The sequence below is a fragment of the Halopseudomonas sp. genome (genome assembly GCF_047631575.1).
Lineage (GTDB): Bacteria > Pseudomonadota > Gammaproteobacteria > Pseudomonadales > Pseudomonadaceae > Halopseudomonas.
In genome coordinates this window covers 1-55950 of the sequence record NZ_JBLIAB010000007.1, presented here as the reverse complement: position 1 = coordinate 55950, position 55950 = coordinate 1, and the positions used below count along the sequence as shown (strand labels likewise).

57 protein-coding genes are annotated in these 55950 nt (G+C 55.3%); 26 read left to right on the top strand and 31 right to left on the bottom strand.

What is annotated here, in order from left to right; genetic code table 11:
• Positions 1-137: 137 nt before the first annotated feature.
• A complete protein-coding gene (locus ACJAXR_RS12785) occupies positions 138-491 on the top strand; it encodes a YkgJ family cysteine cluster protein (protein ID WP_415058660.1) in 354 nt (117 codons plus the stop codon).
• Between the two features lie 109 nt (positions 492-600).
• Here the strand turns inward: ACJAXR_RS12785 and ACJAXR_RS12780 are convergent, their stop codons facing one another.
• A complete protein-coding gene (locus ACJAXR_RS12780) occupies positions 601-1299 on the bottom strand; it encodes a tRNA (adenine(22)-N(1))-methyltransferase (protein ID WP_415058659.1) in 699 nt (232 codons plus the stop codon).
• Positions 1300-1525: 226 nt separating this feature from the next.
• Here ACJAXR_RS12780 and ylqF point away from each other — a divergent pair, with 226 nt between their 5' ends.
• Positions 1526-2557 (top strand): ribosome biogenesis GTPase YlqF, encoded by a 1032-nt coding sequence (gene ylqF, locus ACJAXR_RS12775; RefSeq protein WP_415058658.1) that lies wholly within the window; start codon positions 1526-1528, stop codon positions 2555-2557.
• Between the two features lie 33 nt (positions 2558-2590).
• Here ylqF and ACJAXR_RS12770 read toward each other — a convergent pair whose 3' ends face one another.
• Positions 2591-3049 (bottom strand): EVE domain-containing protein, encoded by a 459-nt coding sequence (locus tag ACJAXR_RS12770; RefSeq protein ID WP_415058723.1) that lies wholly within the window; start codon positions 3047-3049, stop codon positions 2591-2593.
• 93 nt (positions 3050-3142) lie between these two features.
• On the opposite strand from ACJAXR_RS12770, the gene ACJAXR_RS12765 reads away from it, so the two are divergent.
• A complete protein-coding gene (locus ACJAXR_RS12765; RefSeq protein WP_415058657.1) occupies positions 3143-4063 on the top strand; it encodes a DUF1853 family protein in 921 nt (306 codons plus the stop codon).
• A 43-nt stretch (positions 4064-4106) separates the two neighbouring features.
• On the opposite strand, the gene ACJAXR_RS12760 is transcribed toward ACJAXR_RS12765, so the two are convergent.
• Entirely contained in the window at positions 4107-4982 is an 876-nt protein-coding gene (locus ACJAXR_RS12760; protein ID WP_415058656.1) for an ion transporter, read from the bottom strand.
• Positions 4983-5140: 158 nt separating this feature from the next.
• Here ACJAXR_RS12760 and ACJAXR_RS12755 point away from each other — a divergent pair, with 158 nt between their 5' ends.
• Positions 5141-6625 (top strand): protein adenylyltransferase SelO, encoded by a 1485-nt coding sequence (locus tag ACJAXR_RS12755; RefSeq protein ID WP_415058655.1) that lies wholly within the window; start codon positions 5141-5143, stop codon positions 6623-6625.
• A gap of 105 nt (positions 6626-6730) precedes the next feature.
• On the opposite strand, the gene gabT is transcribed toward ACJAXR_RS12755, so the two are convergent.
• Positions 6731-8008: a 4-aminobutyrate--2-oxoglutarate transaminase gene (gabT, locus tag ACJAXR_RS12750; protein WP_415058654.1), complete on the bottom strand. Its 1278-nt coding sequence runs from the start codon at positions 8006-8008 to the stop codon at positions 6731-6733.
• A 389-nt stretch (positions 8009-8397) separates the two neighbouring features.
• Positions 8398-8583, bottom strand: a complete 186-nt coding sequence (locus tag ACJAXR_RS12745) for a hypothetical protein (protein WP_415058653.1) — start codon at positions 8581-8583, stop codon at positions 8398-8400.
• A gap of 370 nt (positions 8584-8953) precedes the next feature.
• On the opposite strand from ACJAXR_RS12745, the gene ACJAXR_RS12740 reads away from it, so the two are divergent.
• On the top strand, positions 8954-9196 hold the full coding sequence (locus ACJAXR_RS12740; RefSeq protein ID WP_415058652.1) for a hypothetical protein: 243 nt from the start codon (positions 8954-8956) through the stop codon (positions 9194-9196).
• A gap of 48 nt (positions 9197-9244) precedes the next feature.
• On the opposite strand, the gene ACJAXR_RS12735 is transcribed toward ACJAXR_RS12740, so the two are convergent.
• Positions 9245-9898: a DsbA family oxidoreductase gene (locus ACJAXR_RS12735; protein ID WP_415058651.1), complete on the bottom strand. Its 654-nt coding sequence runs from the start codon at positions 9896-9898 to the stop codon at positions 9245-9247.
• 104 nt (positions 9899-10002) lie between these two features.
• Entirely contained in the window at positions 10003-10200 is a 198-nt protein-coding gene (locus tag ACJAXR_RS12730; protein ID WP_415058650.1) for a hypothetical protein, read from the bottom strand.
• Positions 10201-10278: 78 nt separating this feature from the next.
• Here ACJAXR_RS12730 and ACJAXR_RS12725 point away from each other — a divergent pair, with 78 nt between their 5' ends.
• Positions 10279-10614: a sulfatase-like hydrolase/transferase gene (locus ACJAXR_RS12725; protein WP_415058722.1), complete on the top strand. Its 336-nt coding sequence runs from the start codon at positions 10279-10281 to the stop codon at positions 10612-10614.
• 132 nt (positions 10615-10746) lie between these two features.
• On the top strand, positions 10747-11283 hold the full coding sequence (locus tag ACJAXR_RS12720; RefSeq protein ID WP_415058649.1) for a hypothetical protein: 537 nt from the start codon (positions 10747-10749) through the stop codon (positions 11281-11283).
• A gap of 617 nt (positions 11284-11900) precedes the next feature.
• Here the strand turns inward: ACJAXR_RS12720 and ACJAXR_RS12715 are convergent.
• Positions 11901-12842, bottom strand: a complete 942-nt coding sequence (locus ACJAXR_RS12715) for a LysR family transcriptional regulator (RefSeq protein WP_415058648.1) — start codon at positions 12840-12842, stop codon at positions 11901-11903.
• Positions 12843-12955: 113 nt separating this feature from the next.
• Here ACJAXR_RS12715 and ACJAXR_RS12710 point away from each other — a divergent pair, with 113 nt between their 5' ends.
• Entirely contained in the window at positions 12956-14128 is a 1173-nt protein-coding gene (locus ACJAXR_RS12710; protein WP_415058647.1) for an alkane 1-monooxygenase, read from the top strand.
• Positions 14129-14264: 136 nt separating this feature from the next.
• Here ACJAXR_RS12710 and ACJAXR_RS12705 read toward each other — a convergent pair whose 3' ends face one another.
• Both ACJAXR_RS12705 and ACJAXR_RS12700 read right to left on the bottom strand, forming a co-directional pair.
• Positions 14265-14687, bottom strand: a complete 423-nt coding sequence (locus ACJAXR_RS12705; protein WP_415058646.1) for an alpha/beta fold hydrolase — start codon at positions 14685-14687, stop codon at positions 14265-14267.
• 150 nt (positions 14688-14837) lie between these two features.
• Positions 14838-15014: a DUF6435 family protein gene (locus ACJAXR_RS12700; RefSeq protein ID WP_415058645.1), complete on the bottom strand. Its 177-nt coding sequence runs from the start codon at positions 15012-15014 to the stop codon at positions 14838-14840.
• A gap of 150 nt (positions 15015-15164) precedes the next feature.
• Between ACJAXR_RS12700 and ACJAXR_RS12695 the strand changes: the two genes are divergently transcribed.
• Positions 15165-15521: a hypothetical protein gene (locus tag ACJAXR_RS12695; protein ID WP_415058644.1), complete on the top strand. Its 357-nt coding sequence runs from the start codon at positions 15165-15167 to the stop codon at positions 15519-15521.
• Positions 15522-15659: 138 nt separating this feature from the next.
• Positions 15660-16070, top strand: a complete 411-nt coding sequence (locus ACJAXR_RS12690) for a PaaI family thioesterase (protein WP_415058643.1) — start codon at positions 15660-15662, stop codon at positions 16068-16070.
• Positions 16071-16089: 19 nt separating this feature from the next.
• Here ACJAXR_RS12690 and ACJAXR_RS12685 read toward each other — a convergent pair whose 3' ends face one another.
• Positions 16090-17073, bottom strand: a complete 984-nt coding sequence (locus tag ACJAXR_RS12685; protein WP_415058642.1) for a sterol desaturase family protein — start codon at positions 17071-17073, stop codon at positions 16090-16092.
• Between the two features lie 117 nt (positions 17074-17190).
• Between ACJAXR_RS12685 and ACJAXR_RS12680 the strand changes: the two genes are divergently transcribed.
• Both ACJAXR_RS12680 and ACJAXR_RS12675 read left to right on the top strand, forming a co-directional pair.
• Positions 17191-18201, top strand: coding sequence for an AraC family transcriptional regulator ligand-binding domain-containing protein (locus ACJAXR_RS12680; RefSeq protein ID WP_415058641.1), 1011 nt, complete (start codon positions 17191-17193; stop codon positions 18199-18201).
• A gap of 289 nt (positions 18202-18490) precedes the next feature.
• A complete protein-coding gene (locus tag ACJAXR_RS12675; protein ID WP_415058640.1) occupies positions 18491-18985 on the top strand; it encodes an MHYT domain-containing protein in 495 nt (164 codons plus the stop codon).
• Between the two features lie 390 nt (positions 18986-19375).
• Here ACJAXR_RS12675 and ACJAXR_RS12670 read toward each other — a convergent pair whose 3' ends face one another.
• From ACJAXR_RS12670 to ACJAXR_RS12660, 3 genes are all read right to left on the bottom strand, one after another.
• Positions 19376-20068 carry a pseudouridine synthase gene (locus tag ACJAXR_RS12670; RefSeq protein WP_415058639.1) on the bottom strand — a complete coding sequence of 231 codons (693 nt, stop codon included), beginning with the start codon at positions 20066-20068 and terminating at the stop codon, positions 19376-19378.
• 65 nt (positions 20069-20133) lie between these two features.
• Positions 20134-20718, bottom strand: coding sequence for a hypothetical protein (locus tag ACJAXR_RS12665; protein ID WP_415058638.1), 585 nt, complete (start codon positions 20716-20718; stop codon positions 20134-20136).
• A 152-nt stretch (positions 20719-20870) separates the two neighbouring features.
• Positions 20871-22751, bottom strand: coding sequence for an acetyl-CoA hydrolase/transferase C-terminal domain-containing protein (locus ACJAXR_RS12660; protein WP_415058637.1), 1881 nt, complete (start codon positions 22749-22751; stop codon positions 20871-20873).
• Positions 22752-22915: 164 nt separating this feature from the next.
• On the opposite strand from ACJAXR_RS12660, the gene ACJAXR_RS12655 reads away from it, so the two are divergent.
• A complete protein-coding gene (locus ACJAXR_RS12655) occupies positions 22916-24337 on the top strand; it encodes an MFS transporter (protein ID WP_415058636.1) in 1422 nt (473 codons plus the stop codon).
• A gap of 13 nt (positions 24338-24350) precedes the next feature.
• On the top strand, positions 24351-24761 hold the full coding sequence (locus ACJAXR_RS12650) for a DUF2784 domain-containing protein (RefSeq protein WP_415058635.1): 411 nt from the start codon (positions 24351-24353) through the stop codon (positions 24759-24761).
• A gap of 8 nt (positions 24762-24769) precedes the next feature.
• Here the strand turns inward: ACJAXR_RS12650 and ACJAXR_RS12645 are convergent, their stop codons facing one another.
• From ACJAXR_RS12645 to dksA, 11 genes are all read right to left on the bottom strand, one after another.
• Positions 24770-25951 (bottom strand): acetyl-CoA C-acetyltransferase, encoded by a 1182-nt coding sequence (locus tag ACJAXR_RS12645; RefSeq protein WP_415058634.1) that lies wholly within the window; start codon positions 25949-25951, stop codon positions 24770-24772.
• A gap of 72 nt (positions 25952-26023) precedes the next feature.
• On the bottom strand, positions 26024-27964 hold the full coding sequence (acs, locus tag ACJAXR_RS12640; protein WP_415058633.1) for an acetate--CoA ligase: 1941 nt from the start codon (positions 27962-27964) through the stop codon (positions 26024-26026).
• A 197-nt stretch (positions 27965-28161) separates the two neighbouring features.
• Positions 28162-29013: a pantoate--beta-alanine ligase gene (gene panC, locus ACJAXR_RS12635; RefSeq protein ID WP_415058632.1), complete on the bottom strand. Its 852-nt coding sequence runs from the start codon at positions 29011-29013 to the stop codon at positions 28162-28164.
• Between the two features lie 5 nt (positions 29014-29018).
• A complete protein-coding gene (panB, locus tag ACJAXR_RS12630) occupies positions 29019-29813 on the bottom strand; it encodes a 3-methyl-2-oxobutanoate hydroxymethyltransferase (RefSeq protein WP_415058631.1) in 795 nt (264 codons plus the stop codon).
• A 164-nt stretch (positions 29814-29977) separates the two neighbouring features.
• Positions 29978-30481 (bottom strand): 2-amino-4-hydroxy-6-hydroxymethyldihydropteridine diphosphokinase, encoded by a 504-nt coding sequence (gene folK / locus ACJAXR_RS12625; RefSeq protein WP_415058630.1) that lies wholly within the window; start codon positions 30479-30481, stop codon positions 29978-29980.
• Complete coding sequence (locus ACJAXR_RS12620; protein ID WP_415058629.1) at positions 30478-31857, bottom strand: polynucleotide adenylyltransferase PcnB; 1380 nt, start codon at positions 31855-31857, stop codon at positions 30478-30480. The genes folK and ACJAXR_RS12620 overlap by 4 nt, the downstream gene beginning before the upstream one ends.
• 849 nt (positions 31858-32706) lie before the next feature.
• Positions 32707-34143, bottom strand: coding sequence for a sigma-54-dependent transcriptional regulator (locus tag ACJAXR_RS12615; protein ID WP_415058628.1), 1437 nt, complete (start codon positions 34141-34143; stop codon positions 32707-32709).
• A gap of 34 nt (positions 34144-34177) precedes the next feature.
• Positions 34178-37129: a sensor histidine kinase gene (locus ACJAXR_RS12610; RefSeq protein ID WP_415058627.1), complete on the bottom strand. Its 2952-nt coding sequence runs from the start codon at positions 37127-37129 to the stop codon at positions 34178-34180.
• Positions 37113-37289, bottom strand: a complete 177-nt coding sequence (locus ACJAXR_RS12605; protein WP_150278722.1) for a hypothetical protein — start codon at positions 37287-37289, stop codon at positions 37113-37115. Before ACJAXR_RS12605 ends, ACJAXR_RS12610 begins: the two co-directional genes overlap by 17 nt.
• Positions 37290-37421: 132 nt before the next feature.
• A complete protein-coding gene (gene gluQRS / locus ACJAXR_RS12600) occupies positions 37422-38306 on the bottom strand; it encodes a tRNA glutamyl-Q(34) synthetase GluQRS (protein ID WP_415058626.1) in 885 nt (294 codons plus the stop codon).
• Positions 38307-38389: 83 nt separating this feature from the next.
• On the bottom strand, positions 38390-38833 hold the full coding sequence (dksA, locus tag ACJAXR_RS12595; protein ID WP_415058625.1) for an RNA polymerase-binding protein DksA: 444 nt from the start codon (positions 38831-38833) through the stop codon (positions 38390-38392).
• 232 nt (positions 38834-39065) lie between these two features.
• Here dksA and ACJAXR_RS12590 point away from each other — a divergent pair, with 232 nt between their 5' ends.
• Both ACJAXR_RS12590 and sfsA read left to right on the top strand, forming a co-directional pair.
• Positions 39066-40229, top strand: a complete 1164-nt coding sequence (locus tag ACJAXR_RS12590) for a pyridoxal phosphate-dependent aminotransferase (RefSeq protein ID WP_415058624.1) — start codon at positions 39066-39068, stop codon at positions 40227-40229.
• Positions 40229-40945 (top strand): DNA/RNA nuclease SfsA, encoded by a 717-nt coding sequence (sfsA, locus tag ACJAXR_RS12585; protein WP_415058623.1) that lies wholly within the window; start codon positions 40229-40231, stop codon positions 40943-40945. The genes ACJAXR_RS12590 and sfsA overlap by 1 nt, the downstream gene beginning before the upstream one ends.
• Positions 40946-40968: 23 nt before the next feature.
• Here the strand turns inward: sfsA and ACJAXR_RS12580 are convergent, their stop codons facing one another.
• Positions 40969-41310, bottom strand: coding sequence for a Rieske (2Fe-2S) protein (locus ACJAXR_RS12580; protein ID WP_415058622.1), 342 nt, complete (start codon positions 41308-41310; stop codon positions 40969-40971).
• A 59-nt stretch (positions 41311-41369) separates the two neighbouring features.
• Here ACJAXR_RS12580 and ACJAXR_RS12575 point away from each other — a divergent pair, with 59 nt between their 5' ends.
• Genes ACJAXR_RS12575 through ACJAXR_RS12565 form a run of 3 tightly spaced genes read left to right on the top strand, consistent with a single transcriptional unit; the run spans position 41370 to position 44047 of the window.
• Complete coding sequence (locus tag ACJAXR_RS12575; protein WP_415058721.1) at positions 41370-42413, top strand: FecCD family ABC transporter permease; 1044 nt, start codon at positions 41370-41372, stop codon at positions 42411-42413.
• The gene (locus tag ACJAXR_RS12570; protein WP_415058621.1) at positions 42413-43177 is read left to right on the top strand and encodes a heme ABC transporter ATP-binding protein; all 765 of its coding nucleotides are present in this window, start codon (positions 42413-42415) and stop codon (positions 43175-43177) included. Before ACJAXR_RS12575 ends, ACJAXR_RS12570 begins: the two co-directional genes overlap by 1 nt.
• A gap of 9 nt (positions 43178-43186) precedes the next feature.
• Positions 43187-44047, top strand: a complete 861-nt coding sequence (locus ACJAXR_RS12565) for a ChaN family lipoprotein (RefSeq protein ID WP_415058620.1) — start codon at positions 43187-43189, stop codon at positions 44045-44047.
• Positions 44048-44212: 165 nt separating this feature from the next.
• Here ACJAXR_RS12565 and ACJAXR_RS12560 read toward each other — a convergent pair whose 3' ends face one another.
• From ACJAXR_RS12560 to ACJAXR_RS12545, 4 genes are all read right to left on the bottom strand, one after another.
• Complete coding sequence (locus tag ACJAXR_RS12560; protein WP_415058619.1) at positions 44213-45007, bottom strand: cyclic nucleotide-binding domain-containing protein; 795 nt, start codon at positions 45005-45007, stop codon at positions 44213-44215.
• Positions 45008-45203: 196 nt separating this feature from the next.
• On the bottom strand, positions 45204-45473 hold the full coding sequence (locus ACJAXR_RS12555; protein ID WP_415058720.1) for a TfoX/Sxy family protein: 270 nt from the start codon (positions 45471-45473) through the stop codon (positions 45204-45206).
• On the bottom strand, positions 45473-45601 hold the full coding sequence (locus ACJAXR_RS12550) for a hypothetical protein (protein WP_415058618.1): 129 nt from the start codon (positions 45599-45601) through the stop codon (positions 45473-45475). The genes ACJAXR_RS12555 and ACJAXR_RS12550 overlap by 1 nt, the downstream gene beginning before the upstream one ends.
• Before the next feature lie 81 nt (positions 45602-45682).
• The gene (locus tag ACJAXR_RS12545; RefSeq protein WP_415058617.1) at positions 45683-47230 is read right to left on the bottom strand and encodes an AAA family ATPase; all 1548 of its coding nucleotides are present in this window, start codon (positions 47228-47230) and stop codon (positions 45683-45685) included.
• A gap of 122 nt (positions 47231-47352) precedes the next feature.
• On the opposite strand from ACJAXR_RS12545, the gene mrcB reads away from it, so the two are divergent.
• Genes mrcB through ACJAXR_RS12530 form a run of 3 tightly spaced genes read left to right on the top strand, consistent with a single transcriptional unit; the run spans position 47353 to position 50653 of the window.
• Positions 47353-49674, top strand: a complete 2322-nt coding sequence (mrcB, locus tag ACJAXR_RS12540) for a penicillin-binding protein 1B (protein WP_415058616.1) — start codon at positions 47353-47355, stop codon at positions 49672-49674.
• A gap of 17 nt (positions 49675-49691) precedes the next feature.
• Positions 49692-50324 (top strand): tetratricopeptide repeat protein, encoded by a 633-nt coding sequence (locus ACJAXR_RS12535; protein WP_415058615.1) that lies wholly within the window; start codon positions 49692-49694, stop codon positions 50322-50324.
• A 20-nt stretch (positions 50325-50344) separates the two neighbouring features.
• A complete protein-coding gene (locus tag ACJAXR_RS12530; RefSeq protein ID WP_415058614.1) occupies positions 50345-50653 on the top strand; it encodes a YqcC family protein in 309 nt (102 codons plus the stop codon).
• Positions 50654-50678: 25 nt separating this feature from the next.
• On the opposite strand, the gene ACJAXR_RS12525 is transcribed toward ACJAXR_RS12530, so the two are convergent.
• Positions 50679-51104 carry a DUF4124 domain-containing protein gene (locus tag ACJAXR_RS12525; protein ID WP_415058613.1) on the bottom strand — a complete coding sequence of 142 codons (426 nt, stop codon included), beginning with the start codon at positions 51102-51104 and terminating at the stop codon, positions 50679-50681.
• Between the two features lie 427 nt (positions 51105-51531).
• Here ACJAXR_RS12525 and ACJAXR_RS12520 point away from each other — a divergent pair, with 427 nt between their 5' ends.
• From ACJAXR_RS12520 to pssA, 4 genes are all read left to right on the top strand, one after another.
• Positions 51532-53256 (top strand): acetolactate synthase 3 large subunit, encoded by a 1725-nt coding sequence (locus tag ACJAXR_RS12520; protein ID WP_415058612.1) that lies wholly within the window; start codon positions 51532-51534, stop codon positions 53254-53256.
• Positions 53256-53747: an acetolactate synthase small subunit gene (gene ilvN / locus ACJAXR_RS12515; RefSeq protein WP_415058719.1), complete on the top strand. Its 492-nt coding sequence runs from the start codon at positions 53256-53258 to the stop codon at positions 53745-53747. Before ACJAXR_RS12520 ends, ilvN begins: the two co-directional genes overlap by 1 nt.
• A gap of 47 nt (positions 53748-53794) precedes the next feature.
• The gene (gene ilvC / locus ACJAXR_RS12510; protein ID WP_415058611.1) at positions 53795-54811 is read left to right on the top strand and encodes a ketol-acid reductoisomerase; all 1017 of its coding nucleotides are present in this window, start codon (positions 53795-53797) and stop codon (positions 54809-54811) included.
• A 124-nt stretch (positions 54812-54935) separates the two neighbouring features.
• A complete protein-coding gene (pssA, locus tag ACJAXR_RS12505; RefSeq protein WP_415058610.1) occupies positions 54936-55766 on the top strand; it encodes a CDP-diacylglycerol--serine O-phosphatidyltransferase in 831 nt (276 codons plus the stop codon).
• Positions 55767-55950: the final 184 nt, after the last annotated feature.

The following is a 55950-nucleotide window of genomic DNA, read 5'->3' as shown; positions in this document are numbered from 1 at the left end:
TTCGTGTCTTGCAAGAAAATGCCAGAGGCACAAGAAAGAGTGCTGTTGCTGGGTATCGTTGATGCGGTCGAAACGGACTTGTTTTCAAGTGTTTTTCGCCAAACAAAATGTCATTTCACTTAGAGTTTTTCACGAGAATGAATAGCAACCAAGAGATCATCGCTCGATTACGCGAGCGTATTCCGTCGTTCGAATGTGTGCCGGGCTGTCACGACTGTTGCGGCCCGGTTACTACCTCTTCGGAAGAAATGTCGCGCTTGCCGGTGAAATCGGACGCCGAACATGACGCAGCACTGGATGATCTCAGGTGCGTACATCTTGGCCCTCAAGGCTGCACTGTTTACGGCGAGCGGCCGTTGATCTGCCGATTGTTCGGTACAACACCCCGTATGCCCTGCCCCAACGGTCGTCGTCCGGAGGAGATGGTGGAGCCGAAAATCGAGCGTCAGGTTCATCACTACATTGCCAATACGCGACAAGTATTGGTATGAACCGGAGCCTTACCTTGTGTCAGGATCAAAAGGCGCCATAGTCATGGTTAATGGTTATTTCGGACCTTGTTAACATCAAGGATCTGTATAGATGCCTCCTGATCCTGCTTTAAGCCCCCGAGTAGCCAATAACGACTGCTCGGTACGCATCAATGACGTGCTGCACATCCTCTGAATTGCCCCATTGCATATTTTGATAGTGCTTTAGAGTTTTGTTTAGATAACCCTTAGCGACGCGCTCTTGTTCAGGCGTTCCCACCTGCCAGATTACATCACCAATCGGGCTGATGTTGCGGCATACCCCCGTTTGTTCCTGCCCGGTCGAGACCAGCAGTATTTCGTAAAAGCGTTGGTTATCCTTAACCAGATTTTCCTGTTTCAGGCTGAAGCCTAGCGCGATGAGTTGCTGGCGTAATCCGTATTCCTGGTGAACGGGGCACAATAAGAAATCGATATTTGCCGTGGGATTTCTCTGATGAATAGCCTGGATAAAACGTGTCATCAGGGTTCCGCCAACGCCGGCAATGATGATTAATTGCTTGCCTGAGTACTGTCCCAGAGGTAGTGCAGCCACATCCAGGCAGTGGGTATGCCAAGCAGCGTGCAAGTGTAAATAGAAGCGCTGGAGCTTGTCAGTCAGCCTGTCTATCAGTTCAGGCAGGACGTCGACAAAATGCACATGCTCGGCGGCTTGGCGCGACAGCAGCTCTGCACCTAGCAAGCCGTGATCGCAGCAACAATCCCAGATATGCGTGTAGCCTGGCATGACCATGGATTCGATCTGTGTGAGACGCTTACTGAGTTTCAACGTTTTGCCTGATGGGCACTCAGGCCCGGGAGATGTATGTCATTTGCGCCCGTATTGTAATTGCTCGCGATGATTTGGCGAAGACCACTAATCAAAACGGTATAAAGCGTTGTGGCTTGGTTCTGCGATATACAGTGATTCAGATAGTTGTGTGACGTGTGGTTGTGAGGCTTTGCCGCCACATAACGTACAATATCGGTCTCATGCAGATTCAAGGCGCAGCATAATGGCAATTCAGTGGTACCCCGGACACATGCACAAGGCGCAGAAGGCGATCAAGGAGGTTCTGCCACAGGTGGATCTGTTGATTGAAGTGCTGGATGCGCGCATTCCCTATTCTAGTGAAAATCCGGCGATTGCTCAGTTGCGTGGTAACAAACCCTGCATCAAGGTGCTGAGCAAGACGGATCTGGCGGATCAGGAGATGACTGCCGTCTGGCAGGCGTACCTGGAGCAGGAACGGGGGGTAAAGACCTTTGCGACGACCACGCAAGAGCCAGGCAGGATAAAGCTGCTGGTCGATCTGTGCCGCAAGATGCTGCCGGAAAAGGACGCCGGAGCGAAAAATATCAACGCGATGATCGTTGGTATTCCCAATGTGGGCAAGTCCACACTTATTAATACGCTGGCCGGCCGGGTGGTTGCCAAGACGGGTAACGAACCTGCAGTGACCAAGGACCAGCAGCGCATTAATCTAGGCAGTGGCGTCACACTGCTGGATACGCCCGGTATTCTCTGGCCAAAGATCGAAAACCCCGACAGCAGTTATCGGTTGGCGGCCACGGGTGCGATCAAGAACACGGCGATGGAGTACGACGACGTCAGCTTTTTTCTTGCTGAGTACCTGATCAAGTCTTATCCCGAACTGATCATGGCGCATTTTCAGCTGGACAGGGTACCCACGACAGAGCTGGATTTTCTGGAGATGGCAGGTGCGCGTCGGGGGGCACTGCAGACGGGGGGCAGAATCAATCTGCACAAGATCTGCGAGGTGCTGATCAACGAGTTCAGGTCCGGCAAGTTAGGCCGTATTACGCTGGAGTCGCCTGAGCTGGTCGAGCGCGAAAAAGAAGCCATTGCCGTGGCCAAGGCGAAGAAAGAAGCCGAAAACGCCGAGCGCAAAAAACGTTTCAAGGACGGCTCACGCAACTCCGACCGGGCCGACCGCAAGGAACAGAAGAACCTGCCACGGCCACCTCGTCAGGCCAGTATCGCCAAGCCCGGCAGCGCACGAAAAAGTTCGGGCAAGAAAAAGTAGCCCCGCGGCGGTATTGTCCGTGGGTTGTTAGTGCTATTTTTCTTGCCTCAATATGATCTGCCATTGCTCGTCATTTATCGGCATGACTGAGAGGCGACTGCCGCGCTTGACCAGCGGCAGGTCCTCGAGTCCGGCGGTGCCTTTCAGCTCGTCCAAAGTGATCAATCGATTAAGCTTGCTTTGGAAGACCACGTCTACCGCTTGCCAGCGGGGTTTGTCCTGGGTGCTCTTGGCATCGTAGTAGGGTGACGCGGAGTCGAACTGGGCCGGATCGGGGTAGGCTGCACGTGCCACCCGAACGATGCCGGCGATGCCGATGTGTTTGCAGCTGGAATGATATATGAAGGCTTCGTCACCTTCGGCCATCTCTGTCAGGAAGTTTCTCGCCTGATAGTTGCGTACGCCGTCCCAGGCAATCAGTTTGTCCGGGTCGTGAGCAAAGTCATCAATGCCGCATTCCGCGGGTTCGGTTTTCATCAGCCATTTGGCCATTAGCTGTATTTCCGGGTGGTTTATCTGGTCCGACATTCTACTCCAGCGCTGATCGGAGCGGGTGTCGGCGACCTTTTCAGGTAGGCTTGGGATATGAAATCAGCTCTGCATTCTTCTGCCTGGGACCTGACGCGCTTCAGAGTACCCGCTATACGGCACCTCGCCTGGATGTGCCAGGCGGCGCAGCTGAGCGATAGTCCTCTGGCGTTTGATCTTCGCTCCCAGCTGCCGCTTGGCACGCTGGAGACGCTGCAGGGGTGGGATGCCATGCCGGCCACTGCGCCGACGGCATTGCTCGAGCCCGCCCATCCTCGCCTTGGGTACTATTTCGAGCGGCTTTACGAATGCCTGTTGCGCGATCTGCTCGGCTGGCAAGTACTGGCGCGTAACTTGCCGATACGCAGCCAGATACGCACGCTTGGCGAGCTGGATTTTATCCTGCGCAATCCTCATACGGGTTCGGTGGAACATCACGAGATTGCTGTGAAATTCTATCTTGGTTATGTTGAACCGAGCGATAACGAAGACCCAACTCAGGTGCACTGGTACGGCCCCAACGCGGTTGACCGGCTGGACCTGAAAACGGCGCGCATGCTGGAACACCAGAGTCAGCGCACATTGCTCGCCGAAAGCGTAGCGGCCCTTGATCTGTTAGGCATAGAGGCGCCGGTCAAACCGCGCATCTTCATGCCTGGCTATCTGTTCTATTCCGAAGCCAATAGCGTCACGCTCCCTGTGGGGGTGCCGCAGGATCATCAGCGGGGGCGTTGGGCCTATCTGGAGGCCGTGCGGGCCATGGACACAACCTGTTGGGTTCATCTGCGCAAACCCCATTGGTTAGGGCCCTGGGTCCAGTCCGCGACACCGGATTCACACGATGTCCTAGCGACGCTGGAGCAGATCGCGCTGAGGCACACTCCGCGTTTGTTTGCCAGCATGCAGTGGGATGCATCGACAGCCTTATGGATTGAGCAGGAGCGCCTGTTTATCGTCCCCGCCAAGTGGCCTTGCTGAAGCCATACTCTGCTGGTCTGGCTTCTGGCCTGGCGCGAGAGCGCTAGTGGTCGTGCGGAGGTGCCTTTCCCTGTTTGGGGCTTTGCTTCTCCTCGTCAAGCCAGGTGCCGCAGAACTTGCAGTACCGGGCATCCTTCTCGTGCTGGTGTTTGCCACAACCGGGACAGGCTTCGTCCGAGTACCTCTCATCGCGTAATGTCCGTAGGACGTCGGCGGAGAAAACACCGACCGGCAAGGCAATGATCGAGTAGCCGGTCAACATGATCATAATGGATATGAATTGGCCCAGCGGCGTGACCGGTGTTATGTCGCCGTAACCGACGGTGGTCAAGGTGACGATGCCCCAGTAGATGGCCGTGGGTATGCTGGTAAAGCCGGCTTCGGCGGGTTCGATTAAATACAGGATGGAAGAAAAAATGGTTACCAGCATCATGACGGAAAACAGGAAGAGTATGATCTGACCGCGACTTCGACGCAGTGCATCCATCAGTAGGTTGCCCTGGCCCACCAGAGACATCATTTCCAGAACCCGAAACAGCCGCAAGGTTCTCAACAGGCGTATCACCACCAAGGTCTCTGCTCCGGGTAGAAACAGCGCCAACCAGGTGGGTAGCACAGCCAGTAGATCTATCACGCCGTAAAAACTCTTCAGGTACTGCAGTGGCTTTTCCAGGCAGTAGATACGCAAGCCGATCTCAATGGTGAACAGCGTGGTGGCAACCCATTCGGCGTAATAGAAAATCTCGCCGTAGCGTTCATGGAAGGGCTGAACGCTATCGAGTAGCACCACCGCCACACTCAATAGAATCATCGCAGCCAGAGCGATATCAAAGCCTTTGCCTAGAGGAGTATCTGACTCGAAAATAATCTGAAAAAGGCGCGTTTTTAAACCAATGCTGGCCGGCCTCAGTAATTGCATTGCGCAGACATCTCCAGATAGCGGGTGAATTTTTCGGGGTAAACTTACTAGAGCATAGGAAGTCTCGCGACATTAGTCACACATTACCGGCCCCCGGGTTTTTCCATGGCCCTTTTGTTCACGTATCCTGAGGGCTTAATTCGTCACCGGAGCAATTCATGATTCAGCTCACCAGTCCGCACTTCGACAATACCTACGTCAAGCTCCCGGAGCAGTTCTATGCACACCAGAAGCCCACACCTGTTAGTGCTCCGCAGCTGATTCGCGTTAACCATGCGCTGGCTGCGCAGCTTGGAATATCCACTGAATGGCTGGCGTCGGCGCAGGGGCTGCAGATTCTGGCGGGGAACGATATTGCGCCTGGCTCGGAGCCTATCGCGACCGCTTACGCCGGTCATCAGTTCGGTGGATGGAATCCACGACTGGGTGACGGCCGTGCGGTGCTTTTGGGTGAAATTATCGGCACAGATGGTAAGCGCTACGATCTGCAGCTCAAGGGGGCTGGGCGAACGCCCTTCGCCCGTGGAGGTGATGGTCGCTCGCCTTTGGGCCCGGTGCTGCGTGAATACGTAGTCAGCGAGGCCATGGCTGCTTTGGGTGTGCCGACCTCGCGCAGCCTTGCTGCGGTAGCAACCGGTGAGCAGGTGATGCGCGAGTCGCCACAGCCCGGGGGCATCCTAACGCGGGTATCCAGCAGCCATATACGTATAGGCACTTTCCAGTATTTTGATGGCATTGGCGACGTAGAAGGGGTGCGAGCCTTAGCCGACCACGTTATTGCACGGCATTATCCAGAATCAGCGAAAGCCGCGCGTCCCTATGTGGCTTTATTGCAGTCCGTCATTGCCAAGCAGGCAGAGCTGATTGCCCAGTGGCAACAGCTGGGATTCATTCACGGGGTGATGAACACGGACAATATGCTGGTATCGGGTGAAACCATCGATTACGGTCCTTGTGCGTTCATGGACGAGTACGACGCTAATACGGTATTCAGTTCGATTGATCGGGGTGGGCGCTACGCTTATGCCAATCAGCCGGCAATAGGCCAATGGAACCTTGCCTGGCTGGCCCGCGTGTTGCTTCCGCTGTTGGACCCTGATGAGGACGCAGCGATTGAGGCTGCTCAGCAGGCGATCGATGGTTACGTGACGCTTTACCATTCAGCGTACAACGAGCTGATGGCAAAAAAGCTCGGATTGAACAGGAACAGCGAGGCCAGTGTTATTCTGATAGCGGAGTTGCTTGAGCTCATGGCTGCAGCTCAGGCGGATTACACACTGACGTTTCGCCGCCTGGCAGAGATAGCCAGCCCCCATCTGGGGTTTGAGAGCGTAGCGGATATTTTCGAGCTGCCCGACAATCTTGCCCTTTGGGCTGAGAAGTGGCGAGCGCTGCTGGCGCGAGAAGAAACCACCGCGGTGCAACGCCAGGAGCAGATGCTGGCGCTCAATCCGGCGTTCATTGCGCGCAATCATCTGGTCGAAGAGGTCATACGCAAGGCAGTCGATGAAAATGATTTGCGTCCTTTTCACCAGCTCGTCGAACGTCTGGGTGCCCCCTGCGACTTCCAGTTGGCAGATGCTCATTATGCCCGGCCCCCCGCCGCTGAACAGCGAGTGTTGAATACCTTTTGCGGGACCTGAGAAGGGTAGGGTTGATACGAAAAAACCGTAGCAAATGAACTGACCTCCAAATGGGGGTAGCCCAGTAATTGCTACGGCTTTTTACTATTGCTTCACCGCTTGCGATCAGGCTTTTAGTTCGCCGAGCACTTTTTCAATGATATCCAGCCCTTCCTCGAGCACTTCATCCTCGATGGTGACCGGCATCAGAAAGCGAATGGAGTTGGCATGCATGCCACAGGCCAGCAGTATCAGTCCGTTTTCCTTGGCCTTGGCAGTAATCGCTGCAGCCAGATCGGCACGCGGTGTGCGGCTGGCCTTGTCGGTTACCAGTTCAAACGCGGCCATCGCGCCAAGATTGCGCGAGTTATCCACGAACTCAAACGTCTCCTGCCAATGGGCGAAACGTTTGGCGAGTTTGTCGCCTAGACGATTGGCCTTGCCGAGGATGTCCTCAGTCTCGAAAATGTCCATCACGGCCAGAACGGCGGCGCAGGATACAGGGCTGCCGGTGTAGGTGCCGCCGAGCGAGTTCGGGCCCGAGCTGTCCATCACTTTGTCGGTGCCCACCACAGCGGAGATGGGCATGCCATCAGCCATGCTTTTGGCCATGGTCATCATATCGGGCTCAACGCCGCTGTGCTCGATCGCGAACATTTTGCCGGTTCGGCCGAAACCACTTTGCACTTCATCGACAATCATCAGAATGCCGTGTTCGTCGCAAATCTCTCGAATAGCCTGGAGGAAGCTCGGTGATGCCGCATAGAAACCACCTTCGCCGAGTACTGGCTCGATAAAGATAGCGGCGGTATTTTCCGGGTCTGCATCGGTACGCAGGGTCATGCGCAGGCCGCGCAAAGCCTCCTCTTCACTCACGCCGTGGTATGCCACTGGATAAGGCGCACGAAATACCGTGCCCGGCATGGGTCCGAAATCACCCTGGTAGGGTTTTACCTTGCCGTTCATAGCCATCGTCATGAAGGTACGGCCATGGTAGCCGCCGTCAAAGCAGATGATGTTGGTGCGACCAGTGGCGGCGCGGGCGATTTTGACCGCGTTTTCCAAGGCTTCGGCACCCGAGTTAGCCAGCATGACCTTGGCATGGCCACGCACTGGGCTGATTTCGCTCAGCTTTTGCGCCACTCGCACGTAGCCCTCATAGGGCATAACGGTCTGGCAGGTATGCATCAGCTGGTCTAGCTGCGCTTTTACCGCAGCGACGACCTTGGGGTGACGATGACCTACGTTGAGTACGCCGATGCCGCCGGCAAAGTCGATCATGCGCTTGCCATCCGCATCCCATAATTCGGCATTGGTCGCGTGGGCGGCAAATTGTTCGTTCGGGCTGGCCGCGCCGGCGGCCACGTAACGTTCTTTGAGCGCTTGCAGTTCTGCGTTGTTCACTTTGTCGTCTCCATCGATTGAAACTGATTGCGGGGATTGAGGCTGATCCGTCGTGTTACACCCCAGCGGTAAAGCTGGGCGCGGATAATTTTGGGCTTCATTCCTGTCTTGAATAACCAGTACCCATGCAAATTAAGCTGCGTAGGAGCGGGTTAATGCTGGTCAGAAAGCGGGTGGACCGCTCGTTGTCTGTTACCGATCTAATCACCATGATGGACGAACCGGCGCCAATGAACAAAAGTTTAGCAGGATAAAATACTTACAAAGTGCGTTAGGACGCGTTGATTCCGGTGTCTTTGCTATCCAGACTGAGCTCGTTCTCATCTGTCCAGTATTCCTCGATCCCTTGCTGGCCGAGCTTTTGCGCTCACTTGGTCAGTGTGGGACGCTCAGTCTTGAAGGCGTAATGGGATACAGTATAACTGGTAGACAGTGAGCCCACCGGGCACGCTGTCAAATAGCTTGACGATAGTGCCATCTTCAACCGCGACTACCGGGGTCCCCTTGGGGGCCATGATATCCAGCGCCTCATGAATTCGGTCATCACCACGTGGTTGTTCATAATTATCATTCAAATCCTGCGTCCTGAGGCCCTGTACCGGCACGGTGAGTGGTGGTGGCGCAGCGAAGTCTAGTACCGCCGCTTCAGTTTCCACCTGAGCGTTGGTCGGCTCTGTCTGGACGAATAGGATCAGGGCGACGATGCTTATAGAGGTAAACCAAGCGGTTATTTTGGCCGTGGATAAAGCATGAGGGCTAATGGGTAAACCCTCGCAGGCAAGATGCAACTAGTCGGATAATTGGCCCGTTGCGTCCGATTTTCATCAATTCGTTTGGCGGATTTAATTTTCAGTCTATAGTGTCTAAAATGCTCAGTGTGGCAATAGGATGAGCGGGTTGATTTTGCAGGATGCGATTACCTCGGAACCTTGATAGAGAATGCACATGCGCAATCAACTATTGGTAAGATCTCATCCCGGTCAGCTTGCTCCTGCGATCCCTCTCGGTGTCGATGTGGTCGAATTGGAAGACCGCAAGCAGCGTCAGTTGTCCGAATTGCGCAGTCACATCAATCAGTTACTCTATTGCGGCTGGCAAATAGTAACCCGCCACCCGCTGACGCTTCAGAAAGGCCGGCAAGCCTGCTATGTCCTGCACGGCATGCTTATCAGCGATTCGTTGATCTAGTGGTTGATTGCGATTTCCCCACTTGTCATTTCTGCCAGAGTCTAGCGGTTAGGCGTCAGGACTTTGGGCGGCAATCTCGCGGAACGCATTGACCAGAATGTCGGGCTCCTGCGCTCCTGAAATCAGGTGTCTTTGGTTGATGATAAACGCAGGTACGGCGGAGACGCCGGCTTGTTGGTAACGGGCTTCATCGGCTCGTACCGCCTCTGAATAGGCGTCGGATTTGAGGATGGCCTTAGCCTGGGCGCCGTCCAGACCTATTTTTTCAGCGCATCCAATCAGCACCTCAGCATCGGATATATTCTCGGCCCGACCAAAATAAGCCTCAAAAAAAGCCATCTTCATGTCTGTTTGTCGATCTTGCTCTCCAGCCCACTTCACCAGCCGGTGGGCATCGAAGGTATTGTGTGTGTACCTTTCCTGCATGAGGCTGAAGTTCAGACCCAGCTCCTCTGCGATGTCCATCATATTGCGCTGGGCTGCTTCCATTTCGGCGGCGCTTCGACCGTATTTGCGGCTTAGGGCCTGTAAAATGGGTTCGCCGTCTGAGGTGCTGTCGGGATTGAGTTCGAAGGCGTGCCATTGCACTTCGAATTTCAGTTCATTGTTCAGGGTCTTCATCGCTTTTTCCAGGCGGGCGTATCCGATGGCGCACCAAGGGCACGCAATATCGGAGACGATATCGATCTGCATATTCTTCATAGGTACTCCGTGTGTATCTCAAATAGCCGGATGGCAGCGTATATGCTTTATGTTTGCGCAGCATAGTCTGCAAGCATCCATTGGCTCAACTTACTGCGGGCTATCTACGGATTGTCGCGGGTAAATGCCACGAGCATCTGGGCCACTTCTTCACCCTGGTCCTCCTGCAGAAAATGCCCGCCGTTAGCTATAGTCGTGTGCTTCTGGCCCTGAGTGCCGGGAATGAGTTTCTGCACTACCCGATCACTGCCCCCAGTCACTGGATCGGAATCGCTGAATAACATAATTAAAGGTTTATTCAATTTGCCCAGCTCTATCCAGGCAGCTCGGATCTTCTCCGAAGCCGGATTGTCCGGGCTAGTGGGCACTAGCAGGGGGAACTGTCTGGCCCCTTCCTTAAGGCTGGTTCTGGTTCTGGTTCTGGTGCGGCGCCAGACATCATTCTGCCAGTGATTGAATCCTGGTCATCCTGGCAAAGCGAGTATTTCTCCGTACTCAATAACTGGACACCGCGGTTAGATCAGATCGCAGCAGAATACCACGCCAACAAAAATTTTCACGCCAATGGCTTCACTACCAACGAGGGCTTGATCGCGTTATTGATAGGCTACCAGCCAATTCCGGCTGTTAAAACATACAATGCTCGGGCACCATTCCAGAATTTCTGGAATCTCAAACAAACACTGCCCCGAATGTTACGGAAACAGGGTTACTAGTCCCTGTTTTTGACATCGGGGGACCTGGCGTTCGCCAACAAAGGTTTGTGGCTTGAGGATACAAGGTTTGACTATGTGGAGGGTCATGAGTTCGCTAGCTACTGGGGTCAAAGCCGGTACACATTCAATTCCGTGGCTGACACCCCTCTCTATAGCCGGTTTCTGGAGCTTGTAACCGGTGACCCGCAGTTTCAGCGTTTTGCCGAACTCTGGCCTGGCTTTATGCCGACCAATTGGACTGAAGCCGCACTGCAATTTCCTCAAGCTGAGCGCTATGCGGACTTTCCTCCGGAGCTGGATGTTCTGGCGTATCTGGAAAAGCAGGGCAATGCCCTCGATTTGGGTAATGTTCGAGTCAGTTTCAGTGAGAGCACGTTAAACCTTCTCGCAGCGAATGAGGACCCGATACTACTATTTCCGAACTTTGAGCTTGCCGGCGGTCGCGACTATCAGCTGGTTGTCACTCTGAAAGCTCCGCAGACTACGACTGCACAGCTATTTCACAAGGCTGGCAATGAAACTTCTTTTAATGAACAAAACTCAGAGGCACGTACGCTAGAACGTGGCGAGAACACTATTTCCTGGTCATTCAGCATTGCCGAGGCGCCTGACGAACTTCGCCTGGACCTGGGCACGATAGTCGGGAGGTACGGTATTAGCCGAATGTAATTGAGTAGTCTGCCATGAGCGCAGCCTCAGAGCACCCAGGCTCTTGCGCCTGATACGCCTTATCTCATACTTATTGAAACGGTCTCGACCCATCACCCTTACATCAATCCTATGACGATGAAGCCATCGGCCGAGGAGACTTTTGGCAATGCCGATGCAACGGCGTGCATTTTTTATGAAGCTTTTCTGGACTCTGACTTTTTCACAAATGGTGTATTGACCATCGCAGCATGACGCCGCTAGCAGCCAATGAGATTGATCGATTCGGACTTAGTGCAAGCGCACGCGTTCCGCTGATAATCACAGGGCCTATGCTTGACACGCCAACCTGTCCCGACGGCCGCTTTTAACAACGCGACTTACCAGGATCACTGGCGCAATTGTTGGTTGGTGAGAACTGCCAGAGCACTGACATTGGAAACCTCTTTACCAAGTCCGCACGTAAGCCAGCGTGCATTCTTTACCCACGCGGCGATCGGCAGCAAAATGGTCAGCCCCTGGCTGACCCGAGGGCTGGCATGCAGTTCGAGTGATTCGCTGAAAACAGCACTTTCTGGACAGGCACTAGTTAAGTTGGGAGTACCCCCATAAGGGGTATAAGCTTAGGCAGTACGGGGTTACTCACTTGGGGAAGTGCCGAGCCGCGCATTCAGGCTTTCTATCTCTCGCAGTACTTCATCAATGAAACCTTGCGTCGCCCCGGCGATAGGCCGGTCCGAGCGCGTGGCAATAATGCCCGGGGAGGCTATATGGGACAGATCGGCGATATCGAGCATCGCAAAGTCGGTCGGCGACAGGTCCGCGGGAAAGGTGTTGACCAGACTCGCGGTGACGGCGTCAGTCTCGCGCACGATGCGTCTGATGACTGTCAGGTCTTCCGATCGCAAAAACAGATCGTGAAGCTCTTCGCTTGAGCGGTTGGTGCTGTATTGTTGCCCCAGCCAATCCAGGTACCAACTCGGTAGTTTGGGCACCAGCAGCGGGTACGGCAGAACATCCTTAACGTACAACGTGGGTAGCAAGGTCAATGGGTGATCGTGGCGACAAATGATCACTGGTGAGGATAGGGCAAAGGTCTGGGTGCGAATACTCGCATCAAGATTCTCAAACGGTGAGCCCACGTACACGTCGACGTTGTGTGCTAGCAGATCTTCCTGAAGCTCATCCCAACTGTGCGTGCGCAAGCGGAAACGCAATTTGGGGTATTTGCGCAATAGCCGGACGAGAGAGGGGGCGACGATATCATCAGCCATCCAGGGATCGGAGCCAATGACGACCTGGCCACTTTCGAGATTGCTCAGCAACTCAACTTCTCTTCTGGCCTGGTCGATTCTGGTCAGCGTCTCCCGCGCAGTGCGTGCCAGGATCTCCCCAAACTCCGTTGCGCTGACGCCGCTGTGACCTCGCTCAAACAGGGGCACGCCGTAATCTTCCTCAAGACGGCGGATACTCACGGACAAAGCGGATTGCGTCAGGCCCACAGATTCAGCGGCACGCCGATAGTTGCGATGCTCACACAGGGCGAGTACGTGGCGGAGCTGGCGGATAGACTCGGTCATGACAAAAACTCATTGAATATGCGAATATTATGAATTTGACAAAAAAATCGTCTCCGTGCCAACTTAAAGTTCAAGAAAGTCGATAAATATGTCGATCTTAGAGGAACACTAACATGTCTTTTCACGCTAAGTCCGCCGATGGTAACCCAATAACCTACACTGATCGTCGCCGCTGGCTGTGGTCTCTTTCCTTATTCTGGCCACTGATGCCAGTGATTTCCTGCTGGATAGCTGCAAGTTCCGGCCAAGTGGCTTGGTTCTGGGGGACGTTGATAGTCTGGTATGGCCTGGTTCCGATTCTCGATCATTTGCTACCCACCGATTCAAGTAATCCGCCAGAAGAAGTTGTACCGCAACTCGAAAAAGATGCCTACTATCGGGTGTTGACCTACCTGACGGTACCTATTCACTACTTCACACTGATTTACACCGCCTATGTAATAGGCACACAAAACCTGCCGTGGCATGCCTTGCTCGGGCTGGCTCTCTCTGTCGGTGTGGTCAATGGCCTGGCAATTAATACCGGGCACGAGCTCGGCCACAAGAAAACAACACTGGAACGCTGGCTAGCAAAGATAGTGCTGGCAGTGGTCGGCTATGGCCACTTTCTGATCGAACACAACCGCGGCCATCACGTTGATGTGGCTACCCCCATTGACCCTGCGAGCGCCAAGATGGGCCAGTCCATTTATGCTTTCGCAAGCTGGGAAATTCCCAACGCTGTGCGTCGGGCCTGGGCGTCCGAGAAAGCACGCCTGGCAAAAAGCGGGCGGGGGCCCTGGACGCTCGATAATGAGGTGCTGCAACCCGCACTGATAACGTCCATTTTATATGTAGGCCTGATAGTGGCCTTCGGCTGGATTATGTTGCCCTTCCTGTTCCTGCAGGCGCTTTGGGGTTGGTTTGGTATTTTGACCAGCGCCAATTACGTCGAGCACTATGGGTTGCTAAGGCAAAAGCTAGAAAACGGCCGCTATGAACGATGCCAGCCACACCACTCGTGGAACTCGAACCGCATCATGTCCAACCTGATTTTATTCAATCTCCAGCGACATTCCGATCACCACGCGAATGCTGCGCGCCGCTACCAGAGCCTGCGTAACTTTGACAACCTGCCGGAATTGCCAAGCGGCTACCCTCTGATGTTCGGTATTGCGCTGATTCCGCCCCTGTGGTTTGCCATAATGGACAAGCGCGTTGTGGCCTGGGCGGATGGGGATTTCTCCAAGCTGAATGTGCTGCCTTCTGAGAAGGAGCGTTTGGCTCGACGTTATGCTCATCGGTGAAGTCCCGCGCCCCCTGTTCCGCATCGTCCCAGAACAGGGTCACCCGCCAGCTACCCCAGGGTTCTCGCAGCAAATGGTGCTCCGCAGCCGTCACCATAGTATGACTCGTTGGGGTAGGGTGAGTTGCAGGCATCGATCATCGCTTGGGACAGCTCGGTGGTAGTCCCCCCTTGATGAGGCCGCCAACATGGAACTGCGGCGTTTGTTTGGAGAACTGCCGCCGTTTGAAGAAACCCTCGCCCGGATCGTGGTCGCCAGTGGGAAGCATGGTGTAGTCGGTGCGCGCCGCCGGCTTGTCCGATTGGCCGAAGCCGGGCAGGTCAGGGGCAATTACGCGGTGTCCTGCTGCAGTGAGTATTGGGATCATCTTGCGATACAGGTAACACCAGGATGGCTCCCCGTGGAGCAGCAGTATCGGGTCGGCATTCTTTGGACCTTCGTCCAGATAATGTACCCGCAGTTCGCTACCCTCGGTGTCATCCACCATCAGATAATGCGGTGCAAAGTTGTATCCAGACAGATTGCCGAAGTAGGTGTCGGGAGTTCTCGGCGTTTTCAAGGGCCGACCTTTGGGGTTGTCGTCGGTTATGTGGCAGCACCGATCAAAGCATAATCCATTGATGAACCCTGTGCGCGTGCAATCAGATATTCAAGTAATGAATGCTGACCCCGGATGAGACTCCCCTGTAGGTTAACGTCTAGATACTTACTAGTGCTGGGCCTTTTCGAGAGGCTCAAGCTCACGCCATAGGGCATCGGCCTCCTGGGTGAGAGTCGAGTAGGTGCGAATGTCTCCATTACGCTGGGCATTCATTGCCGCTTCCAGCTTGGCATTGTAATCCTTGCGTAGCTTTTTGACCGGGTCGGTCTTGAATAGGCCAAACATGGTATTAACCTCCTTTCTAGGGTGGCTGAAAAGCCCGATCTGGCTTGTTCATCTATCATTAGCTTAAGGGAAGAGCAGGCTTCGGGGGAGCGGCATGTGTTACAAATTACCTGTGCGCTTGCAGAGCACCCGAAGCTTGGAGGCGCGCTCATGTATAGGCGGAGCGTTATTGCCGTTTGGTTGCTTTCAATTGCCGCTTGCGGCGAAGCCGGTTCGACGCTTGAAATGGCCATCGACATTTACCTGGATGCAGGCTCTACCCAGTGTGAAAAGGATGGGGCAAGTCTTGAACAGATGAAGGATCAGTTGGTCGCAGTCGGTGTTGCTTTTGCCAACGCCAGCTGTGGGGTCGATGGCAAAGTGTATACGGCCATGTGTGGATCTCCGGACGGTAATATCGGCATATTCAAAGTCAGCCCTGACGAGTTGCCTGCCGTGCGCGCACTTGGTTTTGAGGCGCTGGCCAACATACCCGATGCGCGCAGGGTGTCTTGCTCGGATCGGTAGCTGGTTCGCGATATTGTGCGGCGTGCGCTATAGCAGCCAGGCTGGCGGCCTGATCAGCCAGCGCGGGTGCTCGTGCTGGCTCGATAGGGCGACTCTGTGCATGCTGTCGTTTTTCAGCATTTGATCATGGAGTGATATATGGACAAGCCTACCGTCGAAGAACTGAACGCTTTTTTTTGCCGTGAGTTTACTCAAGTGAAGGTGTCGGTGGAGGCTTTGGGTGAGGGTACCGCTCGAGTACGTCACAGTATCGGGATTCACGAGCTTCGGCCCGGCGGCACGGTATCCGGCCCGGTCATGATGACCACCGCAGATGTCGCCCTGTATGCGGCGATTCTGGGTAGTATCGGCATAGTCCCGCTGGCGGTCACGACTAATCTGAATATCAATTTCCTGCGCAAGCCCGCGGCTGGACGCGATATTATCGGGGAGTGCACGCTACTGAAAGTAGGCAAGACCCTGGCGATTGGCGATGTCTTTATTTATTCCGAAGGTTCGTCCGATCCGGTGGCGCACGCAACCGGTACCTATGCGATTCCCCGCCGTTAGCGCTCTATCCGCATAGACGTCAATCCAGATGCGAACGCCCGTGTGGATGCGATTGCTCTGATTGGATTTCAGCTTCTTTGTTGGCGCTGTCGCGTTCCCACTCCGGTGGGCGCCACAGGTGTTGAAGCCTTTGCAGCAGAGGTCCGCTGCACGCCATGTCGCGGAACAAGTCTCGATATTCATGCAGCCAGCTGATCAGCAAGCTGTCTCCATCCACAGGCCGGGTGATTCCATACTCTATGGGTTGGTCGGCTCTTTCTTGGGTGAAGGTGCCGAACAGTCGATCGAAGATAATGAACACTCCTCCGTAATTGGTATCGATATAAGCAGTGTTGCGCCCATGATGGACCCGGTGATGGTTGGGAGTATTGAATAGAAATTCGATACCTGGATGCAATCGGCCAACTAGTGTGGTGTGAATGAAGAACTGATATACCAGCGATAACGCGTAGCATACACCGATCCAGACCGGGTTGAACCCGAGCAACGCCAGGGGTACGTAGAACAGCCAGCCACCGTTGAAGATGTTGGTGGCATTTTGGCGCATCGCGGTTGAAAAGTTCATGCGTTCGGAGGAGTGATGCGTAACATGGGCGGCCCACAACCAGCGCACGCGATGTGATGAGCGATGCATCCAGTAGAAGCAGAAATCGGTCAACAACCAGAGTAATAACCCGGTCAAAGGCGTCAGAGGAATGTCCCAGAGCCGATAATGATAAGCCAGTGCATAGATGGGGAAGGCGATCAAACCGGCGAACAGCAGCTCGGTAGTCTGATAGCCCGCGCCGAGCATGAAATTGCGCACCGATTCCTTGCCATCCACCAGGCGGGGGTCATGGCGGATCTTGTAGAACTCCCAGACAAATACGCCGATGAAGACCGGTGTTGCCAGCATGAAAATCAACTGACGCTCATCCATGGCTAGCCAGTCCGGCAAGACGCTGATCAGACTCGCTAGACCACTATCGACATACACGCTGTTAAAAGCGGAAGCCCAGTTCATGGGGTTATCCATATAAAGGTGAGACTCAACCTGTAGCTTGCTACGGCTGGGGCTGTAAAAATTGACTATTTATGCCATTATTTTGACTTAATGCGCCAAACAGGATGTAAGTTAATCATGACGCCGTTGCGCGTAACCGGGGCCTGGGTCCAGCTGTTGGCGGACTGGCTGGATCATCAGGGGCTGCCCGCGCCAAGGGTGCGTGCACTACTTTGCAGTCGCCGGCCGGTAGATGCGGTGCCTCTAACGCTGTGGACAGAGTTACTCGAACAGGCACTGCAAATGCGGCCCGAACTAACCGCACAGGCATTGGCTGTAGGTGCGATGGTGGCGCCGCGTCATCTAGGGGTGCTTGGCTATCTGATTTTGGCTAGCGCTACTCTGGGAGAGGCCATGCAGGCCTATCGCCGCTATGAGCGCCTGTTCTATGGTACGAATCTGGCCACGGTAGAGATAGACGGCTCGCATGTTCGCTTGTGCTGGCCGGCTTCAGCCTCCACAGGCAGACTCGCTGATACGGTTGCCATAGCAGCGTTGGTAGCCTTTCAGCGCCGCTTGCTAGGTAACCTCTTTGTCCTTGAGTCTGTCAGCTTTGCTTTTGCCCCACCTGGTCACCCGTTGGAAGGGCAGGCTTACGAAGCGTTTTTTGCCTGTAAGGTCCACTTTTCAGCGCCTGAAACGGCCGTTGTTTTGCCCCTAGAAAGTCTTGATAGCCGACTGCCCGGCAGCGACCCTTATCTGCGCGCTTTGCTGGACAGTCAGGCTCAGGTTCTGCTGCGCGAAGCACCGGATACGGGTGAGATAGACCGCGCTGTACAACAGGCACTGATTCACTGTCTGCCAGAGGGGCGTGTAACTTTGGCGCGTATTGCCATTCAGTTGCATCTGTCGGTTCGCAGCCTGCAACGGCGTCTTGCCGAACGGAAGATTTGCTGGCGCCAGTTGCTCGACCAGACCCGTGAACAGTTGGCCTGCGAGTACTTGGCCGATGCCTCCCTGAGTGCCACAGACATAGCCTTTTTGCTTGGATTTTCGGAGCAAAGTGCTTTCAACAGAGCCTTTCGACGCTGGACCGGCAGCAGCCCCGAATGTTACCGGCGGCGACTTGCTTCTGTACCGGAAATGTAGAGAGTTGTTAGAGCGGGGCAATATTTCTGGGGGCGGTGAATTTACCTTGAATGTACAAGATTTTATCTTGGCTCTTAATTAAAGTTCTTTTTATTCAGAAGATTGAGGATTTACGTTCACTCAGTACCAGCGTTGTTTGCGTGCGGATGGACGTTTAAAAAGTTAGATTATTGACGTCAAAAAGCTAGATAAAAGGTAGGCATAATAATAAATATGTATAGGTTTTTGGTGAAAAATCCTGAATTTGGAGGGGCGCTTACAAAGTCCCATTTTCCCAGTAACTTTTTCCATGAACGGTCATTACGACCCAGGTCTTGTTTCGCTGTCTTACCTGGTCGCCATTCTGGCGTCAGCTATCGCTCTGTCCATTATCAGTAGTTTGGTTATGGGTGGCGGCATTTCGACAATGCACTATGCCGGCATGGCGGCGATCAATTTGACCCAGACGCCACGTTATGACCCGCTTCTGCTGGTATTGTCGATCGTTATTGCCATAGCTGCATCGGCGGCGGCCATGGTTATCTGTCGCGCATTAAAAGGCGCAACCGGGCGCAATACGGCGAAAATGCAAGGCGGCGCCTCGCTGCTTTTGGGCGCAGCGATTTGCGGCATGCACAACACCGGATTGATGGTGGTGCGCTTTCCGGCAGGTGTCATGCCACATCCGGGCAGTCAGTTGTCTGGTGGCTGGCTCGGCCTGCCTCTGGCCCTGACTATTAGCGTTATTATCGCCCTGGCGGTCATGTCCGCGATAGCGGATATGCGTCTGCGTAAATTGGAGTAGTCACGGGTCATTGAGTAGGAAGAGAAACTAAAATAGACTTTATACTGCCACCGGACTACCGAACCCCGCAGCTCTTGATAAGCAGGTATTTGACCTGATTATTCGCTGTGAGGGCGGTAAGTCGTCATTTGGATTGGTACTTCTATCCATTGCCAACTTCCGTTCGATTGAAAAGCAGCTGTCCGCCAGCAGTGCACTGATCAAGCTCCTGCAGCAACTTCCGCAGACGTTTTCGGACAATGTAGTAGATTTGTTGTGGGGCGCAGGTTCCAGTCGCTTCCCGGCGGATGCTAGCTCAAGTCGCATGTTGATTAAAATATCCATGCAAACCAAGGATATGAGCAGTTATGTCCAGACTTGCATGAGCCCTGCTACAGGCATTTTCAAAACTCAAACCGAGGCCACTTCAGCCTGAGTCAGCAATCGATATTCACCTGGCCGTAGAGCAGGATCCAGTAAGATGGACCCCATACTCACCCGGTGTAGTGCCGTCACACGATTGCCTACAGCGTGAAACATACGCTTTATCTGATGATAACGTCCTTCATAAATGGTCACTAGGGCTTCGCAGCAGCCTAGCCCTTCCAGCTGGGCGGGTGAGGTTGTCAGCCCCTCGAAAGCGAAATGGATCCCCTCCGCAAAACGCGCCGGGGCATCATCGCGAATCGGCTCGGCGGTCGTTACATGATAGACCTTGGGAGTCTTGATCTGTGGATCGGTCACACGTCGAGACCATAGTCCGTCGTTGGTCAGCAACAAGAGCCCCGAGCTATTGCGGTCAAGACGACCGCCGATATGTACTTGCGCCCGAAGCTCAGAATCCAGCAAATCCAGTACAGTTGGGTGGGTGTCATCAGATGTGGCGCTCAGATACCCCGTCGGCTTGTGCAACATCAGATAGACTGATGCATAGCCGCTGCGGAGGGGCTGCTCATCGATGCTCACTGTCGCGAAGCGATCCACCGTTGCCTGGGTGTCACGCACTGTTTGCCCATTAACCTGGACACGGCCGCATGCGATCAGCTGGCGGGCTGACCGATGGCTATATTGGGGGTAATTGCTGATAAGGCGATCGAGTCTCATGCAGGCATTATACTGCCGCCCACGCACTCTGGCGCGTCATCGCAAGTTACTGTTGAACCCCGCGCTCAGGGCTGATTCTCTGGCAGCAACTTGACAGCTTTGCGTGGATCAAAATCGACCCATTCGCCATTGGTGAGTTCGCCTTGAGCTTCCTCAAGTCCAGCGGCCTGGTGTTTGTGCAGTACGCGGATAGCGTCGCTGCGATTGTCGGCAGTCACCTTTACTGCCACATGCACGCCGGCATGGCGTTCGGTCAGCTGTTGCTCTTTCGGCGGGGTCTCTTCGACTATTTCGTCGACTTCGGAGTCCTTGTCGGTCTCCTTCATTGCGCCCACCAGAGAACCGGTGTAGGCGCCAATTCCCGCGCCCACTACCGCGCCAATTGGACCGACTACCGGGATTGCCGCAATGCCTGCGGCTACACCTGCGGCGGCACCAATACCACCACCGACCAGTGCGCCATGCCCTGAGTCCTTCGACCCCGGCGAGGCTGATTCGTCTCCGCCGATCGGATAAATAGCATGCTGGCCGTGCGGATTGACATAAAACTGGGAAATGTGATCTTCGCTAAAGCCGGCATCCTGCAGCGAAGCGCATACCTTCTCGGCTTGCTCTTGCGTATCGAATCGTCCTGCGATGATCGTACTCATAGATCCTCCTCGTGGTTGCCTGAATGCGTTTGCGACGCGAATCGAAAGATCAACGGCGCCTATAGTCTGCATTAACTCTATTAAAGATAGACGATAAAACGCTTGAAGCGGTTTGTAACTGTTGCCGGACATATCTGGACTGCTCTGACAATTCAGGCCCTGTCGGTATCCAGCTTGCTCAGCAGTAAGGCGCGATAGAGTCTTTCGGTAATTCCCTTGGGCTCATCGAGTTGCATACGTTTGAGGCATGCGAGAGCTTGCGGCCCCGGCTCTCGCTTCAGACCCGCTATCACTAGAGGAATTAGCTCGCGGACGTTACCCGCTAGGGGGGATAAATTGGATAGCGCCACCGCTAGGTGCTCTTCTTCCGCGGTTAAACCGCTACCCAGTGGGAAGCTGGGAAGGTGTCCTTCTTCTATTGCCGGCTGCAATGCGCGCTGAATACGTGCGGGTGTGTTGTCGCGATGGACTGCCGGGATGGCGTAGTCCGAGGGAAGCTTTCCAGTTTCTTTCGCCCGTTGCATGAGCGTCTGCTGAAAGGCGGAGTCGGTGATATTCAACAGGGCGCCAATGACCTCGGCGTCAGTTTTGCCCCGCAGGTCTGCTGCGCCGTATTCGGTCACCACTATGTCACGCAGGTGTCGCGGTATGGTGGTATGCGGGTAATCCCAGACGATGTTTGATTGGCGTTTGCCTTTGCGTGTGCGCGTGCTGGGCAAGGTGATAATGGACCGGCCACCCTCGAGCGCAAAAGCCTGTGCGACGAAGTTGTACTGGCCGCCCACCCCGCTGACCACGTTGTAATCAGCTAACCCGTCTGACACCACTGCGCCGCCTAGCGTCACCATCATCGCGCTGTTGACGAAGCGCGCAGCGCAGCGTGCCGATCGTTTGCCCTGTTCATCTCCATACAGCTCGTTGGTGTAAGAGACGGGCATCATGGCAATCTTGCCGCGCAAGTCCTCAGACATCTCTGTCAAGCGCTGGAAGAACCCTGGGCTGCCGACGAAAAACCCGGCATGCACTACCGCACCCGCTACTTCGCGCTTCATAATGCCGCTGGTCACCATTTCAAGAAAACCCTCCACGAGCATTTCTGTCACACCATACAGGCCCTCAGTAAACGGCTGGCGGTGGGCGCTGGCATGCTTGGGACGCTGCGGATTGAGCCGATCCAGTAGCTCGCCATATAACGGGCTCTGCTGGTGGCGCAGCAGAAGACTGTGGGCGATGGCGTCTCCAATCGAGCCGATGCCTATCTGGAGGCTGCCGCCGTCTTCTATCAGGTTAGCGACTTCCAGGCCAATGGCATGGTCGATTATCGAAGCTGGCTTGTTCGGGGGCATGAACAGATCGAACTCATAGGCTGGGGCCTTGAGGATCATATCGAAATCGCTTGCGGGCCGGTCGGCAGACCCGCCCATGAACGGCAGTGCCGAATTCACCTGGCCCACGCTGAGTAACGATAAACGACCACTGCGCCGCCTATCCAGCAGGTCAGCGCTGATATCCGGATTGCAGCTTAGACTGAAACGCGTACCTGTTTGCGCATCGTCCGCTCCCGGTAGCGGCGCTACCAGTTGCAGTATCAGGTTGACCCCGGCGTCAATCAGCTCGTCCAGCGCATGCGTATAGTTGATCGAGGCATAATGTTGCTGGGCCAGTGGTACACCTAGCCACTGGCCCGACTGCAAGAAGAAATCCTTGAATTTGATATTGTCTGGCAACTCGCCGGAACGCACTGCCTGGGCGTACTCCAGTGCGGGATAGGCATCGAACAGCCGGGCAGAAATCGGCTCCAGAAGGCGCTTCTCCAGCTCACTGCTGGGCCGGGGTCGTTCCAGGGTGAGTGCTGTGAGGATGCTCAGAGAAATACTCGGATCTGCGCAAGCTCGCTGGTACAGGGCGTTTACCAGATGGTTGGCCTTGCCCAGGCCCAGGGGCAGACCGAGCACGATCTTGTTACCCAACCGCTCCAGGATGGCATCGACAAGGGCCTCGGATTTATTGAAATAGAGGGGGGCGCGCAACATGGAAACTCCCACAACGAATGAAGTTTTCAGTATAGCGATCGCTGCGTGACTTTCGAGCACAGGCTACAATCGGCATGAACTGCCCGAAGGGAGGGGTATATCGGTACTGGTGCACGGATTAGACAGTATCCAGCTAAATCACAACACAAATAAGAAGAAAAGACATGCACGGCACACCATCATTACCGGTCAGAACCAAGCTCGCCTACGGCATAGGTCAGGTGGCGGAAACGATCAAGAGCACCGGCTTTGATATATTTCTGTTTTTTTACTTCACTCAGGTTCTGGGTTTGACTGGCACGCTGGCCGGGCTTGCAGTGATGGTTGCGCTGATTTTCGACGCGGTCACCGACCCACTGGCCGGTTATGTTTCGGACCATTGGCGCTCGCGGCATGGGCGCCGGCATCCCTTTATGGTGGTAGCGGCTGTTCCACTGGGTTTCGCCTGGTTTGGCCTGTTCATGCCACCGCAATCCTTGTCGCAGATAGGCCTGTTTTTCTGGTTGGCCGGCTTTGCCATTCTGGTGCGCGGTATAATGACCCTGTATTACGTACCGTACCTAGCCCTCGGCGCCGAGCTGACCAAGGATTACCAGGAACGCACCTCGGTTGCCGCCTGGCGCGGCGTTTGTGGTGTCTTGGCTGCAGCACTGGTAGTACTCGTGGGTTTGTCGGTGTTTTTTCCTGATAGCGCTGAATTCAAGAACGGTTTGCTCAACCCGGCGGGTTACCCGAAGGTGGCCCTGGCTGGCGCCATTCTCATGAGTCTGGCGATCCTGATCTCTGCCTGGGGCACGCGAGATCGTATTGCCTTGCTGCCTAAGGCTTCAAACAGTCTAGTGCGTGCCCCTGTGCGCGAAGATATAGCCGCTGCCTGGGGTAATGTATCGTTTCGCGCGCTGTTTGTCGGGACAATGCTAGTGGCAGTCTCGATCGGCATCGTGCAAACATTGAACATGCACCTCAATGTGTATTTTTGGCAGCTATCAAGCTCGGCCATTGCTTTCCTGGCGATCGGTTTGCTGGTTGGCTGGCCGGTTGGCATTATGCTGGCGGCACCGTTACATAGGCGTTTTGACAAGAAGCGGACCATTATCGTTGCCGCGCTGATTGGGCCGCTGGCGGGTAACGTCGCTGTGGTAGCACGATTGCTGGGAGTCTTTCCGGAGCAGAGCAGCCCGTTATTTGTGCCCTTGATCTTCAGCGTGTTGTTTGTCGCGGGTGTCGCCGCGGGGCTGGCGGTGATTTCTGGAGCATCGATGATGGCGGACGTCACCCAAGAGCACCACTTCCGCACGGGCCGCAGCCAGGAAGGCTTCCTGTTCAGCGCCACTGCCTTTACTGGCAAAATGGCAGCAGCGGTTGGCTATCTGGTGGCAGGCGTTGGCCTGGATCTGATTGGCTTTCCAGTGCAGGCCGATCCCAGTCAAGTTACTCTAGCGGAAGTGACCCGGCTGGCGTGGCTTAATCTGTCGGCCTGCCTGTTCGGTTTTGCCTCGGCGTGCGCGTATTTTTTCTACGGTATTGACCGTGCCCGACAAGAGCATACGGCTCGCGAATTGGCCGCGCGTGAGGCGCTGCTCTGATAGGAGTGGTTATTTGACTGGCATAGTGTCTTTTCAAGCGGTGGCCAACATCGTACTGGCGGCTCACGTGGGGCTGGTTGTCTTTGTTGTGCTGGGATTGCTGTTAATCATTGCCGGCAATCTGCTTGGTTGGCGCTGGGTAAACAATCTGTGGTTTCGCCTGGCTCACCTTGGGACAATCCTGGTCGTCGTCGGCGAAGCCTGGTTCGGTATCGTCTGCCCGCTCACCACACTGGAAATGTGGCTGCGGCGCCAGGGCGGCGATGATACCTATACAGAAAGCTTTATCGAGTATTGGCTGCAGTCAGTGCTGTATTTCGATTTGCCGTCTTGGGTATTTTTACTCAGCTATAGTCTTTTCGCGGCTCTGGTGCTGGCGTGCTGCTGGGTATTTCCACCCCGCTTTCGGCGCAGCCAGCACTAGAGGCTGCTTCAGGCTCTTTCTAGCGCCAGTGCGACGCCTTGTCCGCCGCCGATGCACAACGTTGCCAGCCCCTTCTTTGCGTCGCGGCGCAGCATTTCGTGCAGCAGCGTGACCAGTACCCGGCATCCGGATGCGCCGATCGGGTGGCCTAAAGCGATGGCGCCACCATTGACGTTGACCTTGTTGGCGTCCCACTTGAGCTCGCGGCCTACAGCCAGTGCCTGTGCGGCAAAGGCCTCGTTAGCCTCGATCAGATCCAGATCGGCTATATGCCAACCGGTTTTCTGCAGGCAACGCTGGGTGGCGGAAACCGGTCCTATACCCATGATGGCGGGATCGACGCCGGCATTCGCGTAGGCAGCGATTCTGGCCAGTACGGGTAAACCTAGCTGTTCGGCTTTGGCAGCACTCATCAGCATGACAGCGGCAGCGCCGTCATTGAGGCCCGACGCATTTCCTGCGGTGACACTGCCATCCTTCTGGAACGCCGGACGCAGTTTGCTCAGCGATTGGGCTGTTGTGCCGGCACGGGGCTGCTCGTCACGGGTGACGAGCAGCGGATCGCCCTTGCGTTGGGGTACGCTGACGGGTGTGATCTCGATGTCGAAATGGCCCGCGTCTTGGGCAGCGACGGCTTTCTGCTGTGAGGCTGCAGCAAACGCGTCCTGTTCTTCACGGCTGATCTGGTACTTGTTGACCAGATTTTCGGCAGTGATGCCCATATGATAATCGTTGAATGCATCCCACAGGCCGTCATGAATCATGCTGTCGATCAGCTTGCCATGTCCCATGCGCAAGCCATTGCGAGAGCTGGGCATGAGGTGAGGCGACAGGCTCATGGACTCCTGACCACCGGCGATAATGACGTCGGCATCGCCGCAGCGGATTGCCTGGGCGCCCAGATGCAGTGCTTTGAGGCCTGAGCCACAGACCTTGTTCAGATTGAATGCGGGTACGCTGAAGGGCAGGCCACCTTGGATGGCTGCCTGTCGTGCAGGATTCTGGCCGCAGCCAGCAGTGAGCACTTGGCCAAGAATGACCTCGTCAACAATCGCGGGATCTATTGCGGTTTTTTCCAGTAACGCACGGATGACCGTGGCACCCAGCTCATGGGCGGGTATACCGGCAAATTGACCGGCAAAACTGCCGATAGCGGTACGGGTGGCGGCGACAATCACGACGTCTTGCATGGCTATTCCTCTATGCGAATGCTTGAATGGGCACAAGCATAGAGGGGTGATCAGGTCAGGACAAGAAGTGTCTCATCCGCGATTCAGTCGGTTTTCGATCAGTTCTTCGACCACCGCTGGATCTGCCAGCGTGGAAATATCGCCCAGGGTGTCGAGCTCATCGCAGGCGATCTTGCGCAAAATACGGCGCATGATCTTGCCTGAGCGGGTTTTCGGTAAGCCGGGTGTCCACTGAATAAAATCCGGCTTGGCGAACGATCCCACCTGCTCGGTAACGAATGCTTTGAGCTCTTTGATCAGATTCTCGCTAGGCGTCACACCGCGCATGGGCATAACGTAAGCGTAGATGCACTGCCCCTTGATGTCGTGCGGACACCCGACCACTGCAGCCTCGGCGACGGAGTCATGCAGCACCAAGGCGCTCTCGACCTCGGCTGTACCGATACGGTGGCCGGAGACGTTAAGTACGTCATCGACGCGCCCGGTAATCCAGTAGTAGCCGTCTTCATCGCGTCGTGCACCGTCTCCGGTGAAGTACACGCCCTTGTAGGTGCTGAAGTAGGTGTCGACCAAGCGTTGATGATCGCCGTAGACAGTACGGATCTGGCTAGGCCAGGACCGTTTGATCACCAGATTGCCGCTGGCTACCCCTTCCAGCTCGTTGCCTTCGGGGTCGAACAGCGCTGGCTCGACACCAAAGAATGGCCGTGTCGCCGAGCCGGGTTTGAGATCGGTGGCGCCAGGCAGGGGGGTGATCATGATGGAACCGGTTTCAGTCTGCCACCAGGTATCGACTATCGGGCAGCGCATTTCGCCGACAACATGGTAATACCATTCCCAGGCCTCGGGGTTGATCGGCTCACCAACACTACCAAGCAAGCGCAAGCTTGCACGTGAGGTGCTGGTGACCAATTCGTTGCCTTGGGCCATCAGTGCGCGGATCGCAGTGGGGGCGGTGTAAAAGATGTTGACCTTGTGCTTGTCGACGATCTGCCAGCAGCGTGCTGCATCGGGGTAGGTCGGCACGCCCTCGAACATCAGCGTGGTGGCGCCGTTACACAGAGGACCATAGACAATATAGGAGTGTCCGGTGATCCAGCCGACATCTGCCGTACACCAATAGATTTCACCTTCGTGATAATCGAACACGTAATGATGGGTCATTGCTGAGCCCAACAGATAACCGCCTGTGGTATGCAGTACGCCCTTTGGCTTGCCGGTAGAACCCGAGGTGTAGAGGATGAACAGAGGGTCTTCACTGTCCATCGACTCGGCTGTGCAGTCGGCACTGACCGCAGCGCAGGCCTCGTGGTAAAAAATATCACGATGTTCGTGCCAGTCGATATCGCCTCCGGTACGTTTGACGGTAACGACCGTGTGTACGCCAGGGCAGTCTTGCAAGGCCCTGTCCACATTCTGCTTCAGCGGAACATGCTTGCCTCCGCGCACGCCTTGGTCTGCGGTAATAACCGCTTGGCAATCTGAATCGTTAATACGATCGCGAAGCGCATCCGATGAGAACCCGCCAAACACAACAGAATGAACGGCGCCGATGCGCGCGCAGGCCAGCATGGCGTAGGCAGCTTCAGGGATCATCGGCATGTACAGACAGACCCGTTCGCCTTTCTTGACGCCACGTGCGCGCAACACATTAGCCAATCGGCAGACATGTTCATGCAATTGGCGGTAGGTGATATTCAGCGATTCTGATGGATCGTCACCCTCCCAGATAATGGCAGTCTGGTCAGCGCGGGTAGCCAAGTGGCGATCGATACAGTTGGTGCTTACATTGAGTTTGCCGTCAATGAACCAGGCAGCTTCGCCGCTGATCATGTTGCTATCTTGCACGCGACTCCAGGGCTTTTCCCAGGTCAGAAAACGCTTAGCCTGCTCCGCCCAGAACAGGTCTGGCTGCTCGAGCGACTGCTTGTACATGCGATTATAAGTGGCTTCATCGACATGCGTATCTGCGCGAGCGGCGTCGGATACCTTGTGGTTTTCGATTTTGTACATGACTCGGGTCCTCTTGTTTTTGTCTGCGGTGCGGCCGAAAGCGTTCTTGCTTCAAGCGTCGGCCATTACCGGAGGCAATTCAACCCTTCTTTGGTCTGATAGAGCGGGGTAAGAGGAGTGTCGATGGCAGCGATGCGTAGGTGGCCAGCGCGGATAGGTGCGCCGGCCACACCGGATGTGCTGAGGAAAGGAGCGAGTCAGTGCAAGTCGAAAAGCAGGTTGTCGATGAGTCGTGTGTTACCCAGGTAAGCGGCTGCCAGGATGACCATGTCACGGGTGTCGGCATCGACAGGGTTCAGTGTGAGTGCATCGCGCAGATCGAGATAGTCGGCACGCAGGCCTGAATCTGCCAGACGCTGACGGGCCGCTTCGATCAAAACAGGGTAGTCCCGCTCACCGTCCTTAACCGATTTGGCAACCTGTTGCAGTATTTCGAATAGCACTGGAGCCGTCCGACGTTGCTCTGCACTGAGGTAACCATTGCGGGAAGAGAGGGCGAGGCCGTCTTCCGCGCGCACAGTTGGCTCTCCCATGACGAGAACCGGCAGGCACAGGTCGTGGGCCATCTTGCGAATAACTGCCAGCTGCTGGTAGTCCTTCTGGCCAAATACGGCCAGATCAGGCTGTACGATATTAAGTAGCTTACAGACCACGGTGGCTACACCTTCAAAATGTCCCGGCCGACTGGCTCCGCACAGACCTTCGGAGACAACGGGCACGCTGATCCGAGTATGGCCGCCCATTCCCTCTGGGTATATTTCCTTGACGTTGGGAGCGAACACTAGGTCACCACCGGCATCCAGCACCTTGCGCTGGTCTTCTTCCAGCGTCCGTGGATAGCTCTCTAGATCTTCGCCAGCACCAAACTGCAGCGGATTGACAAAGATGCTGACCACAACGAAATCAGTACGTTGTCGCGCCTTGTTGACCAGCGTTACATGGCCTGCATGCAGGTTGCCCATGGTCGGCACCAGGCCAATACGCTTGCCATCCTGTCGGGCACGCGCGAGAGCTGCGCGCAGCTGAGCAATAGTGTGCAGGGTATTCATTGGGATTAAAACTCGTGTTCAGCGGCAGGAAATTCGGTTTTTTTCACTGCTTCGACATAGGCGCGCAAGGCGGCAGGCACGTCCTGCTGATCGAGCATGAAGTTTTTCACAAAGCGTGGCTGGCGGTGACCGCGGGTCAGCCCCAGCATGTCATGTACCACCAACACTTGTCCGTCGGTGCCGCTGCCAGCACCGATACCTATGACTGGCACGGCCACTGCCTTGGTTATCGCATTGGCCAGAGAGCTGGGTACGCATTCGAGCAACAACATGCTCGCGCCAGCTGCTTCCAGAGCCTTGGCATCCGCGAGAATCGCCTGCGCCTGTTCGTCTGCGCGACCCTGTACCTTGTAGCCACCGAGCAGATTCACTGCTTGCGGGGTCAGTCCCATGTGCGCGCACACAGGGACACCATTCTGGACTAGCGCCTGAATTATCGGCGCCAGCCATCCTGCGCCCTCGAGCTTGACCATGTGAGCACCAGCCTGCATCAACTGTGCACTGCTGGCCAGTGCCTGATTTACGTTGGGGTAGGACATGAACGGCAGGTCAGCCATGATGAATGCGCTGGTGTTGCCACGTTTCACGGCGCGGGTATGGTAAACCATGTCGGCAACGGTCACCGGCAAGGTACTGTCATTGCCTTGCAATACCATTCCTAGCGAATCGCCCACCAGAATCACCTCAACCCCGGCCTCATTGACCAGCTTGGTAAAGGTAGCGTCGTAGGACGTCAAACAGGTGATTTTTTCACCATTCTGCTTGAGCTTGCTCAGCGTTGTCAGGGTTACGTCAGGCATGGCGAGATTCCATTGGTTCGGCCTCGGCGAGGCGTCGGACAGTTAAGCATCGGCCGGATTGTGTCGCGGCGCGAGCCCATTTTGCTCAGGACGCTGTCGTATAGACAGGCAGTATAGACCTGATGCTTAGGCGCATGGTGGCGTCTGTATGCGGGTGCCATGTTTTACCCTTGTGCCGGCAGATCGGCAAGCGCTTCGAGAGATCCTGCCGGGCATTCTTTCAATAGCTGTTGTAAAGACGTACCGTCCGGCATGATCAGTTTCGGGTCCAGCTCGGCCAAAGGGTAGAGTACAAAGGCGCGGGCGCACATGTGGTAATGCGGCACCTGCAATCGGTCACAGGAAATCTGCTGATGTCCGTATAGCAAGATGTCCAGATCCAGTGTGCGTGGGCCCCAGCGTTCGGCTTTGCGGGTCCGGCCTTGTTGTTGCTCGATTCGCTGTAATGCGTCTAGTAATATCAACGGCTGCAGCGCAGTGTCGATGAGTGCTACCGCATTCACGTAATCGGGTTGATCCTGCGGCCCCATGGGCGCGCTTCGATACAGCCGAGAACAACTCAGAAGCTCGGTTTGCGGTAAAGCCGCAAGGGCATCATAGGCACGATTAAGCTGCGTAGCTGGGGCTGATTGGTTGCTTCCCAGGCCTATGTAGCACCGGTTACTCATGAATCTGCTGAGGTTTTGGGTTTGCGCTTTTTGCGATTGCGAGGACGTTTCGGACCCGTGCCAGTATCATCAAGATCGCTGATCATTTTACGTCGCTGGTCTGCTGACGCATCCTGATAGCGCGTCCACCATTGCCCCAGACCGTTAGTTTGCTCGCCGGCCGATTCGCGCAGCAACAGAAAATCATAGGCAGCGCGGAAGCGAGGATGTTCGAGTAACTGGTCGGCTCGACGACCGTTGCGTCGTTCCAGGCGCGGTTGCATGTCCCAGATTTCTCGCAGGGGAACGCTGAATCGCTTGGGTATGGCTATGTGCTGACATTGCTCAGTGAGTAGATCTTGAGCCGCTTGCTGCTGGGCGGGGATGGTCGGTATACCCTGAGCTTCCAGTTCCTTTATGCGCGGTGCGAGAGCAGGCCACAGCAGTGCAGCAAATAAAAATGCAGGCGTTACCGGGCGGCCCTCACGAATGCGATCGTCAGTGTTGCGCAAAGCTTGACGAATAAGGGCCAAGCTGTAGTCAGGATTCTTTTCGATGGCTTCTTCGGTGTCGGGAAAGAGCGGCTCGAATAAGTAGTAGTAGTGCAGCAGATCAAAGGTTTTTTCACCCTGTCCGCTCATTAATAGCTTGAGCGATTCGTCGAATAGACGAGCGGCCGGAATATCGAATAACAAGTCGGTCATGTCCGGAATCGGAGCAGCGCTGTGGGTCTCGATCTCGAAGCCCAGTTTGGCGGCAAAACGGACGGCTCGCAACATGCGTACGGGGTCTTCCTGGTAACGCTGCTCAGGATCACCTATGAGCCGCACCAAACCGTTGCGGATATCGTGCATGCCGTTGGCGTAATCGTGGATGTGCCCGGTGCTCACGTCGTAGTACAACGCGTTGATGGTGAAATCACGACGCTGGGCATCCTGTTCGAAGTTGCCGTACACGTTGTCACGGAGCAGACGACCGGATTCGCTCTGACGTGATTTCTCGTCGCCCTGAGATTCTCCGGCATCGTCATCGGCGTGACTGGCGCGAAACGTAGCTACTTCGATTATCTCGCGGCCAAAATGCACGTGAACCAGTTTGAATCGGCGGCCAATCAGCCTCGCGTTGCGAAAGGTGGCTCTGACTTGTTCAGGTGTTGCACTGGTGGCTACGTCATAGTCCTTCGGGGACATGTTAAGAAGGGAGTCACGTACACAGCCACCCACCACGAACGCTTGAAAGCCCGCCTGTTGCAATCGCTCAACCACGTTGACGGCATTTTTGCTCAGTTTTTCACGGCGCAAATTATGCTGGCTTGCAGGAATAATTGATGGCGTCGTCCGCTTGTGTGTTGGGCGGCCAAAGGGAGTGGGCAATTTCTTCAACAACTTTCGAATCATAAGTACAGGCTTTCCACCGGCATATTCAAACCCGATTTAAAGGGCTGAAGTTAGCATAAGCGTCAGGGGGAACAGCACTGATTAGCACATCATCGGATTATATGCGGTGACACGCCTGGGTCAGCTCATCGCCTGACTTGACTGAGGTGTATTCTAGCCTGAATAGTACAGAAATTGAATTAAGTGCAGAAATTGAGGTAAAGGGAGGGGTAACAAGAAGACTGATTGGGAAATAAAATGGATGTTGATAGAAAACTCAAGGGGAGCATGTACTCCCCCCAATGGTTTTTATTATTTTTATTTTATCTGCAATTCTTTTTGTTCGGCAGAAGCGACAATGTCGCTCGGCGATAGCCCATCCCGGGCTGTCTAAAACAAACGTATTGCTTTGGAAGCTTATGTCTTAATTCAAGGCCTATCATTGGCTCTGGACAGTCATGTTGCTATGGCAACCATTATTGTTATGTGTCCAGACGAACATCCTATTCGCGGGTTAAGCACATTCTCCAAAAAAATCTGTTTGCTGCGACTCTCACGTTTTGTTTTTATTGTGTGTGTAGTCAGATTTTATTTTTATTTTATTTTTTGATTTTTATTATTGTTGTACCGAATATAAAGCATTCGCCGTGCCAACTTCTAATATCCGTTTTAAAACAATTGCTTACGTTTTTAAAGTAATGTGCATGAAGCGGCGTTCAAGCGGTACGTTACCTATCAACCCGAAGAAGTGTTACGCATAGCCCGGGCTGGGGTAACACTTTTGGCTGTAGATGCTGGGTAACAGGTAACACTGAGGTGGGCCTTTCACCGCCAGCGAATGTTCTCGCTGGCGGTGGGTGAATGCTTTGCTCAGGAATTAGCGGTTTTTTTGCGGGGGATGCCGAGACGCTGGCGTCTTTCCCAAAGGCATTTACGGCTGATACCCAGCTTGTGGGCCAGCTCCGTCTCGGTCATCCGCTCCTGGTGTTCCAGTACAAAATGCTGGAAATAGTCTTCCAAAGACAAGTCTTCGGTTGGTTCGCTATTGACACTTTGGTTCTTGCTCATGGTTTCCAGCGCGTTGGCCGCCTGGGATGCGCGCTCATGTTCTACGTCCAGTTCGATGCCCAGCAGTTCGGTTGAAATTTCGTCCTCATCGCAAAGGATGGCGGCGCGCTCGATTGCATTTTCCAGTTCGCGTACGTTGCCACGCCAGGTATGCAACCGAATAGCCTGCTTTGCTTCGTCGCTGAAATGCAAGCCTACCTGATTCACATTACGGCCGGCACGGGTGAGCAAAGCCTCGGCAATCAGCATGATGTCTTCTCCGCGGTCGCGCAGGGGCGGGAGGCGAAGTTCTATTACGTTGAGACGATAATACAGGTCTTCGCGAAACAGCCCCTGACGCGCCAATGTCTTGAGGTCCCGGTGGGTTGCAGCAACCAGGCGAACATTGACCTTATGCGACTGTACCGAACCGACCCGGCGTATTTCTCCTTCCTGCAGCACGCGTAATAGTCGCGCCTGAGCTTCGAGGGGCAGTTCGCCAATTTCGTCGAGAAACAGCGTGCCGCCGTCAGCCGCTTCAACCAGGCCGGTGCGCCCGGACGTGGCTCCGGTAAAAGAGCCCTTCTCGTGACCGAACAGCTCGGATTCAATCAAGGCTTCCGGAATGGCTGCGCAGTTGACCGAAATCATGGGTGCCTTGGCCCGGCGCGAATGTTCGTGTAATGCCTTGGCCACCAGCTCCTTGCCGGTACCGGACTCGCCTTGGATGAGTACGGTCGAATCGGTCGGTGCGACCTTGCTGATGCGCTTGAACAGCGTTTGCATGGAGGGGCTGGAGCCAATGATGCCCATTGTCTGGTCAGCGGCGGCATCTGTCGCTGGCTTGCCCGCCTTTGCATTCCGCTCTGGCGCAGCGGAAGCCTGAACCAGTGGCTGGCTACGTCGAGCCTGGCTGTCCTGAATGATGCGGGCGACAGCTTGTAGCATTTCCTCGTGATCGAACGGCTTAGCAATGTAATCGACCGCGCCCAGTTTCATTGAATCAACCGCTGAACGCAGGCTGGCGTAGCTGGTCATGATAAGTACGGGAGTGTCGGGCGCGCGCCGAATCATTTCGGTCCCGGGGTCTCCGGGTAAACGCAGATCGCTGATCACCAGGTCGAAGGAATTCAAATCGAATTGATTGACTGCATCAGCGACCGATCCGGCTTCGCTTACTTGATAGTGGTGCCGCTCCAGCAAGCGACGCAGTGCGGAGCGGATGATTGCCTCGTCTTCTACAACCAGAATATGTGACATAGGTACCTCATGCTCGGTGACCGCCAACAATGACTCAAGCGGTGGCACCGTTGCTCAAAACGCTGTAGCGGGGCAAGGTTATGGTGAACCGTGTGCCGCGCTGAAGTATGGGGTCTGCCGGGCTGTCGATGGTTATCTGCCCATAGTGCTCTTCGATAATCGAGTAGACCAGTGCCAAACCGAGCCCTGTTCCTGTCCCTGGTTGCTTGGTGGTGAAAAATGGCTCGAACAGACGGTCCATGATGGCCTTGTCTATCCCGCTGCCTTGGTCCTCGACATGCAGCAGTACCTGGTGCTCATTCTGCTGGGTTGAAATGGTGATGGTATCGGCGTTGCTACTCGCATCCCGGGCATTGCCCAGCAGGTTGATCAGAACCTGTACCAGGCGCTGACTGTCCCCGGCGACTACATGTTCAGGACTACAAAGGTTAACATAAATCACCTCAGGGCCCTGACGATTGAGTGACAGCAGATGAACAGCTTCGCTGGTACAGGCGGTCAGATCGACCTCTTCATTGCTGTTATTGTGCCGGCTACCAACGTGGGCGAAATTGACCAAAGACTGGACGATGCGCGATATACGTCGAGTTTGTTCAATCACCTGTTCGGCCATTTCTCGGGCCTCTGGCTGATCTGATTCTTCGCGCAGATTTTGCGCCAGGCAGGCAATGCCGGTGACCGGGTTACCGATCTCGTGGGCTACGCCAGCAGCCAGGCGACCGATGGATGCCAGGCGCTCGGAGTGCATCAATTCATCCTCAAGCATCTGGTTCTCGGTCTGGTCCTCGATCAGCAGTACCAAGCCACTGCTGACCACGTTGCCGGGTTCGTCGATAGCTGCCTTATGCAAGCTGAGCCACTGAGTATGGCCATTGACCACCAGTTGTTGCTTGTGCAGGTGAGCTGACTGATCACTGACGAAGCGGGCCAACAGCTCATTCCAGGGCTTGGCAATATTATCCAGTCGCGAGCCAACGACGCTGTCTGCGCTGATTCCAGTCAGCGCGTGCATGGCCCGATTCCACATCAGTATCTCGTTGTCCTTGGCCAGTGAACATACGCCCATGGGGAGGTCCTGCAGTGTCTGTCGATGATAGCGACGCAACGCGTCAAGCTCGGCTGCCAGTCCGGTGAGGCGCGAATGGTAGTCCTCCAGGCGGTTCTCGATGAAGTGAATGTCTTCAGTGACATAGCCTTCGCGAGCCAGCTTGAATGGGAGAAAGGTGGTGATGATTTCCTGCGCGACACTGGGCCCCATCAGCCCCGATAAATTGGCTTCGAGGCGATCACGCAGACGCCGCAGGGCGTACGGGCGGTGCTCGTCAAAAGGCAGTTGCAGATCCCGAAGGGCCTGTTCGACTTCCTGCTGTGCAGTTTTGTTGCCCAACGGCTTGGCCAGTTGTTGGGCGAATTCCTGGGGTGAGTTGGCGATCAGCTCCATACGTTGGGGCCGGCTGACATTGTCCACCGAGCAGGCTTCTGCTGCGCTCTGCTCCTCACTTGAGCGCTGGGTAAACATTGAAATACTGGTGAAAGCAAAAATATTTGCCGCAAGCGAAGCGATGGCTGCCAGATGCCAGGTGTCGGCATTGAAGCTCAAAGTCTGGCCCAGTATCTGCAAATCCGTCACCTCGGTGACCAGGGGCAGTAGCAGGGTAATAGCCCAGACCAGCATGCCGGCAATCAGTCCACCAATGAAACCGCGACGGTTGGCCTGTTGCCAATAGAGTACCGACAGTGCTCCTGGCAGAAACTGCACAGTAGCCACAAAGGAGGCAATACCCAAGTTTGCCAGATGCTGCTCTGCTCCGAGTAGAAGGTAGAAGCCGTAGCTGGCCATGATGATGGTGGCGATCAGTGTACGTCGAGTCCACAGCAGCCAGCGATAGATGTTGTTTTCGGCGCTGGGTTGATAAATCGGCAGAACCAGGTGATTGAGGACCATGCCTGATAACGCCAGCGTGACGACAATGATCAGGCCGCTGGCTGCGGAGAGTCCGCCAACGAACGCGAGCAAGGTCAGCCAGTCAGCGCCAGCGGCCATGCCCAGTCCCAGTGTAAAATACTCGGGATTGGTCGGGATGCCCAAATATAAACCGGCCCAGAGTATCGGTGGCACGGCGAGGCTGATTAAAAGCAGAAACAGCGGCAGCCCCCAGCTCGCTGTGGCCAAAGCGCGCGGGTTCAGGTTTTCGGTAAACGCCATATGGTACATGTGAGGCATGACAATGGCGGACGCAAAGAAGACCAACAATAGTGTGCGCCAGGGGCCTTCCTGCAGTGGCGAGTGGAGCGTTTGCAAGGCCTGCTGGTTATAGGCGAGCCATGACTCCAGTCCCGCAGGGCCGCCAAAAACGCCGTACAGCGCATAAAGTCCGACGGCGCCAATAGCGATTAGCTTGACCAGGGATTCGAAAGCGATGGCGATCACCAACCCTTCATGCTTTTCCCGGGTGGAAATATGCCGAGCGCCGAACAAAATGGCAAACAGAGTGATTAACACGCAGAACCCGAGGGCGACCGTATTTTGCCCGGTTTCCTGAGTGAGAATTTGGACCGAATCAGCTACAGCCTGTATTTGCAATGCAAGCAGGGGCAACACACCAATCAGCATGCATAAGGTTGTCAGGGTCCCCGCCAGGGTGCTGCGAAAACGAAAGGCGAACAGGTCGGCCAGGGACGACAGTTGATAGGTGCGGGTGATGCGCAGGATTGGGCTGAGCAGAACTGGGGCGAGCAGAAAGGCTCCGCATACGCCCAAGTAATAGGTGAGAAATCCATAGCCATATTCGTAGGCAAGACCCACGGTGCCATAGAAGGCCCAAGCGCTGGCATACACGCCCAGCGACAGGGTGTACACGGCTGGATGCTGTAACAGTGCGCGGGGTAGCATGCCACGCTCGGTCACCCAGGCTACGCCAAACAGCGTCAGTAGATAGAGAACGCTGATCAGTAGAAGGTGGCTTAACTCAAAGCTCATCGGCATCTTTCGGACTCTGCAGCACAATGCCGGCGATAATCAGGATCAGCCAGAGCATGTAGGGGCGATACCAGGCTCCCTGTGGCTCGATCCACCAATCCATGATGGCAGGCGAGAACAGGTATATGCCGATGACCAGCAATAGTACCAGGCGGTAAATATACATGGGCGTCCGTGAGTCGACGACCGCTGGGCAGTCGTTGTGGCCTGCGCCGTCGTGCGGCTGAGCAGGTGGTGCTATAGGGTAGTCAGGCCGAGCGTGCTTGCCAAGCTCCGACATTCATTCTGGCATGTCCATCTATTGAAGTATCTCACGAGTAGGGGGTAGCTGCATGGGCTGCCAGTGCTCTAAGCCCCAGGCGATCAATTCCGCCACTGTTGCTTTCTGAAGGGTCGCCGGAGGCTGCTGGTTAAGCACGTTCAGAGCTGCAAAGAGGCTGGAAGATGCCGCTTGCGGGTGGATTGGAGCTGACCCCAGTCGTTTGCTGAGCTTCTGGCCGCGGCGCGTCATCATTAGCGGTATATGCAGATAGGCAGGCACTGGCGTCTGCAATAATTGATATAGCCATAGTTGACGGGGTGTGGATTCGAGCAAATCGGCACCGCGCACGATATCGGTAACACCCTGCGCAATGTCATCCATGACGACTGCAAGCTGGTAGGCGATGATCCCGTCCCGGCGACGAACCACGAAGTCCCCGATCTCACTCTCCAGGCGCTGACTGATTTTGCCCTGCAAGCGGTCAGTGAACACAACGGGTTCATCCGTTACCCGCACGCGGACTGCGTGATCGGCAGCAGGGGGTAAATGTCGCCCGCGGCAGGTGCCGGGGTAAACACCCTTATAGGCAATAAGGTCTTTGCGCGAACAGTCGCAGTAATACGCCAAGCCCTGATCTATCCAGTGACTAATCTGTTCCTGATAGCTTTTTTGGTGTTGGCTCTGTATCTGAACAGGGCCATCCCAATGCATTCCATGGGCAGTCAGTGCCTGTAGTATCTGGTCCTGTGCGCCGGGCTTGTTGCGTGGCTGATCCAGATCTTCCATGCGAACTAGCCAATGACCATGCCGTTGACGTGCATCCAGGAAGCTGGCGAGAGCAGCCAACAAAGAACCGAAATGCAAGGCCCCGCTGGGTGTGGGAGCGAAGCGTCCAATAGAGCTGTCAGCGGGGGAGAGCATTGGAAGCTGCCTGGTTCAACGGACGAGTCATGTCGACCAGATCCAGCACCGGTGTCGGGCAGATCTGGTCGAGACTGCCAAGATCAGCTGCCGACCTGCTTTTCCTTGATTTCAGCAAGGGTCTTGCAGTCGATGCAGAGTGTGGCAGTCGGACGTGCTTCAAGACGACGAATGCCGATCTCGACGCCACAGGAGTCACAGAAGCCGTAATCGTCATCGTCGATACGCTGGAGTGTCTGATCGATCTTGCGGATCAATTTACGCTCGCGGTCGCGGGCCCGCAGTTCGAGGCTGAATTCCTCCTCCTGGCTGGCGCGGTCTGCGGGATCGGGGAAGTTGGCCGCCTCGTCCTGCATGTGATGGACGGTACGGTCTACCTCCTCCATCAGCTCGCGTTTCCAGCCGTTGAGAATGCCGGCGAAATGCTCGAGCTGCTGCTCGTTCATGTATTCCTCGCCCTTCTTTTCCTTATAGGGTGCGAACCCGCGGATCAACATTGAATTCTTTTCTTTGGCATTGCTGGGCATGAGAACCCCTCACTTTTTAGCTCGATCTTCCAGTGCCAGGCTCACGTTGCTGATGGCCTGAGGGTGCAGCCGGTGGCGTGCAAGCGGGCAAAACTACCAGAACATGATCAACCGCGCTACTGTTTGCCGTCAGAAGGTTGAACTGGTTGACGATGGTCGGTGCAAACAGGCTGTTTGGTGAGGCCCGGAAGGGTATCATTCAGCGCTCAGATAACATTGATAGGGAGCACGCATGCGCAGGCAGGGTTGGGCACAACGCACACGGGACATACAGGCTTTCCATGTGATGAGTGTGCTGGCGCGGGCGAAAACGCTCGAAGCGCAGGGCCATGACGTGATTCATATGGAAATTGGCGAGCCTGACTTTTCAACGCCCGCGCCCATTGTGCGTGCGGGGCAGGCGGCGCTTGCATCAGGCCAGACTGGGTATACCCCTGCACTGGGTTTGCCTGCCCTGCGCGAGGCGATAGCAGGCCTCTATGCTCAGCGCTACGGCGTCGATCTCGACCCCGCACGCGTGGTAGTCACTCCTGGTGGTTCTGCGGCGCTGCTACTGATCACCTCGTTACTGGTCGATCCGGGCCAGAGCATGTTGATGGCTGATCCGTCCTATCCCTGTAATCGCAATTTTCTCCGCCTGCTGGGCGCCCACGCGAAGATGATACCCACCGGGCCGGACAGCGCTTACCAGCTTACACCCGAGCTGGTGGTTCAGCACTGGGACGCAAGCTGTTCTGCCGTGCTTGCGGCCTCCCCATCCAACCCTACCGGAACAGTGTTGAGCCGCGAACAGTTGCAGAATCTCGCGACATCGGTGGAGAGTCTGAATGGACATCTTGTCGTGGATGAGATCTATCACGGGTTGACCTATGATTGTCGTGCCACTTCGGTACTGGAGGTTGCTCCTGATGCCTTCGTGTTGAACAGTTTTTCCAAGTACTTTGGCATGACTGGCTGGCGTCTGGGTTGGTTAATTGCGCCTGAGGCGGCGATTCCAGAGCTGGAAAAACTGGCCCAGAATCTCTATATCTGCGCGCCACACATGGCCCAGGTGGCCGCGCTTGCCGCATTTGGCGAAGAGACCATGGCCATTTGCGAGGAGCGTCGTCAAGCCTTTCACTCGCGGCGTGACTTTCTTTTGCCGGCGCTGCGTGATCTCGGTTTTGCTATCCCGGTCACCCCTGAAGGCGCGTTCTATTTATATGCCGATATCCAGAAGCACTCTGCCGACAGTACGTCCTTTTGCCAGCAACTTCTGGAGAGTGAGTATCTCGCGGTTACCCCTGGTCTGGATTTCGGACACTATCGCCAGCATGAGCATGTACGTTTTGCTTATACGGCGTCTCTGGATCGCCTCGCGATGGCGGTCGATCGACTCGATCGGAGGCTCAGGTAGTGGCTGAAACCTTGCTTGCGTTCGAGCCCTCGCTGTTGAGTGGTGTGCTGATCAAGCGTTACAAACGCTTCCTTGCCGATGTGCGTCTTGATGATGGACGCGAAATGACGGTGCATTGCCCCAACACAGGCTCGATGACTGGCTGCGCTGCTCCCGGTAGCCGTGTGTGGGTTCGTCTGGAGAGCAAGGTCGGACGTAAACTGCCGGGTAGCTGGGAGTTGGTGGAAACCCAGCCTGGGCAGCTTGCCTGTATTCATAGCGCGCGGGCCAACAAGGTGGTTGCGGCGGCGCTGGCGCGAGGCCTGATAGCCCCGCTTGCTGGCTACGCTACTGCGCGGCCTGAGGTCAGGCTGCCAGGTGGTCAGAGTCGGTTTGATTTTTTACTGAGTGATCCCGATGAGTGCGTCGTCGAGGTCAAGAGCGTGACTCTGGTCGTGGGTGAGGGTGTCGGCGCTTTCCCCGATGCGGTTAGCCTGCGCGGACAAAAACACCTGCGTGAACTGACGGAGCTTGCCGCGAAAGGTCGTCGTGCCTGTCTGCTGTTCTGCGTAATGCACTCAGGGATCGAGCGAGTGCGGGCTGCCAGCGAGATCGATCCCGAATACGCGCAGCTTTTGCGCCAGGCAGTGGATCAAGGTGTCGAAGTAATAGCCTGGGCCGTGACACCGACGCCAGAGGGTTTTCAAGTGGGTGGACAAGTGCCGGTGATTGTATGAGCGAAGCAACTAGTGTGAGCTGGTCAGTCCAGCCAGACCTGTCCGTTGCTGATATGGCAGGGCCGGTGTTGGAGGAAGGCCCCGGGGCAAGGCCCCGCGACACATTCGCCACTTTCAGGCAAAAACAATGCGCCATGGTTGGCGCATTGAATCAATCTGCCGGTGCTATCGAGAAACTGATCGGGCACCCATTCAAGCGGGATGCCACGGTGGGGGCAGCGATTGACATAAACATAGGCGCGCGCTCCCTGGCGGATCACCATCAGCATTTCGTCGTTGCGGGTGACACCCAGGCTGCCAGGGTTAGCAAGCTGATCGAGCCGGCACAGCGGTACGGGAAGAAAATTATCGTTATCATCTGTCATGCGCTGATTATCTCTGCCAGTGCGGGTCAACACCAGCAACAGCAGGCAAACAAATGACGATGATCTCTCCTTTGCGGCGTGGCCCGCTGATCATGTTGTTGCTTGTTGTGCTTCTGGCGTTGGCGATCATGTTGTCCCTGGGCCTTGGTGCGGTCAACATAGCACCACGTGACACGTTAGCGGTGCTGGGCAATCTGCTGGGTCTGGTTGGACCTCAAGGTGATGCCCAGGTAATTGTCGAACAAATACGCTTACCGCGAACTCTGATGGGCTTGCTGGTCGGCAGCACGCTGGCTCTGACCGGTGCGGTCATGCAGGGTCTGTTCCGTAATCCGCTGGCCGACCCGAGTTTGATCGGTGTTTCCAGTGGTGCGGCGCTCGGCGCGGCGTCCGTCATAGTGCTCGGGAGCTGGCTGTTTGGCGGCTTGCCCAGTGCGCTGTTTCCATACACTACCGTGGTCGGTGCGTTCGGCGGCGGGGTCATGACCACGTTGCTGGTCTATCGATTAGGGCAGACGGCACAGGGCATATCAGTCGCCAGCATGCTCCTGGCCGGTATCGCTATTGCCGCAATTAGCGGTGCGCTGATCGGGCTACTGAGTTATCTGGCTGACGATCGTATGCTGCGGACTTTGACATTCTGGAACATGGGCAGTCTGGGTTCGGCGAATTATCCGCGGGTTATCGCCCTGACACTGTGCTGTGCCTTGATATGGTGGCGCTTGCCCCAGCAGGCGCGCGCACTGAATGCGCTGCTGCTCGGTGAGTCGGAAGCTCGGCATCTGGGTGTGGAAGTCGAGAGGGTCAAACGCGAGTTGATTCTTTTGACTGCGCTTGGTGTGGGAGCCTGTGTCGCGGTTGCGGGGTTGATCGGGTTTGTTGGCCTTGTGGTGCCGCACCTGATCAGATTGATGCTGGGGGTCGACCATCGGCAGGTGTTACCCGGTGCGATGTTGCTAGGCGGTGGACTGTTATTGCTTGCCGATGTGGTCGCACGAACGCTGATCGCCCCTGCCGAGTTACCGATCGGTATTCTTACCGCGTTGCTGGGCGCGCCGTTCTTTCTGATTTTGCTACTGCGCTCCCAGCGCGGGGTGTCGTGATGCTCACAGTCAGCGGTTTGGCGTGCGCGCGTGGCGGTTGTCAGATACTCGGTGGGATTGATTTTGAGTTACCGATAGGCGAGGTCATGGCTGTGCTGGGTACCAATGGGGCCGGTAAAAGCACATTGCTCGCCACCCTCAGTGGTGAGCTGCCCCGACATGCAGGAGAGATACTGCTTGCCGGCAGACCGCTCGGCGATTGGGCAGCAAAAGAACGAGCACAGCGGCTGGCTGTATTGCCTCAATCGTCCTCACTCGCCTTTGCCTTCTCTGTGGAGGAGGTGGTGATGATGGGCCGGCTTCCGCACTCGAGCGGATGGGAAGAAGACAGGCGAATAGTGGCAGAGGTAATGCTAGCGGCTGATGTTGAGCCTTTGCGCCAGCGCAACTATCTTGCGTTGTCCGGCGGTGAGCGTCAGCGTGTGCATCTGGCTCGGGTGTTGGCGCAGGTATGGGGTAGTGCCAAGCCAGCCTGTCTGTTGCTTGATGAGCCTACAGCGGCACTTGATCTGGCACATCAGCGTTTGATTCTGCAGCAAGCGCGTGAGGTGGCGCAGAGGGGAAACGCAGTGTTACTGGTTCTGCATGATCTCAATCTGGCTGCGCGCTATGCTGACCGCGTGTTGTTGCTCGATCGCGGTGGTGTCTCGGCACTGGGGGTGCCTTGGGATGTGCTGGAAGCCGATCGGATTAAACAGGTGTTTGGCGTAGAGGTACAGGTTGCTCGCCACCCGCAACGAAATTGTCCACTGATTATCTCCTGAGGTATCACCATGCGTCGTCTCTTGCCGGCCCTGTTATGTGCGTTCAGTTTTACCCTCAATGCGCAGGAGCTGCCTGCCTGGATCAGTCCAGAAGGCCTCGACGATCCCCATGTGGGTCAGGTTTTGGATACGGCTAACGGTATCTGGTTGACGCCGGCCATGCTGGTCGAGAGTCTGGTCTCAGCGCCTCACGTGCTGGTCGGCGAAAAGCACGATAATCCCGACCATCATCGTTTGCAATTGTGGCTCTTGCAACGGCTGCATGAGGTTCGGCCGCAGGCTTCATTATTGATGGAGATGATCGATCCTTCGCAGCAGGCAGCAGTCGATCGATTGCAGGGCAAGTTGACAGATGAGGCTCAACTGCCTGCTGAGCTGGCGTGGGGTGAGGGTTGGGACTGGACGCTATACGGCCCGTTGGTGCGCTGGGGTCTGGTTGAATCTCAGCATTTGTTGACAGCCAATATTTCCCAGGACGAAATGAAAGCGATCTATCAGAATCCGGATGAGTTGGCTGGAATCTACAGCGCACAAGCACGTGAAGTGCTCAATGACGCCATTGCGACCTCCCATTGTGGCAAGTTACCGCAATCACAGTTCCCTGCGATGCTCGCAGTTCAGCAGCAAAGGGATCAGCGAATGGCGAAACAGTTGGCCGACGCCCCGAAAAATGCACTATTGATGGCTGGTAATTACCATGTGCGCAAGGATATAGGGATCCCGCTGCATTGGCCGGTAGAGGGAGTTGCACCGCCGCTGGTAGTTATGTTGATAGAGGCAGGTGGTGCTTTGCCAGACAGAAGTCAGGCTGATTTTGTCTGGCTGACTGCGGCCATGCCAGAGATTGATTACTGTGCACAGTGGGAATAGGTTGGGCTGGCGCAAAAAAATGGCCCGCTAAATAAGCTTGCCTAATCAGTGATTAGCCTGACGAGGAGATAACTGCTTGGAGCAACCGGCTATCAACAAGCCGTATCACAACGGCTTCCTGCTAATAGCATAGATTCTCATTCGAATATAAAGCAAGGTACGTATTTACCTCGATGCTTGCTTGTACTGTGTCAATTCCTTGTTCATCAAGTCTATGCGCCGAGCCATACTTTCGATCAGGCTGTGGGCAATCCTCGGGTTGCTCTGCATCAGCGCGAGAAATTGCTCCTTGGGGATCATCATTACAGTTGTTGCTGCGCTAGCGATAACCGTCGCCGAGCGCTTCTCACGGGTAAATAAGGCCATGGCACCAAAAATTTCGTCCTTCTGCACATCGCCCACTTTTATACCCTGGACGAACGCTTCGGCATGACCTTCGGTAATGATGAAAACATGATCCGCCTCGTCGCCTTGGCGAATCAGTTCTGCCCCAGACGGGAAGTGTTGAAAACCGGTTACCGGGCGAACTTCCGGCGGACGACTGAAGGCTAGGGCATCGGACATCAGTGCAGCTTGACCAAGAATGTACTGGGTAAACTGCTCCTGACGCTCGCCGCTCGCATGGATATGCTTGAATAGAAGCTCGCGGTCGAAAGGCAGGAGTATCAGCGGTTCGTCGCTGCGATAAGTGCATGGCGCAGTGCTGAGTCCCTGACGTAGACCAATCAGATCACCTTCCTGAATATAAAAAATAGGCTTGTCTTCGATCACCGCATGCAGCAGACCGGACTGCAGCAGGTAGATACGATTATTGCTGACATGCTCGTACAGGTCGCCCACTGCATCCAGGAAGATCGCTTCTCCACACGGAGCCAGTCCGTCGAGTAATCGCTGTGGAATTGCCTGCAACGCATTGATGAGTTTTTCCGCGTAGGGTGGCTGATCACCTATGAGATACATGTGCTAATTCCTTTTGTATTGATCCTGCTTCCGGCAAGCCCTGCAGTCGAGATTTGTATAAGTCCGGAAGTCACGGCGGTGGCTATTAAGATACTGCACCGCGCTCCACTATCGCCAACATAAAATTGTTTGAGCGTGATGGGCGTCAACTATTCAGTTCCCTGTCCGCTCGGCTGAGCCTAGTTATCCGCCCGATTTATGGTCGGTTTGTCTGGCGCTGCTCAAGTTGCTGGAGTAATTTTTCCTTATATTCAGGGTCAAGTTCGTTCCAATGAACATTCTCAAGGGCGCCTGCGATAGCAAACAGTAATGATTTGGATGCCCGAAAGCCGCGCTCGCGCACAGCACAGTATGCCCCAACAGGGCCCTGCCGAAGAAGTTCGTCCCGGTTGTGTATGCCGGTAGCGTGTAGCCATTGAGCAGATGTCTTGCCGAGATTGCGCATTGCCAGAAGCTCATCATCAATCATGACAGGCTCCCGTCCAGAGTAGGCTTGAGGCGCATCGGATATAAGCGCGTGGTATGCGTGGCCCGGTCGAGCGCGACGCGGGTGCGGCTGTGTTTGCCGCAGCCGATAACGGGGTTTCTTTGCATGATCTGGGCTTCTTTTTATTGGTTCCCTGAATGCAGTGTAGTGCGACGCGGCTGATAGGTACAGCCGCGCCGCAAGAGCGGTCAAAATCGAGCGCGAAGCCGGCTGACCAGCAGGGTTAGGCTATCGGTCGCGCCGGTGTCGATTGCCATGCTGCAATCTTGTTCATCCCCAGTCAGAGTCTCCATCTGTTCGAGCTGATGGCGAGCAATGCTGATGTCCGCATCGGATGGATCGGTGCCTTCGAGTTGTCGGCTGTTGATACGCTCGGCCAAGGTCTCCAGTGCAGCCGTGCATTGCACGATCAGGCAAGGAGCGCCTTGGTCCTCGATTGCCAGGCGCAGAGTTTCGCGTTGGGAATGTTTAAGATGGGCGGCATCGACCACTACGGGGTATCCGGCGGCGAGTACTTGTCCTGCCAGGTATGCCAGTCGAGAGTAGGTCTTTTTACTGAGTTCCGCGGTGTACAAACCGGCATTCAATTCGCCGCTCCCTTCTTGACCAAATAGCCGTTTGCGCTCGATGTCCGAGCGCACTCGGATTGCTCCAAGCTGCTCAACCAGGTGCAAAGCGATAGTGCTCTTGCCCGAGCCGGACACGCCCTGGGTGAGGATGCCAAAGCGCAGGGGTACATGGGTATAGCGCTCGGCGAGATTGGCGTAGCTGTGGTAGCGCGACAATACGTCCTGACGTTCTTCGTTGCTGAGGCCGGGCTGACCCAGGCGCAATAAAGCAACCTTGCCCCGGACCATGGCTCGGTAGGCTTTGTAGTAATCAAGCAGGGCAAGGCCGGCATAGTCACCGGTGTGTTCGAGATAGCCATTGATGAATCGCTGGGCAAGTGAACTCAGTCCGCGATCCTCCAAATCCATGGCCATGAAGGCAACGTCGCTCATCACGTCTATCCAGCGGAAGGCATCATTGAATTCGATGCCGTCGAACAGCGTGACTTCGCCGTCTATCAGTGTGACGTTGTCAAGATAGATGTCGCCATGACATTCGCGTATAAAGCCCTCAGCCTTGCGCTGGGCCAGTTGGGGAATCAATCGCTGGAAGGTACTATGCGCCCATTGTTCAAGTTGATCGAGTTGACGCAGATCGGCAGCGTCGCTGAGTAGAGCACGAATGTCGGTAAAGTTCTCTGCAACCGGCGCATGCAGGCTGTCCGGTTCACCCCAGGGGCTTCCCGGAGCGGCCCGGTCTATCTGCTGGTGAAAACCAGAGAGCTTTGCCGCCAGGCTGTCGATGTGTGCTGGTTCTAGTCTGCCGGCGCGCTGCATATTGCCGAGCAGATCCTGCTGGCGGAATTGCCGAGTCTTGACCATATAATCGATGACGGGCCCGTCACCAAGCAGGTTCGGTGATGTTTCGCTGCCATGCACGCTGATGACGTCGAGGTACAGATCAGGCGCAAGGCGTCTGTTGAGGCGCACTTCTTCCCGGCAAAAATGCTGGCGCCGATCGATTGTAGAATAATCGAGAAAGCCGAAATTGACTGGTTTTTTGATCTTGTAGACGAAATCGCCGGTGAGCAGGACCCAGGAAATATGCGTTTCCATCAGGGTAAAAGTGCTGATCGGATGATCGAATAGGTCGGGATTCTGCAGGGCATTCAGCAGTGTCTGGCTCACGGTATATCCTTGCTTTGGTAGGCAAAGCAAACATTATGCGGGTTGGCAGGGTCGAGGCCAACCGCAAACAGGTACGATCACCGGCGCAGGTCGATGACGCCGCTATTTAAGTGCAGAGGGTTATGGCTAAAAAACGCGCTAGAACGAAAAAGCAGGGACTTTGGCAGGGCTGGTCCGGCCTACTGCTCAAGCTTGGACTGGTGGGTCTGGTGCTGCTTGCCGGCTTGACGATTTATCTCGATGCGGTCGTGCAGGAAAAGTTTACCGGCAAGCGCTGGGCTGTGCCGGCAAAAGTATTTGCTAGGCCGCTGGAGCTTTTCGCCGGCCAGAATCTCAGTCGAGAGGATTTTCTCACTGAGCTGGGTGCGCTGGGCTACCGGTCGACAGATGCAGCGAGACAGCCAGGACAGATTTCCGTCAATGGCAGCCGTATCGACGTTTATACCCGAGGCTTTCAGTTTTTCGAAGGGACCGAACCGGCGCAGTTACTCAAGGTGCGTTTCCAAGGCGACCAGGTGGCAAGCCTTGATGGCAAAGGCGGCCTGGTGATGGGGCGTCTGGAGCCGCTGTTGATAGGCGGTATTTATCCGTCGCATAACGAAGACCGTATCTTAATTCGTCTTGAGCAAACGCCGCCCTTTCTGGTGGAAGCGCTGGTGGCGGTGGAAGACCGTGACTTCTTTCAGCACTTTGGTGTCTCTCCGCGCGGCATCGGCCGTGCTGTATTTGCCAACATCCGTGCCGGCGGTGTGGTTCAGGGTGGCAGCACGCTAACCCAGCAGCTGGTCAAGAACTTCTATTTAAGCAGTGACCGCAACCTGATCCGCAAGGGCACGGAAGCGATTATGGCGGTACTCCTCGAAGCACACTACTCGAAGGAAGACATTCTGGAGGCCTACCTCAACGAGGTCTTCCTTGGGCAGGATGGACGCCGTGCAGTTCACGGTTTCGGGCTGGCGAGTCAGTACTATTTTGCCCAGCCACTGCATGAGTTGAATTTGCATCAGGTGGCATTGCTGGTGGGCATGGTCAAGGGGCCGTCCTACTATAATCCACGACGCCACCCGGAGCGGGCCAAGGCTCGCCGCAATCTGGTCATTGGGGCCCTGTCAGAGCAGGGCATGGTGAGTGACGAGCAGGCCAGCGAAGCAATGGCGATGCCGCTTGACGTGTCAGTGCGCGGCAGCATGGCTGATACCAGTTACCCGGCATTTATGGACCTGGTGAAGCGGCAACTCCGCGAGGATTACCGTGACGAGGATCTGACCAGCGAAGGGCTTCGCATCTTCACCAGTTTCGACCCCTTGCTGCAGAAAAAGGCGGAGCAGGCAGTGCAATCCACGCTTAAACGTTTGACGAGAGCTGACGCGAAGAGTCCGCTGGAATCGGCGATGGTGGTTACCAGTGCGCAGGGTGGCGAGATTCTGGCACTGGTCGGTGGCTCGGATCCACGTTTTCAGGGCTTCAATCGGGCTCTCGATGCGTCCCGGCCGATAGGCTCTCTGGTCAAGCCGGCCATTTATTTGACTGCTTTGGAGCAACCTGAAAAGTACGCGCTGACTACCCTGATTGATGATTCTCCCATTACTTTGCAGGCGGAACCCGGCAAGAGCTGGACCCCGCAGAACTATGGGCGTGAGAGCCATGGTTGGGTTCCGTTGCATTACGCGTTGAGTCAGTCTTACAACCAGGCGGCAGTGCGTCTGGGTGTTGATGTAGGTGTGCCAAAGGTGCTGGATACGATCAAGCGGATGGGCGTGAATCACGACTGGCCCGCCTTTCCGTCAATGCTGTTGGGGTCGGGGTCCATGACGCCCATACAGGTCACCGATATGTACCAGACACTGGCTACCGGTGGATTCAATACCCCTTTGAGAGCGATCCGCAATGTGTTGACCACCGAAGGGGATCCGTTACGTCGTTACCCGTTCGAGGTTCAGCAGCGTTTCGATGCGGCGAGCATTTTTCTGCTCCAGCAGGCTATGAGCCGCGTGATGACCGAAGGAACGGCAAGGTCAGCGTATAATCGTGTAGACCCCCGTATTCGTTTGGCTGGTAAAACAGGGACGACGAACGACTTGCGCGATAGCTGGTTTGCCGGTTTTTCCGATGATCTTCTAGCTGTGAGCTGGATTGGGCGGGATGACAATACGGGCACTGGCCTGACAGGGGCTTCCGGCGCTTTGCAGGTCTGGAGTGAATTTATGTCACAGGCTCATCCGCGTGGATTGAGCAGCGCGCCTATCGAGGGTGTGGTGATGGCATGGGTGGACAGCGAAAGCGGCATGGGCAGCGATCCGAGTTGTGATGGAAGTATTCATATGCCGTTTCGTGCGGGTTATCAGCCATTACCTGGACCGGGTTGCAACCCGATGCTGAGTGAGGAAGGATTAAAAGAAGGGGCCAGAGGCGTGATGGATACCATTCGTGGCTGGTTGCAATGATCAGAGAGGACATGACAATGCAGATGAGAGTTTTAGGCTTGGTTGCTGCCGCGATGATACTAGCCGGTTGCGCGGGTGCCGGCGGTTCTATTCCGGTTGTTGACTCAGGGCGTCCGGTTTCAAACGAAGACATTACTTATTCGGGAGGTATGCAGCCAGCCCAATCAGCGCAGCAAGCTGAGAGGCCTCGAGACAGTGGTGTTGTTGTCATGATCCCGGATCAAACCGGCGGTTCACAGCCGATTCAGTCATTTCCGGTCAACGCTCAGCCGCAATCCCCGCGTGGTAACACTGCAGGTCCTTCAGCGCTGCAGGCGGACGAGCAGCTGGATGGCCCGGTATTAGCATTGCTAACAACCGCACGTGATCAGGAAGGTCGCGGTGACCTGGGTGGCGCTTCCTCAAGTCTGGAGCGCGCCATGCGCATTGCTCCCCGTGAGCCGCAGGTATTCTATCGGCTGGCGCAAGTGCGTTTAGCCCAGGGCGACACTGCCCAGGCAGAACAGGTTGCTCAGCGAGGGTTGAGTTATGCCGCAGGCCGTCCTTCGCTGCAAGCAGGACTCTGGGAGTTGATAGCACAAGCGCGAGAAAAACAGGGAAACGCAGCTGGGGCAAACGAGGCACGCCAAAAGGCGCGGATATCACTCTGAGGGCAGCCGCCTGGAAAGAGATGCTGACAGCTTTGGGTGATCTGGAACTTAAGCTGCGCGCTGAGGAGCTTTGGTTGGCGAAGTCGCCGAGTGACTCGCAATTGTCCAGCATTCAGCCGTTTTGTGTGGACACCCTGGCGTTCGAGCAATGGCTGCAGTGGGTCTTTATTCCTCGCATGCAGCTTTTGGCTAGCAAGCAGTTACCGCTGCCTGGCGGATGTCATCTCCAGCCGATGGGCGAGCAGTCGCTGGCGCATCTGAGCCAGCGACAATCTGAGCTGCTAGAGGTGCTTGGTCGTATTGACCGTCTAGCGTTCGGACTGGTTTGAAGTCTTCGCGCTGTCGGCGTGCAGTCTATTCCTTGCAAAACTCCTGCAGATCCGAGCGAGCCTGGTCCATCAGCGTTTGGCGCTCGTCTTCTCCGATTCGGACGTTTTCCCCATTCTCGGTTGTTTTGCTCAGTCTTGGGTTGCGTTCCATGGTTTGCAGGTTGCTGCGAATCTTTGTGCATTGCTCTTGCCGCTTGGCAGTCAATGCTTCGTCGGTCGTGCTTTGGTCTTGCTCGGCGGGCGCCTCCTTATAAGGTAGGGGTTCGGGGGCCCGCAGCGCACCTCCGGGTGGTTGAGGCGAAGCCACGTTGATCCGCTGATATGCCCTGCCTTCCGGGGGCTGCTGACCGAATTGCGGCACTCCTTGGTCATTCACCCAGCGGTACATTTCTTCCGCAGCAGCGACGCTGCTCAGCAGACCAAAAATCAGTACGATCAGCGTCTTGTGCATGTCCTGTCTTATCCTTGTTTATGATTGAGCTATTTCACTCACTATAACCGACGCCAAGAGTTTGGCTAGAGCCCCCGTCTCGGGCTGTGTCGGATGTCATGCTTTCGTTTAACTTGGCTTGACTTGTGGCGTCTGAGTGTAAACAATTCGTGGTTCACATGAGCAGGCTGATGTTGGCGCCCACACGGTTGCCGCTTCAGGCTGTTTTGTTGCTCAAACCAGATGGCGAAATCCGCCAGATCCTGGCCTGGCACCCGCACGCGCTACCTCGCGCTGGGTGAGGCAGCCCCGGCACCATCAGGGCTTGTCTCCATTGCACGTAGTCAAGCTGAGGCATGGCAACTACCGTTGTCAATGCTCTGCCGAGCAGTAAACAGGTACCCTGTTGCCCATCAATGATGGGTGACAAGCTAGAGGTGATTCTAAAGTGGAGCTTTTATCCGGCGCTGAGATGGTAGTCCGCTCATTGCGTGACGAGGGTGTTAAATATATTTACGGGTATCCCGGCGGTGCGCTGCTGCATATCTATGATGCGATCTTCCGTCAGGACGACGTGGTGCATATTCTGGTGCGCCACGAACAAGCGGCTGCGCACATGGCCGATGGTTATGCGCGTGCTTCGGGCAAGGCTGGAGTTGTACTGGTGACATCTGGTCCCGGCGCGACCAATACCATTACTGGTATTGCCACTGCCTATATGGATTCGATTCCGATGGTGGTTATTTCCGGGCAGGTCGCCAGTGACATGGTCGGTACTGATGCCTTTCAGGAAACCGACATGGTCGGCATCTCGCGGCCTATCGTGAAGCATAGCTTCATGATCAAAGACCCGCGGGATATTCCAGAAGTTATCAAGAAGGCTTTCTACATTGCACAGACCGGTCGTCCTGGGCCTGTGGTGGTGGATATTCCTAAGGACATGACCAATCCGGCAGAGAAGTTCGAGTATAGCTATCCGAAGAAGGTCAAGCTGCGCTCCTACAATCCTGCAGTGCGCGGGCATTCTGGTCAGATCCGCAAGGCACTCGAGCTGATAGCAGAAGCCAAACGTCCGATTATCTATTCCGGTGGTGGCGTTATTCTAGGTGGCGCTTCGACTCAGTTGACCGAGCTCGCCCGAGAGCTGGGCGTGCCGGTGACCAATACATTGATGGGTCTGGGTGGCTATCCGGCCACCGATCCGCAGTACATTGGCTGGCTGGGCATGCACGGGAGTTATACGGCCAACGTCAGCATGCACCACAGTGATGTCATTCTATGCGTGGGTGCGCGTTTCGATGACCGTGTGATCAATGGCGCGGCCAAGTTTTGTCCGAATGCCAAGATCATTCACATCGATATCGACCCCGCTTCGATTTCCAAGACGATTCGAGCCGATATTCCTATTGTCGGGCCGGTGGATAACGTCCTGACCGAAATGCTGGCTATCTGTCGCGAATTAAATCTGCGTCCGACCAAGGATGCTATGGATGGCTGGTGGAAACAGATTGCCGAGTGGCGCGGTAGTCGCGGCCTGTTTACCTATGATCAAGGCGATGGCTTCATCATCAAGCCACAGTCAGTGATTGAGACGTTGTATCAGGTCACCGAAGGTGATGCTTACGTGACGTCGGATGTGGGTCAGCATCAGATGTTTGCGGCTCAGTATTATCCGTTCGACAAGCCTAACCGCTGGATCAATTCTGGTGGTCTGGGCACGATGGGCTTCGGCCTGCCGGCGGCAATGGGCATCAAACTGCATTACCCTGACGCTCAGGTAGCCTGCGTAACCGGTGAAGGCAGTATTCAGATGAATATTCAGGAGTTGTCGACCTGTCTGCAATATGATCTGCCGATCAAGATTATTACACTGAACAATCAGGCCTTGGGCATGGTCCGTCAGTGGCAGGACATGCAGTACAGTAGTCGTTACGCACATTCCTATATGGAATCGCTGCCTGACTTCATCAAGCTCGCCGAGTCCTATGGGCATGTTGGTATGCGAGTCGAGAAGCCGGAAGATCTAAAGCCAGCTATGGAAGAGGCTTTTGCCAATACCAAGCGGCTGGTGTTTATGGATATTCGGGTCGATGATTCCGAGCACGTGTATCCGATGCACATCAAGGATGGCTCAATGCGTGATATGTGGCTGAGCAAGACGGAGCGCACATGATGAGACATATTATATCCGTGTTGTTGGAAAACGAGCCTGGAGCACTGTCTCGGGTTGTGGGTCTTTTCTCCCAGCGCAACTACAATATCGAGACGCTGACGGTCGCGCCAACAGAAGACCCGACACTGTCGCGTCTTACGTTGACCACGGTTGGTCAGGACGAAGTTATTGAGCAGATCACCAAGAATCTTAATAAGCTGATTGAGGTGGTCAAGCTGGTGAATCTGTCAGAAGGGGCGCATATCGAGCGCGAGTTGATGCTGGTGAAAATCAAGGCTACCGGCGCACAGCGCGCAGAAGTCAAGCGTACAACTGATATATTCCGAGGGCAGATAGTCGATGTGTCCAGCAGCGTGTACACCGTACAGTTGGCTGGCACCTCCGATAAACTGAACAGCTTCATCGAGGCGATTGGACCGACCACCGTCATCGAAGTGGTACGCACCGGCGTCTCGGGCATTGCCCGTGGCGAAAAGGTTTTGAGCATCTAATCAGACAGCAGGCCTGAACAGGGCTTGCCTAGAAACAGGGGAAATTCATGCACGTTTTTTACGATAAAGATTGTGATCTGAGCATCATTCAGGGCAAAAAAGTAGCCATTATTGGTTATGGCTCACAGGGTCATGCCCACGCTTGTAACCTTAACGATTCTGGCGTTGATGTAACGGTTGGTCTGCGACCTGGTTCGTCTTCGGTTGCTAAGGCCGAAGCTCATGGTCTGAAAGTCAGTGATGTGCCATCTGCCGTTGCTGCCGCAGACGTAGTCATGATTCTGACTCCCGACGAGTTTCAATCACAGCTTTACCGCGATGAGATCGAGCCGAATATGAAGCAGGGCGCTACCCTGGCGTTTGCTCACGGTTTCGCTATTCATTACAACCAGGTCGTTCCACGCAAGGATCTGGACGTGATCATGATTGCGCCCAAGGCGCCGGGTCACACTGTGCGTACTGAGTTCACCAAGGGTGGTGGTATCCCTGATCTGGTCGCCATATTTCAGGACGTCTCAGGCAATGCCAAGAACCTTGCCTTGTCCTATGCCTGCGGCGTAGGTGGCGGTCGTTCCGGTATCATCGAGACAACGTTCAAGGATGAAACCGAGACCGATCTCTTCGGCGAGCAAGCTGTACTATGCGGTGGCGCTGTCGAGCTGGTCAAGGCAGGCTTTGAAACATTGGTAGAGGCGGGCTACGAGCCGGAAATGGCTTATTTCGAGTGTCTTCACGAGCTCAAGTTGATCGTTGATCTCATGTACGAAGGCGGTATCGCCAACATGAACTATTCGATCTCTAATAATGCCGAGTACGGCGAGTACGTAACGGGCCCTGAGATTATCAATGCCGAGTCCCGTGAAGCCATGCGTAACGCGCTCAAGCGCATTCAGTCCGGTGAGTACGCCAAGATGTTTATCGCCGAAGGTGCGCATAACTATCCGTCGATGACAGCGGCGCGTCGTCTTAACGCTGCACATCCGATCGAACACGTTGGAGAAAAGCTGCGTGGCATGATGCCTTGGATTTCCGCGAACAAGATCGTGGATAAAGCCAAGAACTAAGCTCTATTGCATTAGTCAAAAGAACGCGGCTCAGGCCGCGTTTTTTGTGCGCGGTGACGACGGACTGGTAAACATTCAGTTCAGTTGCCACACTGGTGTTTTGTTAATGCGGCAAGGTAATCACATGACCGAAAAATATGAACAAGATTCGAAGGATGGTATGGATGCGGCCCACTCGATTCTGCCAATCGATGAGCACATAGAAGAGGTGCCCGGTCCTGATGGTAAGAAAATCAGGCATCGCGGGATCTATTTGCTGCCCAATCTGTTTACTACGGCAGCACTTTTTTCCGGTTTCTATGCCATCGTCAGTGCGATGGACGGCAACTTTGCCAATGCATCCATCGCTATTTTTGTTGCGATGGTGCTCGACGGGCTAGACGGGCGTGTCGCACGTCTAACAAATACTCAGAGCGCCTTCGGCGCGGAGTTCGATTCTCTGTCGGATATGGTGGCATTTGGTGTTGCTCCGGCATTGGTTGTATTCAGTTGGGCGCTGGCGGACCTGGGTAAGGTGGGTTGGGTATTCTCATTTATCTATCTGGCTGGGGCAGCATTACGATTGGCGCGATTCAACACGCATATTGGTGATGAGGACAAGCGCTTCTTTACAGGTCTGGCTAGTCCGTCAGCAGCTGGCTTGGTTGCCGGCATGGTCTGGGCATTAAGTGACTTTGGTGTCGACGGTGGAGACATCAGTTTTCTGGTAGGACTGCTGACGGCGCTCGCCGGCCTGATGATGGTTAGTAATGTTCGATATTACAGCTTCAAGGATCTGGACTTGAAAGGCCGGGTGCCATTCTTTGTGATTCTGCTGGTGGTCTTGGTTTTCGCAGTCATTTCCACAGATCCATCGCGGATTCTTTGGTTGATCTTCATTGCCTACACCGCTTCCGGTCCGCTGCAAGCCCTCTGGCGCTGGCGCAAAACCAAGAAAACAGCCATCGAGGAGTAATGTGCTCGGCGTTCATTTGACATTACTGCCAGAAATGAGTTGACGGTAATTTCCTATCCCCTATAATGCGCGTCTGCCCAGAGGGGGCGCTTTGTATAAAGCGTTTTACAATCAATGAGTTAGCGATAATTCAGGGGTTGACAGGGCAGGCAGAGCAGGTAGAATACGCCGCTCACTGAAGCAG

Excerpts from the sequence above, each read along its gene's own strand:
- ACJAXR_RS12670 (WP_415058639.1), bottom strand. The coding sequence starts at position 20,068 with ATGAGACTCGATCGCCTTATCAGCAATTACCCCCAATATAGCCATCGG.
- ACJAXR_RS12570 (WP_415058621.1), top strand. The coding sequence starts at position 42,413 with ATGCTCACAGTCAGCGGTTTGGCGTGCGCGCGTGGCGGTTGTCAGATA.
- ACJAXR_RS12685 (WP_415058642.1), bottom strand. The coding sequence starts at position 17,073 with ATGAACTGGGCTTCCGCTTTTAACAGCGTGTATGTCGATAGTGGTCTA.
- ACJAXR_RS12575 (WP_415058721.1), top strand. The coding sequence starts at position 41,370 with ATGATCTCTCCTTTGCGGCGTGGCCCGCTGATCATGTTGTTGCTTGTT.
- ACJAXR_RS12615 (WP_415058628.1), bottom strand. The coding sequence starts at position 34,143 with ATGTCACATATTCTGGTTGTAGAAGACGAGGCAATCATCCGCTCCGCA.
- ACJAXR_RS12710 (WP_415058647.1), top strand. The coding sequence starts at position 12,956 with ATGTCTTTTCACGCTAAGTCCGCCGATGGTAACCCAATAACCTACACT.
- ACJAXR_RS12740 (WP_415058652.1), top strand. The coding sequence starts at position 8,954 with ATGCGCAATCAACTATTGGTAAGATCTCATCCCGGTCAGCTTGCTCCT.
- ACJAXR_RS12770 (WP_415058723.1), bottom strand. The coding sequence starts at position 3,049 with ATGGCCAAATGGCTGATGAAAACCGAACCCGCGGAATGCGGCATTGAT.
- ACJAXR_RS12590 (WP_415058624.1), top strand. The coding sequence starts at position 39,066 with ATGCGCAGGCAGGGTTGGGCACAACGCACACGGGACATACAGGCTTTC.
- ACJAXR_RS12550 (WP_415058618.1), bottom strand. The coding sequence starts at position 45,601 with ATGCAAAGAAACCCCGTTATCGGCTGCGGCAAACACAGCCGCACCCGC.
- panC (WP_415058632.1), bottom strand. The coding sequence starts at position 29,013 with ATGAATACCCTGCACACTATTGCTCAGCTGCGCGCAGCTCTCGCGCGT.
- ACJAXR_RS12530 (WP_415058614.1), top strand. The coding sequence starts at position 50,345 with ATGCTGACAGCTTTGGGTGATCTGGAACTTAAGCTGCGCGCTGAGGAG.
- ACJAXR_RS12645 (WP_415058634.1), bottom strand. The coding sequence starts at position 25,951 with ATGCAAGACGTCGTGATTGTCGCCGCCACCCGTACCGCTATCGGCAGT.
- ACJAXR_RS12785 (WP_415058660.1), top strand. The coding sequence starts at position 138 with ATGAATAGCAACCAAGAGATCATCGCTCGATTACGCGAGCGTATTCCG.
- ACJAXR_RS12655 (WP_415058636.1), top strand. The coding sequence starts at position 22,916 with ATGCACGGCACACCATCATTACCGGTCAGAACCAAGCTCGCCTACGGC.
- dksA (WP_415058625.1), bottom strand. The coding sequence starts at position 38,833 with ATGCCCAGCAATGCCAAAGAAAAGAATTCAATGTTGATCCGCGGGTTC.
- ACJAXR_RS12700 (WP_415058645.1), bottom strand. The coding sequence starts at position 15,014 with ATGTTTGGCCTATTCAAGACCGACCCGGTCAAAAAGCTACGCAAGGAT.
- ACJAXR_RS12620 (WP_415058629.1), bottom strand. The coding sequence starts at position 31,857 with ATGATTCGAAAGTTGTTGAAGAAATTGCCCACTCCCTTTGGCCGCCCA.
- pssA (WP_415058610.1), top strand. The coding sequence starts at position 54,936 with ATGACCGAAAAATATGAACAAGATTCGAAGGATGGTATGGATGCGGCC.
- ACJAXR_RS12675 (WP_415058640.1), top strand. The coding sequence starts at position 18,491 with ATGAACGGTCATTACGACCCAGGTCTTGTTTCGCTGTCTTACCTGGTC.
- ACJAXR_RS12535 (WP_415058615.1), top strand. The coding sequence starts at position 49,692 with ATGCAGATGAGAGTTTTAGGCTTGGTTGCTGCCGCGATGATACTAGCC.
- ilvC (WP_415058611.1), top strand. The coding sequence starts at position 53,795 with ATGCACGTTTTTTACGATAAAGATTGTGATCTGAGCATCATTCAGGGC.
- acs (WP_415058633.1), bottom strand. The coding sequence starts at position 27,964 with ATGTACAAAATCGAAAACCACAAGGTATCCGACGCCGCTCGCGCAGAT.
- ACJAXR_RS12690 (WP_415058643.1), top strand. The coding sequence starts at position 15,660 with ATGGACAAGCCTACCGTCGAAGAACTGAACGCTTTTTTTTGCCGTGAG.
- ACJAXR_RS12525 (WP_415058613.1), bottom strand. The coding sequence starts at position 51,104 with ATGCACAAGACGCTGATCGTACTGATTTTTGGTCTGCTGAGCAGCGTC.
- ACJAXR_RS12605 (WP_150278722.1), bottom strand. The coding sequence starts at position 37,289 with ATGTATATTTACCGCCTGGTACTATTGCTGGTCATCGGCATATACCTG.
- ACJAXR_RS12680 (WP_415058641.1), top strand. The coding sequence starts at position 17,191 with ATGACGCCGTTGCGCGTAACCGGGGCCTGGGTCCAGCTGTTGGCGGAC.
- ACJAXR_RS12715 (WP_415058648.1), bottom strand. The coding sequence starts at position 12,842 with ATGACCGAGTCTATCCGCCAGCTCCGCCACGTACTCGCCCTGTGTGAG.
- panB (WP_415058631.1), bottom strand. The coding sequence starts at position 29,813 with ATGCCTGACGTAACCCTGACAACGCTGAGCAAGCTCAAGCAGAATGGT.
- ACJAXR_RS12755 (WP_415058655.1), top strand. The coding sequence starts at position 5,141 with ATGATTCAGCTCACCAGTCCGCACTTCGACAATACCTACGTCAAGCTC.
- mrcB (WP_415058616.1), top strand. The coding sequence starts at position 47,353 with ATGGCTAAAAAACGCGCTAGAACGAAAAAGCAGGGACTTTGGCAGGGC.
- ACJAXR_RS12660 (WP_415058637.1), bottom strand. The coding sequence starts at position 22,751 with ATGTTGCGCGCCCCCCTCTATTTCAATAAATCCGAGGCCCTTGTCGAT.
- ACJAXR_RS12765 (WP_415058657.1), top strand. The coding sequence starts at position 3,143 with ATGAAATCAGCTCTGCATTCTTCTGCCTGGGACCTGACGCGCTTCAGA.
- ylqF (WP_415058658.1), top strand. The coding sequence starts at position 1,526 with ATGGCAATTCAGTGGTACCCCGGACACATGCACAAGGCGCAGAAGGCG.
- ACJAXR_RS12560 (WP_415058619.1), bottom strand. The coding sequence starts at position 45,007 with ATGTATCTCATAGGTGATCAGCCACCCTACGCGGAAAAACTCATCAAT.
- ilvN (WP_415058719.1), top strand. The coding sequence starts at position 53,256 with ATGAGACATATTATATCCGTGTTGTTGGAAAACGAGCCTGGAGCACTG.
- ACJAXR_RS12695 (WP_415058644.1), top strand. The coding sequence starts at position 15,165 with ATGTATAGGCGGAGCGTTATTGCCGTTTGGTTGCTTTCAATTGCCGCT.
- ACJAXR_RS12760 (WP_415058656.1), bottom strand. The coding sequence starts at position 4,982 with ATGCAATTACTGAGGCCGGCCAGCATTGGTTTAAAAACGCGCCTTTTT.
- folK (WP_415058630.1), bottom strand. The coding sequence starts at position 30,481 with ATGAGTAACCGGTGCTACATAGGCCTGGGAAGCAACCAATCAGCCCCA.
- ACJAXR_RS12735 (WP_415058651.1), bottom strand. The coding sequence starts at position 9,898 with ATGAAGAATATGCAGATCGATATCGTCTCCGATATTGCGTGCCCTTGG.
- ACJAXR_RS12580 (WP_415058622.1), bottom strand. The coding sequence starts at position 41,310 with ATGACAGATGATAACGATAATTTTCTTCCCGTACCGCTGTGCCGGCTC.
- ACJAXR_RS12665 (WP_415058638.1), bottom strand. The coding sequence starts at position 20,718 with ATGAGTACGATCATCGCAGGACGATTCGATACGCAAGAGCAAGCCGAG.
- gluQRS (WP_415058626.1), bottom strand. The coding sequence starts at position 38,306 with ATGCTCTCCCCCGCTGACAGCTCTATTGGACGCTTCGCTCCCACACCC.
- ACJAXR_RS12610 (WP_415058627.1), bottom strand. The coding sequence starts at position 37,129 with ATGCCGATGAGCTTTGAGTTAAGCCACCTTCTACTGATCAGCGTTCTC.
- ACJAXR_RS12565 (WP_415058620.1), top strand. The coding sequence starts at position 43,187 with ATGCGTCGTCTCTTGCCGGCCCTGTTATGTGCGTTCAGTTTTACCCTC.